Here is a 57671-nt window from a genome sequence, read left to right as displayed (position 1 = left end):
ATATATTATGCTTCCATTTATTGGCTGGTTAAAACAATATTGTCTAAAAAAAGGAAAATATAATTATTGATATATCAGTATGACTAATAAAAAACTAGCTCTTGTCACTTGCTATTTTCAACCCAATTATGGGAGTCAGTTGCAGGCATATGCTACCCAGTTACTATTTGATAAGATGAAAGTAGAAAATGTAACAATCTGCATAGATGGGTTGCAAAGTGAGATTAATAAAGCGAAATATCGTTATTTCTTGAGCAGAATATGGGATATTAATACAGTAAAAGATAAGTGGGCAACGGTGAAAAAAATGACAGCTATCTATACTAAGGGGAAGGAATATCGGGATAGCATGGCTTTACGTAAAGAAATGTTCAAGAGCTTCAGCCAAACTAAGTTCCATATTTCTGAGGTTTACAACTCGAAGCAAGAGCTTGCCAATGCTGCGCACGAATATGCGGCTTTTATAGTAGGCAGTGACCAGTTGTGGTTACCTTCAAATATTGAGGCTAATTACTATACGTTGAATTTTGTTCCTGACAATGTGCCTAAGATAGCTTTAGCTACTAGTTTTGGTATAGCAAGACTTCCTAAACGACAGGCGCAGAAAGCTGCGAAATTTCTGAAGCGGCTGGATTTTTGCTCCGTACGTGAATTAAGCGGACAGAAAATAGTGAAAGAACTTACGGGAAGAGAAATCCCTGTGGTTTGTGATCCGACTATCCTTTTCGCCGCCGAAGAATGGGATGGTATCACAAAGAAGGAACATTTTGTTAAGGAGCCCTATCTGTTTTGTTATTTTCTCGGCAACAATCCAGAGCAGCGGGATTTTGTGAAACGTTTCAAGGAGAAAACTGGTTATAAGATTGTGCAGCTACAGCATTGCGATGAGTATATAAAAAGCGATGTAGGATTTCCAGATTATACTCCCTATAATGTCGGTCCTGCAGAGTTCGTGCAGTTGATTCGGGATGCGGAGTATGTGTTTACAGATTCGTTTCATTCGTCTGTATTTTCTTTGTTGTATGGGAAACGGTTCTTTACTTTCAGGCGGTATAATAATGATGGCATTGTTTCTACAAATGGTCGTTTGTACTCATTGCTTTCGTTGGTAGGATTAGAGGAAAGACTTTTAAAAGCGGATGAAGACGTGGAGAAGTGTATGTTAATGCAGATTGATTATATAAAGATACATAGAAAATTAGAAACATTAAGAGAATTCACCAAACAATATATAAAAGAGGCTTTGTTCCAATCGGGTATAAATTATGATAACTATTAAAGATAAGTGCTCGTGTTGTGGCTGTTCAGCCTGTGCGTCTGTATGTCCGAAGCATTGCATAACCATGTGTGAAGACGATGAAGGTTTTCTTTATCCGGCTGCAGATGAGAATACATGTATAGAGTGTGGATTATGTGAGGTCGTTTGCCCTGTGATTCATGTACAACCAGATGTTGAGAAGGAACAAAGGGCATACTTGGTACAGCATAAAAATGAGCAGGTATTACGTGAAAGTACTTCTGGCGGTGCATTTACGGCTATTGCTAGATGGGTGCTTGATAGAGGAGGTGTTGTTTGTGGTGCAGGTTTCAGCACTGATTTTGAGGTGGTGCATCAGTGGGCTAATTGTTATGAAGATTTGAGAATGTTTCGTAATAGCAAATATGTACAGAGCAGAATAGGTAACACATACAAGGAAGCGAAACAGTTTCTTATGGAAGGAAAGTGTGTTTTATTCAGTGGTACTCCTTGCCAGTTGGAGGGATTGTTTTCTTTTTTGAGAAAGCCATATGAGAATTTGGTTACGGTAGACGTAGTCTGTCATGCTTGTCCATCTCCATTAGTTTATCGAAAATATTTGGAAGCACAAAAAAAGAAAATAGGATCTGAATTTACGAATATATTGTTTAGAGATAAATATTATGGATATAAATATTCAACTATGTCTATTATTGGATGTAATGATTCTATAGAGTATCATGAGGGAATTGATACAGATATTATGATGCGTGCTTTTTTTGCTAACATGAGTGTTCGTCCTAGTTGTTATCAATGTGCATTTAAAAAACGTTATCGTAATACAGATTTTACAATATGGGATTGTTTCGATGTTGACAAGTTCAGTAAGGAATTGGATAATGACAAAGGGGTAACTCGTATCTTAGCTCATTCAGATTTAGCCAATATTATATTGAAAGAATCCAGTTCTCAGTTGAAAGTACTGGAAATAAATTCAAACAAGGCTGTAGAAGGAGTGAAAGAAATGTTTCATTCCGTTAGCATGAATCCTAAACGTGAAGCCTTTTTTGTCGATTTAAATCTGCTGGATGCAGAAGTTTGTTTCCATAAATATTTTCCTGTAACCTTACGACATCGTTTGGAAAAGCAAGCTCGCCTGTGGACTGCTCGCTTGGGATTGTATAAATATATAAAAAAAATATTCAAAGCGATTAATGGGAATCGGGAAATTAAAAGATAGCTACAGCAAAGACTTGGAGAATAAAAATACAATTTTATGAATATATTATTTATCGGGGGAGCAGGTTTTATAGGATCTAGTTTGGTGAAGCGTTTTATTTCTGATGAAAAGCATTCAGTATTTATTTTGGAACCAGAGTTTGCTGATATATCAAGACTTAAAGATTATAATTTGACAGTCTTTAGAAGTTCTTTGAGCAATATAAATGAAGTGAAGAATATTCTTTTGACCAATAAGATAGAAGTGGTGGTGCATTTAGTGTCAACATTGATTCCCGGCAGTACCTATGATGACTATATCGGTGAATTTAAGAATGTTATATTTCCTTCTATTAAACTGATGGAATTCTGTGCTAATGAAGACATTAAGTTTGTCTATTTTTCCTCGGGAGGGACAATTTATGGTAACAGAACAACATTTCAACCATTTGTAGAAACAGATAGCATGGAACCAATATCCTATTATGGATGGTCAAAGCAAATGATGGAAAATAGTATTTTGTTTAAGAATAGAACTCAGAAGCTAAAATTTCTCATTGTGAGACCTTCCAATCCTTATGGTCATGGGCAAAATCTGTATGGAAAACAAGGATTAGTAGCAGTGGCTATAGGTAAAATTATAGAAAATAAACCTGTAGAAGTGTGGGGAGATGGTTCTGCCATTCGTGACTATATCTATATAGAAGATCTCGCTAATATCTTTTATCAACTGATAAATAAGGATGTTTGTAATGAAACAATCAATTTGGGAAGTGGGAGAGGGTTTTCTGTGAATGATGTACTTGCTTTTTTGAAAATCATTTCAAAGGCAGATTTTAAAATTGAGTATAAAAATGCGCGTCCTGTAGATGTTTCCAATATGGTTCTTGATATAGAAAAAATGAAACAGTTTGTAGATGTGACTTTGACGCCAATGTTGGATGGTATTTCTTCATTCTATCATGAATCAATAAAGATATAATACTATGTTAAGGATAGCTGTAATAGCCGGTGTATTGCACTCGGGCGGTAAACGTAATCTAATAATGGAATACTATCGTCATATAGATCGTACAAAAGTGCAATATGATTTTATCTGCGATTCAGATTCAAATGGTATTCCCGAAGAAGAAATCAAAGCTTTGGGTGGGAGAGTATATAAGGTGGCACCATATAAGAATCTTATTACACATTTGAAGGATACATATAAGATTCTGAAGGAGAATAAGTATGAAGTGATGCATGCTTTTGATAATACGCTCAATATATTTCCTATGTTTTTGGGTAGAATAGCCGGAGTTAAAGTGAGGATATCCGAAAGTATATCGAAAGGTGATAAAAATGAAAAGAAAACACTCATAAAGTATGCCTTACGTCCTTTTTCTCATTGGTTTGCAAATTGTTATATGGCTAATTCTATAGATTGTGGCATTTGGCAATTTGGTAAGAAGACTTATGATAAAGGAGAGGTAAGTATATTTAAGACAGTGATTAATGCAGATACTAATGCTTTTGATGACAAACTTAGAGAAAGTACCCGAAAGAAGTTTGGCTGGGAAAATAAAGTGATATATGGGTTTATTGGTAGATATGTTCCACAGAAAAATCCATTATTCCTAATAGATATTTTCAATGAAATTACAAAAAAACAGGAAAATGCAACTCTGGTAATGATCGGATTTGGAGAGTTGGAGAATGAAATGCATGATCGGATTCAGAGTTATGGGATTACTGACAGAGTTATGAATTTAGGGCGCAGGGATGATATAAACCAGTTTTATAATGCTTTTGATACTTTCTTATTGCCCAGTTTATATGAAGGAATGCCTGTTGTAGGGATAGAGGCACAATGTGCAGGACTTCCTATTTTTTTTTCTAAGAATATCACTGAGGAGACAACGGCATCCGAACTTGCACATTACATTGGATTAGAAGAATCTCCGGTTATATGGGCTGATAAAATAGTTAAAGTGGTTGAAGATTATATGCCTAAACGCAGGAGTTACGCAGCTGAAGTGAAGATAAATGGTTTTGACTCTAAGAGTGAAGCATTAAGAATGCAGAGTTTCTATTTAGCTCAAATAAATTCAGTGGATGGATATGAACGGAATTCCTAAACGTTTACTGTCTAATATGCAGGTGTAAAATCTAAAATATCATTAGTCAATATATAAATGAATAATTTATGCAGGAAGTCCAACGTTTTAATAAAGTCCTAAAATTCATTGTCCTTTTAGGAGATGTTCTTTTATTGAACTTGCTGTTGTGGGGATTTGAACTAATTTTTGGAAACCGGTTCTATTCAGGAGTTTCTTCTTCCCTTTATCAGGGAATGGTGCTGTTGAGTTTATGCTATTTGGTATGTAATATTCAGTCTGGAGTAATTTTGCATCATCCGGTAGTTCGTCCGGAGCAGATCATGATCCGTGTGCTTCGCAACATGGTTCCTTTTGTTTTGTTTTCCATTTGCTTTTTGTCACTTTTTCATTTTGAATTTTTCCGTTCACGGTTATTTGGATTGTATTATGTAGCTTTGCTGGTCATCTTAATTTGCTACCGTCTTGCCTTTCGTTATTTCTTGGAGCTTTATCGTGAAAAAGGGGGAAATGTCCGTATGGTTGTACTCGTCGGCAGTCACGAGAATATGCAGGAACTTTATCATTCAATGACGGACGATCCTACTTCCGGTTATCGTGTGATGGGATATTTTGAAGATTCTCCTTCCGGCTGCTATCCGGAAGAAGTTGCATATTTGGGGCAGCCGAAAGAAGCAGTTGAATATCTGGAACAAAATGCAGGCAAGATAGCACAACTCTATTGCAGTCTCCCTTCCGTGCGAAGTGCGGAGATTGTTCCGCTCATTAATTATTGCGAGAACCACTTGGTACGTTTTTTTAGTGTGCCCAACGTTCGTAACTATTTGAAACGGAGGATGTATTTTGAATTGCTGGGCAATGTTCCCGTGTTATCTATCCGCCGCGAACCATTGGAACTTCGTGAGAATCGTGTTTTAAAACGCATCTTTGATATCATATCCTCATCGGTATTTCTGTGTACTATTTTTCCTTTAGTTTATATAATCGTAGGGATAGCTATCAAACTTAGCTCGCCGGGCCCCATCTTCTTTAAACAAAAACGCAGCGGCGAAGACGGACGTGAGTTCTGGTGCTATAAATTCCGTTCTATGAAGGTGAATGCGCAGTGTGATATTCTTCAGGCTACAGCAAATGATCCTCGTAAAACACGTATTGGCGAGTTTATCCGTAAGACGAGCATTGATGAACTGCCTCAGTTTATCAATGTCCTGAAAGGAGATATGTCCGTTGTCGGTCCTCGTCCTCATATGCTGAAGCATACAGAAGAATACGCACAGGTGATTAATAAATTCATGGTCCGTCATTTTGTGAAACCCGGAATTACCGGTTGGGCACAAGTGACCGGATATCGCGGCGAGACAAAAGAACTTTGGCAGATGGAAGGTCGTGTGAGTCGTGACATATGGTATATTGAACATTGGACATTTATGCTTGACCTGTATATAATCTATAAAACCGTATATAATGCTGTCCACGGAGAAAAGGAAGCGTATTAAGAAATAGAGATGCATGAAAATCTGCAGACAGATGATAGTACATGAATATCTGCAGATTAATGATGCATGAAAGCTTGTTGACAAAATAATCTAAACAACAAAAAATAAAAGAATAGATATCTAATTCATCACAGTTATGAGAATATTGAGTAAATTGATTTTTGTAGTGTTACTGCCTTTTCTGTTCACGGCCTGCCAGTCCTACAAGAAAGTACCTTATTTGCAGGATACAGAAGTAATAAATCAAACAGAGCAGAAAGAAAAACTGTACGATGCAAAGATCATGCCTAAAGATCTGTTGACCATCGTAGTATCCTGTACAAGTCCGGAACTGGCAGCACCTTTTAATCTGACAGTTGCCAGTCCGACGAATTTGTCAGTAGCCAATACCTTGGCTACTACACAACCCGTGTTGCAAACCTATCTGGTAGATAATGAAGGAAAAATCTCTTTCCCTGTGCTGGGAGAACTGAAACTCGGTGGATTGACCAAGAAACAGGCAGAACAAATGATTGTAGATAAGTTAAAACCTTATATGAAAGAGGCGCCTATCGTAACGGTGCGTATGGTCAACTATAAGATTTCGGTGATAGGAGAGGTAACCCGTCCGGGTACTTTTACTATTTCTAATGAGAAAGTAAACTTGCTGGAGGCGCTTGCTATGGCAGGGGATATGACGGTATATGGCTTACGCGATAACGTGAAGCTGATTCGTGAAGATGCTACCGGTAAGCAGGAAATTATTACTCTCGACTTGAATAAGTCGGAAACCATTCTTTCTCCATATTATTGGCTGCAACAGAATGATGTCGTATATGTAACTCCCAACAAAGCAAAAGCCCGTAACTCGGATATCGGTAACAGCACAAGCCTGTGGTTCTCCGCTACCTCCATTCTGGTGTCTTTAGCCAGCTTATTATTTAACATCTTAAAATAACGTTTTGAAATAATGAAAGAAGAATTTGCAAACGAAAGACAACGTGAAGCTGATGACGAGAAGATAGATATTCAGGAAGTGCTTTTCAAATATATCATCCATTGGCCTTGGTTTGTCGGTGCAGTTTTAGTTTGCCTTATCGGTGCATGGATATACTTGCGTATGGCTACTCCTGTCTATAATATATCGGCTACGGTCCTGATCAAAGATGATAAAAAAGGAGGGAATACAGGAGGCATGGCAGGACTGGAAGAACTGGGGTTAAGCGGCTTGATCAGCTCTTCTCAAAACATAGACAATGAGTTGGAAGTCTTGCGTTCGAAGACATTGGTGAAGGAAGTTGTCAATCAGCTGAACCTGTATGTGTCATATACAGACGAAGACGAGTTCCCTTCCAAGAATATGTATAAGACTTCTCCTATTATCGTTAGCCTGACTCCACAAGAAGCAGAGAAGTTGAGCGATCCGATGATTGTTGAAATGTTATTGTATCCGCAAGGCAGTCTGGACGTAGGGGTGACGATTGGTGATAAAGAATACCAGAAACATTTTGAGAAACTTCCTGCTGTCTTTCCGATGGACGAAGGTACCCTGGCATTCTTCCAGTCACCGGACTCACTGATGGCGAATAAAGATACAACGGAAGAGTCTTCAGCTCAGAATGTCCGTCGTATCACGGCAAAAATCAATTCGCCGATGAAGGTGGCTCGGGTATATTGTGAGAATCTGACTATTGAGCCGACCTCTAAAACTACTTCAGTGGCTGTAATATCTCTGAAGAACTCCAGCCTGCAACGCGGACAGGATTTCATCAACCAACTGCTGGAAATGTACAACCGCAATACGAATAACGATAAAAACGAGATTGCCCAGAAGACAGCAGAATTCATTGACGAACGTATTGATATTATCTCGAAGGAGCTTGGAAATACGGAAGCGAATCTGGAGAACTTCAAGCGTAATGCCGGTATAACCGACCTGACCAGTGAGGCTCAAATAGCCTTGACCGGTAATGCGGAATATGAAAAGAAGAGGGTGGAAAACCGGACACAAATCAGTCTGCTGGAGGATTTGCGGAAATATATAAGAGGGAATGAATACGAAGTATTACCAAGTAACGTCGGTTTACAGGATGCTGCATTAGTAGCAACGATTGAACGATATAATGAAATGTTGGTTGAGCGGAAACGTTTATTGCGTACTTCGACAGAAAATAATCCGGCTATTGTAAATTTGGATACGAGTATCCGTGCTATGAAATCGAATGTTCAGGCTACTCTTGATGGTACATTGCAGGGGATGTTGATTACAAAAGCCGATCTTGATCGTGAAGCAAATCGTTTTTCTCGTCGTATTAGTGATGCTCCGGGACAAGAAAGGCAGTTTGTGAGTATTGCCCGTCAACAAGAAATTAAGGCCGGACTATATTTGATGCTTTTGCAGAAGCGTGAAGAAAATGCAATAGCACTGGCAGCTACCGCAAACAATGCGAAGATCATTGATGAAGCTATTGCTGACGACATCCCTGTATCTCCGAAACGGAAAATAATTTATCTGATTGCTTTAGTACTGGGCGTTGGCATCCCCGTAGGCATTATCTACCTGATTGGTCTGACCAAGTTCAAGCTCGAAGGACGGGCAGATGTTGAAAAGCTGACCACCGTTCCTATCGTCGGCGATATTCCGTTGACAGACGAAAAGAACGAGAAGGATGGTTCTATTGCCGTATTTGAGAATCAGAACAATCTGATGAGCGAGACCTTCCGAAATATCCGTACCAATCTTCAGTTTATGCTGCAGAATGACAAGAAAGTAATACTGGTTACTTCTACGGTCAGTGGAGAAGGAAAATCGTTTATTTCAGCGAATCTGGCGATCAGTCTTTCTCTCTTAGGGAAGAAAGTAGTCATTGTGGGACTTGATATTCGTAAACCGGGACTGAATAAGGTCTTCCGCCTTTCGACGAAGGAGAAAGGTATTACTTTATACCTGGCAAATCCGGATACAGACCTGATGAGTCTGGTACAGCCTTCAGATGTCAATAAGAATCTGTCCATCCTTCCGGGTGGAACGGTTCCTCCTAATCCGACGGAATTGCTGGCTCGTGACGGACTGGACAAAGCCATTGAAATACTGAAGAAGAATTTTGACTATGTGATCTTGGATACTGCACCTGTAGGTATGGTTACCGATACCTTACTGATCGGACGTGTAGCAGATTTGTCTGTCTACGTTTGCCGTGCCGACTATACTCACAAGGTAGAGTACACGCTGATCAACGAACTTGCCGAAGAAAAGAAACTGCCTAATATCTGTACCGTTATCAACGGCGTAGACTTGAAACGCAGAAAGTATGGCTATTATTATGGCTACGGTAAGTATGGCAAATACTATGGATATGGTAAACGCTATGGCTACGGTTATGGCTACGGTCAGGAAAATAATAAATCATAGAAATACTGATAAATCATAGGAACACTTGTCAATCATATCAGCATGATAAGCCGTATTTGATTGACAAGCTACAGGAGTACCATAAAATCGTACTGCCCTATACAAAGAAGAAAAGCGAGTGTCTGCACAACCAGATACTCGCTTTTTTTGTTATATTTGTATTATCCCTTAAAAAAACTGATAATTATGGAACACAGCAGACTTACTATTTGGAGCCTTTTTTTTCTGGTAGCTTCATGCGGAAGTGTATTTGCTCAGAGAAAACCAGTTCTTCCTCCTCCCGTAGACTCCCTGATAACGGTAGGCTATGCCACCGGAAGTATGAAAACGATCTCCGGATCGGTGGAGAAAATCACGGAGACACAGATGAATAAAGACCAGATCACGAACCCGCTGGAGGCTATTCGCGGACGGGTTCCGGGATTGACCATTCAGCGTGGAACCAATGGCCCTGCAGCTCTCGACGCAGTCCGCCTGCGTGGTACCACTTCATTGACCAGCGGGAACGACCCGTTAATTATCGTCGATGGAGTATTCGGAGATTTGAGCATGCTTGCCTCCATTTACCCTACGGATATCGAGAGTTTTACCATCCTCAAGGATGCTTCCGAAACATCACAGTACGGATCGCGGGGGGCCTCCGGTGTCATCGAAATCACTACGAAGAAAGGGATGAGCGGTAAGACGCAAGTGAGCTACAACGGTATCTTCGGAATATCCACCGTCTACAAGAACCTGAATATGCTGTCGGCAAATGACTTCCGGAGAGTCGCTTCCGAACGGGGCATCTCTATTCTCGACAAAGGCAACAGTACCAACTTCCAGAAAGAAATTGAGCAAACAGGATTGCAGCAGAACCATCACATCGCCTTCTATGGCGGTTCCAATGAATCCAGCTACCGTGTATCCCTCGGTTTCATGGATCGTCAGGGAGTCATTCTGAATGAAGACATGAAGAACTTCACTTCCAATATGAACATGACTCAAAAGATGTTTGACGGTTTTCTGAACTGCGAACTGGGTATGTTCGGCTCTATCCAGAAGAACCACAATCTGGTAGACCTTCAGAAAACGTTCTATTCTGCCGCTACTTTCAATCCCACCTATCCCAACCACAAAGACCCTGTGACCGGTTCGTGGGACGGAATCACCACCGCCAGCCAGATTACCAATCCGCTGGCATGGATGGAAGTGCAGGATCATGACGCCACTTCCCATATCAGCACCCATGCCCGTCTGACCTTTAACTTGATGGACGAACTCAAGTTGGTACTCTTCGGTGCCTATACCTATAATATAGTCGAAAATTCACAGTACCTGCCCACTTCCGTCTGGGCGCATGGACAAGCATATAAAGGCACAAAAAAGATGGAGTCTCTCTTGGGCAACATGATGCTGACCTACAAGAAAGGCTGGAAGAAACATTTCTTCGACGCCCTCGCACTGGCGGAACTTCAGAAGGAGACTTATACAGGATTCTATACCACAGTCACTAACTTCAACACGGATAAATTCGGCTACAACAACCTGCAAGCCGGTGCTCTCCGTCTTTGGGAAGGCACCAACTCATATTACGAACAGCCGCATCTGGCTTCCTTCATGGGACGCTTCAACTACACCTATGCCGACCGTTACAGCCTGACAGTGAACGCCCGTACCGACGCCTCCTCCAAATTCGGCGCCAACCACAAATGGGGCTTCTTTCCGTCAGTTTCCGCCGCTTGGGTGATCAGTGAAGAAAAGTTCATGAAGCGTCTTCCCATCATTGATAATCTGAAATTCCGTATAGGTTACGGTCTGGCAGGAAATCAAAGCGGAATCGACTCATACACTACGCTGAGTCTTGTTAAACCGAACGGTGTGATTCCTGTAGGAAATTCGGCAGCCGTATCCTTAGGCGACCTGCGCAACACAAACCCCGATCTGAAATGGGAAGTGAAACATACCTTCAATACAGGTATCGACCTGGCTATGTTCGGCAACCGCCTGCTGCTCTCCGCCAATTATTACAACTCCAAGACGACGGACATGCTTTACCTCTACAACGTCAGTGTCCCGCCTTTCACCTACAATACGCTGCTGGCTAATATCGGCTCCATGCGCAACAGCGGTCTGGAAATAGCCATCGGTATCACTCCGCTGAAAACGCAGGACATGGAACTGAACATTAATGCCAACATCACCTTCCAGCAAAACAAACTGCTCTCTCTGAGCGGTATGTACAACGGAGAAATGATTTCCGCTCCCCAGTATAAGAGCCTCGCCAGCCTCGACGGAGCCGGATTTCATGGCGGCTACAATCATATCGTCTACCAAGTGGTGGGACAGCCGCTAGGTGTCTTCTACCTGCCTCATTCCAATGGACTCGTTTCCGACGGAAACGGCGGCTACACCTATGATATTGCCGATCTGAATGGCGGTGGTGTCAGTCTGGAAGATGGCGAAGACCGCTATGTAGCGGGACAGGCCGTGCCCAAGACAATTCTCGGATCGAACATCAGTTTCCGTTATAAGCGCTTCGACCTTTCAGTACAGATTAATGGCGCTTTCGGACATAAAATATACAACGGAACCTCCCTGACCTATATGAACATGAATATATTCCCCGATTACAACGTGATGGAGGAGGCTCCGCAACGGAATATCAAAGACCAGACTGCTACCGACTATTGGTTGGAGAACGGGGCGTATGTAAACTTCGACTACGTGACACTCGGCTGGAACGTGCCGATAGAGAAAGTGCAGAAACTGAAGAAATACGTCCGCTCGCTGCGACTGGCGTTTACGGTCAACAACCTGGCGACGATTTCCGGCTATTCGGGTCTTTCGCCCATGATCAACAGCTCAACGGTCAATTCCACTTTGGGGCTGGATGATAAACGGGGATATCCATTGGCGAGAACCTATATGCTGGGATTGAGTATTAATTTCTAACGACGTCAGAACAACGTACAAACTTTTAACGGAGGAGTAAATCATGAAAAAATATATAAGAAATACAGCTATCGCACTGATGACGGCAACGGCTTTGTTCTCGTGCGACAAGTTTCTGGAAGAGAGTCCCAAAGACAAACTGCCGGAAGATGAAGTCTACAATAACCTCTCGGATTTATATCTGAATGCCGTGGCCTCTCTTTATACTTACATCGGTGGTTATAGCGACAGTCAGGGATTGCAGGGAACGGGTAGGGGAGTTTATGACCTGAACACCTTCACCACCGACGAAGCCATCATCCCCACCCGTGGCGGCGACTGGTACGACGGCGGATTCTGGCAAGGATTGTTCCTGCACCAATGGGGAATTGAAAACGACGCCATCCAAGCCACTTGGGAATATCTTTATAAAGTAGTCATGCTGTCCAACAAATCGCTGGAACGGATCGACCAGTTCTCCGAAACTCACACTGATGCCGAACTTCCCGCCTATCGTGCCGAAGTACGGGCGATGCGCGCGATGTATTACTATTACCTGATGGATCTGTTCGGACGTGTCCCGCTGATACTCACCTCATCTCCATCCATGAAGGACGTCGTACAGAGCGAACGGAAAACAATATTCGACTTTGTGTTCAAAGAGTTGCAGGAATCAGCCCCTTTGCTTAGTGAAGTTCATAGCAATCAGTCCGGTCCGTATTACGGACGCATCACCCGTCCCGTAGTTGTCTTCCTGCTGGCGAAACTGGCATTGAATGCTGAAGTCTACACCGACAATGACTGGACAGACGGACAACGTCCCGACGGAAAGAATCTCTTTTTCGAGGTAAACGGCAACCGTCTCAATGCCTGGCAGACGGTGATCGCATACTGTGACCAGCTGCAAGAAATGGGCTATCGTCTGGAACCGGATTACAAAACCAATTTTACCGTATTCAACGAACCCTCTGTCGAGAACATCTTCACGATTCCGATGAATAAGACCTTGTACACCAACCAGATGCAATACCTTTTCCGTTCCCGTCATTACAATCACGCCAAAGCCTATGGGCTGAGCGGCGAAAACGGGCCGAGCGCCACGATCGAAGCGTTGGAAACCTTCGGCTATGAAACAGCCGGACAGGACCCGCGTTTTGACATCTGTTATTTTGCCGGAGTCGTTTATGACCTAAAGGGGAATGTAGTCCGTCTGGATAACGGAACCATTCTTGAATATCTGCCGTGGAAAGTCGCCCTGGATATTTCGAACACCCCGTATGTACAGACAGCAGGAGCCCGTATGAAGAAATATGAGATAGACGAAACGGCCACCAAAGATGGAAAGCTGATGGAAAATGATATCGTTCTTTTCCGTTATGCAGATGCTTTGCTGATGAAAAGTGAGGCCAAAGTACGCAATGGCGAGAGCGGAGATACAGAACTGAATGAAGTACGCAGGCGTGTCAATGCCTCTTCCCGTACGGCTACACTGGAGAACATCCTTGCCGAGCGGCAACTCGAACTGGCTTGGGAGGGGTGGAGACGTCAGGACTTGATCCGCTTCGGGGAGTTCACGAGAGCATACAGCAGTCGTCCGCAACTTCCGGATGAAGAAAGTGGATATACCACCGTATTCCCGATTCCGGAGAAAATACGGGTGATGAATACAAAACTGAAGCAGAATCCGGGATATTAGCTCAATTCATAGTAAAATAATGAATAAATGTATAAACAGTATTCATATTATTACTATATTTGTGTGGTAATTAAGTCCGAAGTGTTATAAGTTACAAATCAATTAAAGACGTTGTAACTATGTTGCAAGAAAACGGTTTTGTACTAAAGAGTCAGAAAGGTAGCCATATGAAGTTTGAGAAAGACGACAAAATAGTTATTGTACCGAATCATAACAGCAAAGGCGCTGAGAAAGGCACTTATTACAGCATTTTGAGACAAGCGGGGCTGGAAAAATAGCCCCCTTGTTCTCTTGATTAAATAATAGGAGATAAAAATGAAAACAGTAGAAGTAATTGTGGAACACGCAGGGAAGAACTTGAGTGCTTATATCGAAGGTGCTCCGGTTATCACTGTTGGAAATGACATGAGAGAGATTGAGGAAAATATGAAGGAAGCGATTGAATTATATCTGGAAGATAATCCCAATCCTTGTGAACTATTGTCCGGAGAATTGGAATTGAAGTTTAAGGTTGACGCTGCTACCTTTATAAACTATTACAGTAATATCTTCACCAAAGCAGCCCTGAGCCGGATAACCGGAATTAACGAACGTCAGTTATGGCATTATGCCGCCGGTGTGCATAAACCGCGCAGACAACAACTGGAAAAGATTCAGAAGGGTATCCAAGCTCTGACGAAAGAGTTGTCATCCATTCATTTACTGTAATATCAAGTACGCACTATTGTGAAAATAATAGGCATGGAAAATTAAAAAGCTCCGGCATTCCCTACGAATGCCGGAGCTTTTATTATATCTGTGTGGCAGGCTATTATCTCTTAAAGAAGAAAGCCTAGTCAAAGAAACTCTTGAACTTTTTGAAGATCTTCTCCTTCACCGACGTGCTCGGTTTGAAGTTATCCGAAGCCTCCATTTTTTCCAGCGTATTCTTTTCCTCCTTATTCAATGTTTCCGGCACATAAATACTGATGTTCACCAGCAAATCACCTGTACCGTATCCATTGACATTCGGCAAACCTTTTCCGCGCAGGCGGAGCACTTTGCCCGGCTGTGTACCCGAGTCGATCTTCACTTTCACCTTGCCGTCGATAGTCGGAATTTCCACAGCACCACCCAGCGCAGCCGTCGGGAAACTCAGCAGCAAGTTATAGATCAGATCATTTTCGTCGCGGATTAAGTCCGGATGCGGTTCTTCCTCAACGAGAATCAGCAAGTCGCCCGGCACGCCATTATGCTTTCCGGCATTACCCTTGCCGCCCATTGAGAGCTGCATACCTTCTGCCACTCCGGCAGGAATCTTCACCGTCACTACCTCTTCGCCGTATACGATACCGTCTCCGGCACACTCCTTACACTTGTTTTTGATGATTTTGCCTTCACCATTACAGGTAGGACAGGTGGCACGGGTCTGCATTGTACCCAGTATCGTCTGCTGGTTGCGGATCACCGAGCCGCTTCCTTTACAGGTCGGACAAGTCTCCGAACCGCCGTCGCCTTCGGCACCCGTACCATGACAGTGACTACACGGCACATATTTCTTCAGTTTGAACTTCTTTTCTACTCCTGTCGAGATTTCTTTCAAAGACATCTTTACCTTGACGCGAAGATCGCTGCCACGATAACGACGCTGCTGTGAACCACCGCCACCGCCAAAACCGCTGAAACCTCCAAAGCCACCTCCGAAACCGCCGCCGCGACCTCCGAAGATGTCACCGAACATGGAGAAGATATCATCCATAGACATACCTTCGCCACCGAAACCACCGAACGGGCCTCCGTTGCCGGCTGCACCGCTCACTCCTGCGTGCCCGAACTGGTCGTAACGCGAACGCTTGTCCGGATTGCTCAGTACGTCATACGCTTCGGCAGCCTCCTTGAATTTTTCTTCCGCTTCCTTGTCACCCGGATTCTTGTCGGGGTGGTATTGGATTGCCTTTTTGCGGTAAGCCTTTTTAATCTCTTCTACTGTGGCGGTTTTTGCCACCTCCAGCACTTCATAATAGTCTCTTTTTTCTGCCATGCTTCCTAACTAACTTTTGTATTTACTCCCCAACTACCACTTTAGCGTGACGAATCACTTTGTCGTTCAGCGTATAACCCGTCTGTACGCAGTCCAGAATCTTACCTTTCTGTTCTTCCGACGGGGCAGGGATCACAGCGATGGCTTCGTGATAATCCGTATCCAGCGGCTGGTCTTTCGTTTCGATGACCTTCACGCCATTCTGTGCCAGGACAGCCATAAACTTATTATAAATCAATTCTACACCTTCCTTCACGGCGCTCACGTCTTTGGCAGTCTCCATCGTTTTGATGGCACGCTCAAAGTCGTCGATCACCGGCAGAATGCTGCTGATACTTTTTTCGCCACCATTCAGAATCAGTTCCGCCTTCTCCTTGATGGTACGTTTGCGGTAATTGTCAAACTCGGCAGACAGGCGCAGATACTTGTCCTTCTGCTCTTCGATGGCAGTCTGTGCCTCTTCCAGCTCCTTTTCCAACTGCTCCTCATGAGTCAGGGGAGCGGCCTCTTCTGCCTGATCGTTTTGCGGTTGCTCTTCCGCAGTATTCTGAGTTTCTTCCACATTCAGCTCTTCAGCCTTCATTTCTTTTTCTTTTGGATCCATCTTATTATTTATGATTTTATTATTTACGATCTATGATTTAAAATTTTCATCTGCAAAAACTTTGCCAATATGGTCATTTTGCCAAAAACGCTGCAAAGGTAATATATTTATGCCAGATTGACACATTCCGGATAGCTCATAATTCATTTTAAATGCCTACCTTTGCACACTCAAAAAAATAGTAGATAGCAAATAGTAAATAGTAAAATAGTAAATATCAAGATGATTACAGTTTCAAACGTTTCGGTGCAGTTTGGTAAAAGAGTATTGTTTAATGACGTAAACCTGAAATTTACAAGTGGTAACTGTTATGGCATTATCGGTGCGAACGGTGCGGGAAAATCTACATTCCTCCGTACGATCTACGGAGATCTCGACCCTACTACCGGTACGATTGCCCTGGGACCGGGCGAACGCCTGTCGGTATTGAGCCAGGACCACTTTAAATGGGATGCTTACACGGTAATGGATACCGTTATGATGGGACACACCGTGTTGTGGGACATCATGAAGCAACGCGAAGTATTGTATGCCAAAGAAGACTTCACGGACGAAGACGGACTGAAAGTGTCCGAACTGGAAGAGAAATTTGCCGAGCTGGACGGATGGAATGCAGAGAGTGACGCAGCCATGCTGTTGAGCGGTCTGGGCATCAAGGAAGACAAGCATTATACATTGATGGGTGAACTGAGCGGTAAGGAAAAGGTGCGCGTGATGCTTGCGCAAGCATTGTACGGCAACCCCGACAACCTTCTGCTGGACGAGCCTACCAATGACCTGGACATGGAGACAGTGACCTGGCTGGAAGAATATCTTTCCAATTTCGAGCACACCGTGCTGGTGGTAAGCCACGACCGTCACTTCCTCGACTCCGTATGTACGCACACCGTAGACATCGACTACGGAAAGATCAATATGTTTGCCGGTAACTACAGTTTCTGGTATGAATCGAGCCAGCTGGCACTCCGTCAGCAGCAGAACCAGAAGGCGAAGGCTGAGGAGAAGAAGAAAGAACTGGAGGAATTTATCCGCCGTTTCAGTGCCAATGTAGCGAAGAGCAAGCAGACTACAAGCCGCAAGAAGATGCTGGAAAAACTGAACGTAGAAGAAATCAAACCTTCTTCCCGCAAGTATCCGGGCATCATCTTCACTCCCGAACGTGAACCGGGCAACCAGATTCTCGAAGTTTCCGGACTGAGCAAGAAGACGGAAGAAGGCGTAGTGCTTTTCAACGACGTGAACTTCAACGTCGAAAAAGGCGACAAAGTGGTATTCCTTTCACGCAATCCGCGTGCGATGACTGCCTTCTTCGAAATCATCAACGGAAACATGAAGCCGGATGCCGGCCAGTTCAACTGGGGGGTGACCATCACAACGGCCTACCTGCCTCTTGACAATACGGACTTCTTCAACACAGACCTCAACCTGGTGGACTGGCTGAGTCAGTTTGGCGAAGGCAACGAAGTGTACATGAAGGGTTTCCTCGGACGTATGCTCTTCTCCGGCGAAGAAGTACTGAAGAAAGTAAGTGTACTTTCCGGAGGTGAAAAGATGCGTTGTATGATTGCCCGTATGCAGCTCCGCAATGCGAACTGCCTGATTCTGGATACTCCGACCAACCACCTCGACTTGGAATCTATCCAGGCTTTCAACAATAACCTGAAGACGTATAAAGGAAATATCCTCTTCTCGTCTCATGACCACGAGTTCATTCAGACGGTTGCCAACCGCATTATCGAGCTGACACCGAACGGTATCATCGACAAGATGATGGAATATGACGAATACATCACTTCCGACCATATCAAGGAGTTGAGAGCCAAGATGTACGGTGACAAGTAATGTGCTTCATCCGTCAGATACGCTGAATATGCATAGAAGGTAATACTGATAATTACCTTACTGTTAAATAAAGGGAAATGCTTGTTGACTGTCGTCACATTGCTTTTCCCTTTCCTTTTCATTGCTTGTCAGCTGCCGTAGTATCCTGTCCGGCATTCACGGCTGGCTCATCACTCACTGCTCAGAGGTCATGATTCGAAAAGCTCTTCATCTACAAGTCAAAATTCCCCTGTTTAGGAATCTGCGGCAACGTCGAATTGGCTTCTCGTTCTTCCGGTGTGTATTCCACCACCTTATATTCCGTTACTCCGTAATTGCCGTTCCGATTTATAAAATGGTTCTTTTCGAGCACCGTCACCAATGTTTTCTGTGTCTGGGGATTGGACTGAGTACGCCCGTTCAGACTCAGGATAGAGAGCAGATAAGAGGCAGGATACCATTTCGCTTGTATCTCTCCGCCTTTAGCCGCACGGAAATAGAAAAACAGGTTTTCTTCTACCGGGTCTTTCTGGCGAAAACTTTCGTTGCGCTTGTTCAAGAAGGTTACCTCTTCCTTTTCGTACCAGTATCGGTAGCCTTGCCGGTAGAGGGCCAGTGCCTGCGCATAGATGCCTTGGTGATTGACCGGACCGCTGTTGTCAATGCTCAAAATGGTATTGATCAGGTAACGTCTGTTTTCGAGGATATCCACCAGGAAGTGCTGGTCGTTGGTGCTGGCTATAAACGAGGCGCGGCGGATGAAGTTATTCATCTGTAGGTCGAACACTTTGCGTTCCGTCACCACGCCTTGTACGATCAGCCGCTTCAGGCTTTGCATTTGCCAGGAAGGAAGGGTGTCGAATTCGTCCAGGTCGATGATGAGACTGGAGGAGAGTTGCAGCAGATGGTCTTTGTTTTCGGGTATAATCATGCCGCAACGGTAGTAGGTGTCCAGTTCCGGTGGGAGAAGTTTCCGGATAAAGGTGCTTTTTCCGCTTCCCTGTCCGCCGTGGAGCAGCAGTAACTGCTGGTTCTGCACTTTATCGTCGATGGCGCAGGCCACCATTCCCACCAGCCAGTGGCGGAGGCTGTCTATGAAGAAATCCGGGTCGGTGGTTTTGACCCTCTGTGCCAGTTGGGCGATATAATCGGTTTTGCCGTTCCAGGTCGGGAGAGAAAAGAAATAGTGGGTGAAGGGATTGAACGGTTTGGCGTAATCAGAGTCTACCAGTGCCTTGAGGCTGTTTTGCGAGCAAGAGATTCCTTTCATTTGCGCGTTGATGTAGAACGTATTGACGTCTTTGGCACGCAGGATGGCGAAGTCGGAAGACGCCTTTTCATCGGTTGCCGTCGGTTTGCGGCGGAACTCGATCAGTTCTTTCACGATGTTTCTGCGGATTTCGTAATACTCATCCATGAATCTGATCATCTTGCAGATTTTCGGTTCATGGCTTTCCTTTTCTTCCCGGTCCGTCTTCGAAGTATATTGGTAGGCATTGCGCAGGGGCTGTTCGAGATCGAAGTCGGGGATATCGCCGAAGTTGCTGCGTGTCAGGCTGACGGCTTCTTCTTCCGTGATGTGGCGACGGTAGCACTGGTTGCCGAGGCAGTAAAAGAAATTGTCCCGGTTTCCGGTTTCAAGGCGTTCTTTCCGTCGGGTGTATTCCATGGCTTTGCGGAAGTCTAGCTGCACCTGCAGGTCGATCGGAGCCGCGTTCTCCTGTGTGGGGAGGAGCGGAGGCTGTGGGGAGGATTTCCTGCGTTTCTTGTTTTTACATTCTTCTTCGGTCGGCAACGTCACTCGTACGGTCAGCGGCTTTACATTCTCCAGTCGTTCGGGAGAAAGGAAAGCCTCCGGATCGTGTGAGGCAAAGAATCCGCGGCTAAGGTCGCTCCCGCTGGTGTCGACCTTCGTGTGGAGCAGTTCTTCGTACTTCTGGCTTGCCAGGGCGTACATGCGGTGGTGGTAACGTTCCAGTGTGGGGAGGTCGATGGTTCCGAGCGCGTTCAGTTCGGCGCGCAATGCTTCCGGTTCTTCGCCGGTGAGATAGACGAAGATTTTCAGCCCGTGCATGCGGGGGCTGATGAAATCTCCCAACGTGTCGGGGCAGTCGTTCACCAGTTGGCGGTATCCCGGAATCTTTTCTGCCGGCATGTCATCGCAGTCGAGTATGATGATATCCTGATACGTGACGAGGCTGTAAGCCAGTCTTTCCATAGCGTAGGTAGCCGTGACGGTGTAGTAGGGCAGTTGCTTCTTCATCCGGTCTGCTTTCGCCGTGTCTCCCGTTTCCATTGTCTCCCGGAGTCTCCGGATTTTGTCCCGATAAACACTTCCCCGAATAAATTCGAACAACTTCCGGATATCTATACTCCCTGACACAACTGATAACCCCCGGTAGGCGGTTATGGTAATAATTTCCATTTTGTTTGATAAGTTTTAATTGCTGTCGTTATTAACAGGCTGCAAAGGAATAGCTTTTTGTCGGATTAAAGAAACTGTTTTTAGGAAGCTAAAAACAGTTTTTTAACGTAATCTTCGAAATGTTAATCGTTAAGCAGAAGCCTTTTCAGCTTTTGTATCTCATAATCAATTTCTTCTATGCTCAGAGACTCATCCGGGTGATCGTTCTTCCGGAAATTTACTGTCAGAAACAGCAACTGTGCGAAGAATTTGGGACCTTTAATGTTAAATGGAGAGGAGGGGTCGTAGCAGAGGTGGACGATCGGTGTGAGAAATTTCTTTCTGTCAGATGGTTTTACCTCTATTCGGTTGAGGTACATGCTGTTGACATTATCCAGCAGTTGGGTGATGAACGGTGAGATAGCAGGGAATTCTCCCTTTTCGAGTGTTACAGCCTGCTTGTTTTGGTAAATGAAGCCTTCGGAGAAAATGTCTTTTTACTCATGTTTTTAATAATTAGTGCTTATTGTTAAAAGATGTTTCGTTTAAAAATGTCGCAAAGATACAACTTCTTTTTGTGTCTTCATCATCTCTGTTGTTTATTCTTTTTATATACTATTTAATACAGAAAAAAGCGTGTAACGGAGGGGTAAGTCCTACCCCTCCGTTACACGCTTTTTTTCTATAAAAATAAAATACTCTTTCGCGCCTGCGCGTATATAGTAATGTGTAAATCTCCGCATGGGGAGGAAGAGGTGCTTATGGAGTATCCAGGTACCTCACTAAAACAGCCACCTGCCTTTTGCTGTATGCCAGTTCATTCTTTCCTTCCGTGCCGGCATACAGTTCGTGGTAGAGCTCGGGGTTCCGGTGGATCCATTTTCGCATCTTCCTCAATGCGGCTTCGGGATTCAGATGGGGTGCATACAGTTGTGCCAGTTCCGTTTTCAGGTAGACCCGGACTTGAAATTCTTCTTGTGTAGTTTCCATAATCGGTGTTCTTTATATCGGCTGTTCGCCTGATTATTATACTGTAAAGGTATGTATTTATTCTGACAAAACAAAGCGGATGAGCGGAATAATCACTTTGAACGGGAAAGAAAAAGATACCGTTGTCTGTCAGTAAAGAACAGTGAGAGTCAGTGTGTCAAAGTACGTGCCGCTGCACATCGCTACGTGTCGCTACGCACTTGTATGTAACCCCGTAGAGGGGCTATTCCCTATCTTTGTCGTGTTCCTGAGAGGAGAAGCCGGAAGACGTCACCGCTACCTTCACCCGGGCAACAGAGAGAAAATAACTGGAAATTCATTCATTAAAAAAAGAAGAAGAAAATTATGTCTGTGACATTTAAAAAGATTTTACGTAAGTCTCCTTTCGACAAAGAAGGTACGGGCAAATTCTATCCGCAGCTGATCACGTGGGGAAAGCCCGCCACTCTGGATACCATTGCCAAACAGATGAAGGAGAAGAGTTCGCTCACGCTGGGCGATATCAAGAGTGTACTAACAAACTTCGTGGAGGTGATGCGCAGTGAGTTGTACAACGGCCATGCCGTGAACATTGAGAATTTTGGAGTATTCAGCCTGTCCGCCACTACGGTGGGGACTGATACCAAGAAGGCTTGTCTGCCGGAGAACATCCACTGGGTCCGTATCAATTTCCGGGCATCCGCCAGTGTACGTCCCAATCTTGCCGCTACCCGTGCGGAAGACCGTCTGGATTTTGTAGACTTGGAACAGCAACTGAAGGCGCTGAATGGTGGTGAAGGCGGAAGTGAGGTTCCCGATCCTAACCCGGGCGGTGGGAGCGGAGGCGACGGCGGTGACGAGGAAGCTCCGGACCCGACTGTCTAGAAGCAACCGATCATGAACCGTACAACAGGTATGAGAAAGATCAGTCTGATCGTGATTCACTGTTCCGCCACCCGTGAAGACAAGGAACTGACAGCTTTTGATCTGGACACGATGCACCGTCGGCGTGGATTCAACGGTACCGGTTATCACTACTATATCCGCAGGGACGGTACAACGCTTCTTACCCGTCCTGTCGAGCGGATCGGTGCGCACGCACGTGGATTTAATGCGGAGAGTATCGGAATTTGCTACGAAGGCGGTCTGGACTGTCGGGGACGCCCGGCGGACACCCGGACGCCGGAGCAACGGGCAGCACTCCGACTGCTGGTGCATCAGTTGCAAGTGAAATTCCCCGGTTGCCGGGTGTGCGGCCATCGTGACCTGTCACCGGACCGCAACGTGAATGGAGAGATTGAGCCGGAGGAGTGGATCAAGGCATGTCCGTGCTTTGAGGTAAAGGAGGAAAGTTTTCAGGAGTAATCAATCATTTAGTGATGATTGCCTAGTAATCAATCATGTAAAGAGTCGGAAAGGAGGTGTGTAAAGTTATGGCAGTCAAAAGATCCCTCTGGGATACCATTTTGAAAGTAGTCATCGCGGTGGCTTCGGCAGTGCTGGGAGCGCTGGGCGGTAATGCGATGAATCTGTAAGTTCGTAAATCACAGGTGTACAAAACAGGAGGCTAGTTTTATTCATAATAGAACGAAGCGATAGCATTTTGTATAACCTGTGATTTTTTTATAAAAATAAGCTTATTGCAATTAATATAAAAACAGCATATGAAAAATAGTTTTAAATATCATAATTTGAATCAGTATTGTACTGTGTTAACATATACATCGGGACCAACAGAACGAAAGATACGATATTTATTCATGTTTCTTTTTACTTTCCTCTTTCAGCCTATATTTTCGCAGTCAATGCTAAAATATGATACTCCGAGTCCGGGAGTTGGTTCATTGCTACGAGTACAGTCACTGCCGGTTGACTTGCATTCCGGAAGAGCAAATATTGCTATCCCTCTGTATTCCATAGCACTGAAAAATTATTCTTACGATATACAATTGCTATATAATTCGGAAGGCAACAAAGTTGATCTTCCTGTTGGTAATGTAGGCTTAGGTTGGTCCATTACCGGTGGACAAATATACAGAGTTGCTAATGGGATGATTGATGAAGTCTATACATTTAATGAGTATATGGACAGAACTGCTAATACGAACTGGGATCAGGAATCTAATTTAAATAAATATTATAATCCTTTCATTTATAATGAAGATTATCTTCATGAGCCCGACTTGGATGAATTTATAATAAATATAGGAAAAATAAATGCTTCCTTCTTTATGTATAAAGATAAGGAAGGAGAAATACAAACAAGAATCTCATCGCAAAATAATTCGTACTTTAAGGTAAAGGATGTGAAAGTTGGGAAAATACCTGATGTGTTACTTGCAGAAACGGAATGGACTAATGCTCATCTAAACAAAACATATCATCCCAAGTTGTATATCGAATCCAGACCTGTGTTGATTACAGAAATAACAATCGTTGATTCGGAAGGACTTACCTATATCTTTGGTGGAGATATTAATAGTATTGACCTGTCTTGTGCGTATTCTAAAGATCCTGATTATGATAGTCACTATAGTGTATATGGTGATCAGATAGGGAGTCATAGTATGATTTGGGATAGTTTTCACTCCAGTTTACTAGCTACAGCATCCACTTGGCATATCAAGAAAATAATATTACCCAATCAGGAAAATCTCACTTTTAATTATGATAAAGGAAATGTAAACATCGTAGAAAGATTTCTTTATACAGATCATGATTCTATACATGAGACGGAAGAATATGAGTACAATAAGTATCGTTTGCTGACATGTACGAGAAAGTATATTAATAATCCGAATGATAACAGTATGTTGGAAGCGAGAACTAAATATATTTCCGACTTGATGGAAGAATATGATAGTGTAACTTCCGGTTCCATTTCCTCCGGCTCTCCATTGAAAGTCTATGATACTATGAGAGCACAAGGATTGTTGTCTTATCCTGTAGAAACTGTTGTTAAGCGGAATGGAAAAGTTACTTCTGCCGAAGTGATGACATATAAGCTGTCTGATCAGTTTGCCGTTCAGGATAAACAGTATAAGTTGGAAAATGATGTGCCGTTAAGCGACTACTCCTCTTTCAAACTGCTGAACTCGGCTCAATATTCTATGGACAATCGATGTGCGCTCGAGATGGAATATCTTGATTATGATTCATACGGTAATCCGGCCAATATAGCAGATAAGGCTGGTGTCAAGACGGCTTATATATGGGGATATAAAGGCTTGTATCCTGTGGCTAAAGTGGTAAATGCCCGAAATACTTTCAAGTCCGTTCCTCAATATAGGGATGAGAGAACGACTAAGTACGTAAACCTGAAATACAGTTCATTGTCGGCTAATGTGAAATCGTATAACTTTTATACATCAAAAGCGGGTGATGTTGAAATAGTCCTTGCCGGAGCGTTAGGATTTAACTGGTATGTATCAGGACATCTTGACAATAAGGCTTTCAATCTGGTTCAGATGAGAAGCTCTGATAACATGGGCAAGCCTTGGACTGACTATCAAAATGCCTATACGTACAGTGCAACATTCTATGTCTCTGCCGGTTATCATACATTTAGTATTCTTAGTACTGATGCGTGTAAGGAATCGTCAGCAAATGTATATGACGGAGATATTCATTTCTCTTATTGGACAAGAAAAAGTATTGCTCCCGAGACAAGTGGTACAGATGATGTATTCTATGAGAACTTTGAAACCACTCATTTACGTCCTGCTTCTTTCGGATATCATAGTAATAATAGTTGTATCGGTCCTTATACGGTGTCTTTAGTGACGAATCCGGAAAGGAAATATGTAATAGATTATCAGGTCTTTAAGAATGGGAAGTGGGAGTATATGAAGCATGATTTTGTCAATGGTCGGGATTCAATAAATGAAGGAGTATACCCTATAGACGATGTACGTGTATATCCTAAGGATGCTTCGATAACTACATATGGCTATTATCCTCTCATAGGATTGAGGAGTGCGACTAATGAAAGGGGAGTAACGGAGTCTTATAGATATGATGACTTTAGCAGGCTGGTATCTGTGATGGATAACGATATGAATGTAGTTAAGGAATATGATTATTTTTATCAGAATCAATCCGTAGAACCTGAATTGACTTATTATAATGAGCAAATCAGAGAAACTTTTACCCGGAATACTTGTGACGCATCTTTAGGAGAAATGGGGGAATCTATCGATTATGTAGTGCCTGCAAAGAAATATAGTTCAACTTTATCACAGGAAGACGCTAATCAGAAAGCCTATATCGATTTGCGGAATAATGGTCAGCAATATGCCAATGAGCATGCAGAATGTAATTCGAATATAATCGTGTCTGTTTATAATCCCATGGAACAGGATTATTATCTGACGTTTGATTGGGGAGTTCAGGGAAGCATCGTTACCGATTATTACGAAATACCACCCAGCCGCAAAATCGCTGATACGGGAGATGTACTCAAAGACTATGAGCCTATTAAGGTTTACGTACCCAGAAGATTCTATAGAGATACTCGGGTTGCACCTCAAGATGATCATTGGGCATATGAGGAGCCTTCTATAAAATCCACTCCTTATGCTTTCGATATCAACTATAACATTGAGTATTATACCGGTCATGAAGATACATACGTTATAGGTGGTTATCCTTTTGCTTATTAATTCTCTTTATTAAAAACAATCAGATATGAAGAATTTTTTATATTGTATGTTTATAATGACATTGCTATCCATTGATAGTAACGCTCAACCGGGTAATTCTATCAGTGAATTACGTAAAAGTGATCTATGGACTGATTTGGGAGAGATTCTTGAACCAGTGATTGTTCGCGAGACTTATGATACCAGAAATGGGACAAACAATTATGGGAATGAGAATAATGATATTTATTTCTCTTTTTCTATATATCGCCCAACCCTCATTGTTTCCCATTTCAATGGATCGAGCTTAGAGGATGTTGAAGCTCATTTGCTGTATTTCCCATTAAGTGAACCTATGGATAATCTTGTTGATGTGGGAGACCCTGTTACATCGGGTAATTATGTAGAAAAGATGGAGGAGAAAATAAAATTACTACCTTACCTGAATCTTCATTTGGAAGAGAATATTGGTCATGGAGTGATTGGATCACTTTTTGTACAAATACTGCAGCCTGGTTATTATATCTTTCAGTGTGAAGGAGCATCAACATTTGGAATGATTATAATGGAGAAATTACTAGTAATATCTATATTAATCCTTTGGGAACTTCTATGGAAGCACCGATGGAAATAGGGGACTTCTCGGATGATTTTAACTATCATTTCTCTGGTTTGTTTGATTTTGACGATTCGCAGGAATTGTTCTTTTCTGTAAGGTTGAACTATCCAATGGAAATTAATCTCTCTCCGGAACAAACGGTTGAGTCTTTCCATTCAATAGAAATAATGGAAAAATCGGGTGCAATACTGGCAACAAGCGATGGGAGTCAATTGATAAAAAAAGCAATGCTTGATGCAGGAGATTATGTGATACGTTCGTTTATTAAAGCGAAAAGAAATATACAGCTAAATATATCAGGTAGTACAGACATCCTGAAAGGAGATAAAAAAGAAAAACCGATTGATATAGACTCTGTGATATTACCATTAGATTTTCAGGATACATTCAATACGGAATTTTTTACTGATTTCTATCATGGAAATACTACATCAGATGTGTATTACCGTTTGAAAATTAACTCTCCTATGGATATTCTTGTTTCAGTTCCTTCTTCTACTGTTGAAGGAGGTGTAAATGTTTATTTGCTAAATGAGGCTGATTTTCTTAAAGGGACTTTGGATACAAATAATGATAAAAATCTTTATGTTTCAAACTTATCTGCAGGTACATATTATATTGTAGCGGAAGGCAGTAAGAATAATGGTGAGATAGCTCTCCGGGTTCAGGGATATGAGCACTTTGATAATGTACGTTCCCGTGATAAGAATTATGTTGCTACACGTACCTATACGCAGGAAACAGGTATTAGATGGCAGGATAAGACAGACTATTACGATGGTTTGGGACGTTTGGAACAATCTGTCTTGAAATACTCCCAGAGCAAGAATGATATAGTAGCCTATCAGGAATATGATGCCCAGGGACGAAGTTCCAAGCAATGGTTGCCCACTGCATTTCAAGATAATGGAGGAAAGTTCATTCTTCCTGATGTGGTAAAAAGTAAAGTGATAGCTACGTATGGTGATAACGTTCCTTACTCCCGTCCGGTATATGAAGCTTCTCCGCTGAATCGTATTCTCGAACAATACGGTCCCGGACAAGGCTGGCAGGATAATCATCATAGTGTGAAAAATACCTATCTGACCAATATGACAGGTACGGATACATTGAACTGTATCCATTTCACTGCAACGAACGTAAGTGATACTGTCATGCGAATCAGTCGCATTGGTAACTATGCGACAGGGCAACTTTATGTCACCCGTGTGGAAGATGAAGATGGTAATCCGTCTTTCGAATTTAAAGACAAACTGAATCAGCTTGTCTTAACCCGTCAGATCATACAGACCGGAAGAAATAAGGAACTATATGATACCTACTATATATATGACGATTTCGGCAATCGGGTGGCTGTGCTTCCTCCGGCAGCTTCTTCCATGTTTGAAAGTGGCAGTTCCACAAGTTGGATGAGTAATACGGATGCGACGCTTCTGCAATATGCCTTTTTATACAAGTACAATAGTCGTAAACTCCAGATAGCCAAGAAACTTCCGGGTTGTAGCTGGTCTTTTTATATCTATGATAAGGGAAAGCGGTTGATTTTTTCTCAGGACGGTAATCAGCATAGTCGTGGTGAATGGTCGTTCAGCATTCCGGATATGTTCGGACGTGAATGTTTTTCGGGGATTTGCAGGAATGCGTTGAATCCTTTTGTCGATCCGTTACTTTCTTCGGTTGTCGGTGCCTCTTGGTATTCCGGTTCTTCTTCTGCCGGTGGCAGTGGATCGTATAAAGGTTATAGCTTGTCGGGCATCACTTTGACTTCTTCCAGCTTACTTTCAGTCAAGTATTATGATGATTACTCTTTCTTGGGCAGAAACGGATTTCCGGTTTCTACAGATGCCGGTGTTTGTTATGATGTCAATGCAGAGTCGGAAGGTTTTGGCAAACGTCATTCGGCAAGTTCCCGGGATATGCTTACAGGTAATCTGATAGCCTGTCTTGATGAAAAAGGGCAGTCCTATCTTTATACTGTGATGTATTATGATGATCACGACAGAGTGATACAACGTAAATCGAATAACCGTTTGAACGGCGGAGTTGAAAAAGATTATATTGCTTATAATTTTATTGGCCAGCCTACAAAGCATAAGCATATCCATTCTGCTGCAGGCAAAGCGACCCAAAGCGAAGTTTACTCATATAGCTATGATTATGCGGACCGGTTGCAAACCACCACTCACTGCTTAAATAATGGACCGGTAATGACTCTTGTCAATAATGAATACGATGAACTGGGGCGCCTGAAACATAACAGGCGGAATGGGCAGTCTAATTTGCATACGAATTATGCTTATAATCTCCGTTCGTGGACTGAATCAATCAGTAGTCCTCTGTTCTGTAAGACATTATATTATAATGACACCCGTTCCAACCCAACCAACACCCGTTATTACAACGGTAATATCTCTGGTATGGACTGGGGTGTAAATGGCGATAAAAAGCGTGGTTATGATTTTTCTTATGATAATCTTTCTCGGTTACTCTATGCGGACTATCTTGAAAATAATATTCGCAATCATAACTTTAACACTTCTTATAACTATGATAAGCAGGGGAATATAGTCTCTCTGATGCGTTCCGGAAATCAGAATACTACCTATGGAATAATTGATAATTTGGCTCTAAATTACCGTGGTAATCAGCTAATAAAGGTTGAGGATACTGCATCAGATTCAAATCTTTCGGTATCATCTATGGATTTTAGGAATGGTGCGAAGCAGGATGTGGAATACTTTTATGATGAAAATGGTAATCTGATTAAAGATTTAAATAAAGGTATAGCTGATATTCAATATAATTTATTAAATTTGCCAAGACGGATTACTTTCAATGACACAAACAAATCTACTCATGAGTATGTTTATTCTGCCGATGGAAAGAAGTTATCCGTCATTCATAAATCTTCTGCCGAGAATCGTACCGATTATATAGGTAACATGATTTACGAAAATGGTTCTTTAAAACGTATATTGGTGGATGGTGGCTACATTGAAAATGGCATTTACTATTTCTATTTGCAGGACCATTTGGGTAATAATCGTGTGGTGGCTAAATCGGACGGGACAGTAACTCAAACAAATCATTATTATCCTTTCGGCATGTCGTTTACAGAGAGTACTCACGGAGATAAACAACCTTATAAATATAATAATAAGGAGTTGGATATGAATAATGGCTTGAACAGGTATGATTATGGAGCAAGGATGTACGATCCGGCTTTGGGAAGATGGCATGTGGTTGACCCGATGGCGGAGAAGTATTATTGGGAGAGTCCATATGGATATTGTGGAAATAATTCGATTAATTGGATTGATCCGGATGGACAAATGAAAGTTATTTATAATCCAGATAGAACTTATAAAGAAACGACTCATAATAATTGGTTTCACAATACCTTTATCGGACGAAAAGAGTATATTGATTACGGAGATCAGAAAGTAAATCTCTCTGAATCGGAGTTCTGGCAATGGCAGATCACAGGAAAGTATGACAATGTAGGTTCTGTATCAAGTTTAATAAGTAACTTAGAACTTACTCTTAATGAACCTCCTACAGGATTGATTGATGGAGCTGCTAAGTATGCGGCATCGTCAGTTTATTCTTTAATGAATTCTCCGAAAGTGTGGTTGACGGGTAAGTCATGGGCGGGAACATATGCAACTCCTGATGAGAGAGCAAATGGATTTATTAATGTAGCTACTCAGAGTTTTCCTGCTTCCCGTTTATTGAAACAATTACAGCCGGTTTCATGGCTAAAATTTAAATATGCCAATCCTCACATTCCTACAAAGATTAAGCATTCTGTTTATGATATGGAGATGAGAAGGTTTGATGAAATAAATCGTAATCCCAATGCGTTTAAAAAGATGAATGATGGTATAGATGGCTTTTTGTATATTAATAAAAAGAGAAAAAACGATGAGAGGTATTGATTATCTTGGTACTCTGATTATGTGGCTGGTAGTACTAATTGGTTGGCTGATAAAAGGGGGTAAAACCAATCTTCTAAAAGAGATTGCGAAAATAGATGATTCTGCAAAAAGGAATGTGGGAATAATTTTTGTAATCTTCTTTTTGGGGCCCATATTCTTAGGTGAATGTAGGGGCAATTAGGTTCTCTTTTTCTCTAACTTCGATATGAACGGGAATCTAATTCGTGAATCATATCGGAGTTAGTATGATTTTAATAGTAATTCATTGATAATAATATATGAAAAATATAGAAACAAATAAGTACTTTGCCATAATGTCCGAGAAAGATGATGTGGAATTAATGCGAATTATAACTGTAGAACGTGCGGATTATCAAGCTGATGCTGTGATTGCCGCAGAAGAAGAATTGGAAAGACGGGAAATTTCTCCATCTATGTATCAGGACTTTACAGAAGAAGTAGAAAAACTTATTAAGGTAGAAATAGAAAAGAAAGTGGAAAAACAGCATCTTCCTTTGTCAACATGGGTGAAAGTGATGGCATTTATTTTTCCCTTTCCGTTGTTTTTCATCATAGGATTAGTGCTTATATTATTCGACTATCAAATACGTGGTAAAGAACTCTGTAAATGGATATTCTTTGGATGGGTGTTCTATTTTACTCTTTTGGTGATTATGAAAATATTTCTTTAATATATTTGGGGAGTGTTATTATTAATCAAGAGTAATATTTAGGTGTTCATGAGTACTATGAGCATAGAATAATGAACTGGAGTAAAAACAAGTACCCACTGGAAATGCTATAATGCTCAATTGAATCATCCAACCTTCAAAAAATTACCTAAAGACCAACAAGATGAAATCAGACGGAGAGAATATGAATATTACATCAATCGTAATCATTAAAAGAGTAATCGGTTTTACATGTGTTATTCTATTGTTACTAACAAATGTATATGCCCAAGAAAATGAGATATCGATTGACTTGGAGTTAGTAAGTGTATGGGAGAGTGAGTATCAACCTAGTCCTCAAGGATTGATAAAGGGAGACACTCTTCCAGAAATTATTAATTTTGAATTTATCGTGTATAATCACACCGATAAAGCTCTCATGTTCGGTTCTAATAGTCATCTCTATTATCATCCGGATTGGAATAATTCAGAGTATGGAGAAATTGGTCGTTTTTTAATGATAAATGGTGCGGATACTATTTCATTATATACGAAAATGTCAGGTTTAGGTGCCAATACATTATATGATAATGAAGTTATTTGGGGATCTATAGAGAGCTTTCATGATTTAGAAACTCATCCTGTTTTTAGACCGTTTTTTAATCGGTGGAATTATGTAGGGAAAGATCGAGGCAAAGAGCTTTATAATTACTTAAAGGATTGTCAGTTTTTATATGTTCCGATACCGGCAGATTATCAACGAAGGCTTGATAAATTTGAAGATAAATCAATGATCAATCAGATTACCTATCCTCGTGATACTATTCAGATAAAAAAGAAAGATCCTTTTGAAATTATTGTTAGTGATTCAGAAGAAGAGTATTATATTTATCCTCCGATATCAATAAAACAGGATGAATAGCTCCATCTGATGCTGAAATCTTTATTATGCCCTAAGATAATTAACCCATGATAGTTATTTTATCTTAGGGCATATTCTATTTCAATTCATTTTTATTTCTTATAAATCAACTTACTTGGCACCCCGTTTCCGAAGAGTTCATCGCCTAGCGTTGTAATCTTATCACCTGTAGCGAGCACATAGCGCAGATTATCGCATCCCATGAACGCTCCGAACTCGATAGCCGTCACACTGGCAGGTAGTTCAAGTGTTCCGGCAAGTCGTCCGCAGTTGCTGAATACCCGTTGGCCGATGGTCTTGAGGTTATGTGGCAGCTTGATCTTCAGGAGATACTTCTTCTGAGAGAAAGTAAAGTCGGGGATAGAGGTGGCATTGGTCTTTGAAATGTCGAGAGACACAAGGTTCGGCATATAGTCGCGAAGCAGTTTGAAATCGGCATTATCCAGTTTTCCTTCAATAGTCAGGAAGTTAATATCTCTGGGTTGCAGTCCGGCTTTCATAATCTCATCTTCCAGCTTGCCCATAGCACCCACTTGGATCGTGGCTTCCAGCGGTTCGCCTTCGATAAATGCAAAGTTCTCCCATCTGTTTTTAAAACGGTAGGCGTCGCTGCTGCCCAATGGAACGAAAATAGCCGTCACACTGTCGGCCAGAGCTTCCGGCAACAGGTTAGGAGCTGTCTTCTTGCGTATCTGACAGATTTTCAGGTTGTCACATCCTTTGAAGGCGGCATCTTCGATATTCTTTATCTTTTCGGAAAGAATCACTTTTTCCAGTGTCTGCTTACCTTTGGTCATTCCGTTTACCACATTCGAGAAGGCGTAGGCGGGGACAAAATTGGCCATATAGATGTAGAACTTTCCGTTAGGATACGTTCCGGCCTTGCCGCTGTACATCTTGATTTCGGCATTGGAAATATCGAGCACCTTCAGGCTGGGAAATTCATCGCGGAGATGTCTGAAGTCTTCCGCATTCAGTTTTCCTGTCAGTGTAAGGTGGGTGATGCTGTTGGCTTCCTCTTCGGTCATCATCGAGATCAATGTGCCGGGCTTGCTGACATAATACGTTTTGCTTACTTGTGCGGTTGCTCCCAAAGTACTGGCAACCAATAAAAAACTTATCAGTAGTTGTCTTATTTTCATAATTATGCAGATTTGTTCTGACAAATATAGGAAAAATAGGTAAGACACGATGTTTTTTTATGTTTTATATCTAATTTTGTAGCGTGATTAACAAAAAGTAAAAATGGAGACAGAAGAAATCAGAGAAAAGAAAGAACCGAAAAGACTTCCCGTATGGGCGTGTATCCTGTTGTTTGCACTGGGGCTTTTCGTATGTATGGGACTGTATGGTACAATAGGATTCGGATTATTGTCTCTGATTCTTGGCGATGAGGCGCGACACCCCGGATTGTTGGTGTACACTGTGACGGAAGCCAATATGCTGCTGTCTGTGTTGACTCCGGCTGTGATTCTGCTTTATTTTGAACGCCGCCCCTTTTCTGACTTGGGGCTGACACTGAAAGGGCATGTCCGGGGACTGTGGTATGGACTGCTGGTGGCGATGTTGCTCTACCTGATCGGCTTCGGGCTTTCGCTGGCTATAGGTGAAGTAGAAGTAACAGGCTTTCAGTTCGATCCTTTAAATCTGCTCGGCACTTTTGTGTTCTGCCTGCTGGTGGCCTTGACTGAAGAGATCATGATGCGCGGCTACATACTCGGGCGTCTGCTGCATACCCGGATGAATAAATTCCTGGCTCTTTTCGTTTCTGCACTGCTGTTTGCATTGCTGCATATCTTCAACCCGAATGTGGCTTTTCTGCCGATGCTGAACCTGGTGATTGCAGGTATGTTGATCGGTGCTTCCTATTTATATACACGGAATCTTTGTTTCCCCATTTCCCTCCATCTTTTTTGGAACTGGATTCAAGGCCCGATATTGGGATATCAAGTAAGTGGAAACGATCTGGGAACATCGCTGTTGACGCTGCATCTGCCCGAAGAAAACGTACTGAATGGCGGAGCCTTTGGTTTTGAAGGCTCGCTCATTTGTACAGTACTTATGATAATCTTTACGATTTTAATTGTGTGGTGGGGCGAAAAGCGGGAGGCAATCAGTCTTGCTGTACCCCGATCATGCTAAGCTGAATCCGCTTCCGGTCGGTATCTACGTTCATCACTCTGACCATGACATGCTGGTGGATGGATACGATTTCTGTAGGATCGGATATATATCGCTCGGCTAACTGGGAAAGATGTACAAGTCCGTTTTCCTTGATACCTATATCGACGAAAGCTCCGAAATTCGTAATGTTGCCTACGATACCCGGCAGGATCATGCCTTCGCGCAAGTCTGCGATGGTGCGCACGTTCTTGTCGAATTCAAATACCTTGATCGCTTTACGCGGGTCGCGTCCCGGTTTGTCGAGCTCCTGCATGATGTCCTGTAAAGTCGGCAGGCCCACAGTCGGCGTGATATAGTCCGATATCTTGATTTTCTGGCGTAGTTCCTTATTCGCAATCAGTTCGTTGACGGTACATTTCAGGTCTTTCGACATTTGCTCTACGATGTGGTAGCTTTCCGGATGCACTGCTGTGTTGTCCAGCGGATTCTTTGCTCCGGGGATACGGAGGAATCCGGCACACTGTTCGAAGGCTTTGGCACCCATGCGGGGGACTTTCATCAATTCCTTACGCGAATTGAAAGCTCCGTTCTCGGCGCGGTAGTTGACAATATTTTGCGCCAGCTGCGGACCCAGTCCGGAAATGTATGTCAGCAGATGGCTGCTTGCGGTATTCAGATTCACACCTACCAGATTCACACAGTTTTCTACAGTCTGGTCGAGGGCTTTTTTCAATTTCGTCTGGTCTACGTCATGCTGGTATTGTCCGACGCCGATGGATTTAGGGTCGATCTTTACCAGTTCTGCCAACGGGTCCATCAGCCGGCGACCGATAGAGACTGCTCCACGCACCGTTACGTCATAATCGGGAAATTCATCACGGGCGATCTTGGATGCTGAATAAATGGAAGCTCCCTGTTCGCTGACCACGAAGACCGGAATTTGCCGGTCGAAAGTCTGGTGATTGATGAAGTCTTCCGTCTCGCGGCTGGCTGTTCCGTTGCCGATAGAGATGGCTTCAATCTCATAGGCTTCTATCATTTTGCGGAGCTTGGAAGCCGCTTCGCCGGTTTTATTGACCGGAGGGTGGGGATAGATGTTTTCATTGTGCAACAAATTGCCCTGCGCATCCAGACAGACTACTTTACAGCCTGTGCGGAAGCCGGGATCGATAGCGAGTACCCGTTTCTGTCCGAGCGGAGGAGAGAGGAGCAATTGGCGGAGATTCTCCGTAAACACGCGGATAGCTTCGTCATCAGCCTTTTCTTTGGACTGTGCAGCAAACTCTGTTTCAATGGAAGGTTTGAGCAGACGCTTGTAGGCATCGGCAGTGGCTTCGCTTACCTGACGGCTGCATTCATTGTTGCCGTGTACGAACTGGCGGTCGAGGCGTTCCAGACAGGCTTCGTCATCCGGACTGATGGATACTTTCAGCAATCCTTCGGATTCTGCGCGGCGAATGGCGAGGAGACGATGGGAGGTGCAGCGTTTCAGTGATTCGGAGAAATCGAAATAATCACGGTATTTGGCAGCTTCTTCTTCCTTGCCTTTCACTACTTTGGCAGTGATCGTTGCCTGACGGGCGAATTGGTTACGTATGGCATTACGGGCGCGTTCGTCCTCATTCACTTGCTCAGCGATGATGTCACGGGCGCCTTTCAGTGCATCTTCTGTGTCCTTAACTTCACCTTTGACGAAGGCGGAGGCTTTGGCGCTGAGATTGTTCTCTCTTTGCAGCATCAGGATCATGGCAAGCGGTTCCAGCCCTTTCTGTCGGGCTGCTTCGGCACGGGTCTTCCGTTTGGGCTTGTAGGGCAGGTAGATGTCCTCCAGCTCCGTAGGATTCCAGGTGTCGTTGATACGCTTTTCGAGTTCGGGAGTGAGTTTGCCTTGTTCGTTGATGGTACTAAGAATCGTTTCCTTCCGTTTGGCTATGTCGCACAACTTGTCATGTTGCTCCTTGATGTTCTCTATCTGTACTTCGTCCAGTCCGCCTGTGGCTTCTTTACGGTAACGGCTGATGAAAGGGATGGTAGCACCTTCCCCCAATAAATGGAGAGTACTGCTGATTTGTCTTTCCGGTATTCCCAGTAATCCGGAAATCATTTGGTGAAATAGTTCCATATACAATTTTTTTGCGAATGAATGAGCGACAAAAATACACATAAATCTGTTATAGCCGACAAGTTTTAGTATATTTGCAGCCTAAAATGAGATAGTAACACTTCAAAACTTACAAGTATGATGAGATATATAGGATACCTGTTTATCTGTTTGCTATGGCTTTTTCAGGCCACAGAGTTATTTGCTGTCTCTAATGATAAAAAGCCGATCTTAATTATCTGTTCTTATAATCCCGCTGCGCATCAAACTTCAGTAACGATTTCCGACTACATGGAAGAATATAGTAAACTGGGAGGAAAACGTGATATTGTCATTGAAAACATGAACTGCAAAAGTTTCTCCGAAGCCCCGCTCTGGAGCGGCATGATGACGCAGATTCTTTCTAAATACCAGGGAGAAAAGCATCCGGCACAAATCATTCTGCTGGGACAGGAAGCCTGGGCAGCGTATCTGTCTCAACGGGATTCCATACAGGTGAAGGTACCGGTGATGTGTAGCCTTGCCAGTAGCAACATCGTCATACTGCCTAAGGATACGGTTGCCGGACTGGACACATGGATGCCGGAATCGGTCGATCTGTTTGCCGATCAAATGGATATACCGGAATTGAAGTCGGGATTTATCAACCAATATAATATAGAAGATAATGTCCGTATGATCAAGGCGTTTTATCCGAATACGGAACATATCGCCTTTATTTCGGACAATACTTACGGTGGTGTCACGATGCAGGCACTGGTGCGGAAGGAAATGAAGAAGTTTCCCGAACTTGACCTGATCTTGATGGATGGCCGTCGGCATACAATTTATACGATTGTAGAAGAGTTGCGCCATTTGCCGGAGAATACGGTGATTATGGTAGGTACTTGGCGGGTAGACATGAACGAGGGTTATTTCATGCGGAATGCGACTTATGCCATGATGGAGGCTACTCCGACCATTCCCGCTTTTACTCCGTCCTCTGTGAGTCTGGGATACTGGGCCATTGGCGGAGTGTTGCCCGACTACAGGAAACTGGGAAAAGACATGGCATTGTCGTCTCTGCAGATAGATCAATATCCGGAGGATGACCGGCAACATCTTTCCGTTATCGGCTGCAAAGCCGTACTCGACAGCCGGAAAGTGAAGGAGTGGAACTTGAATCCGCAGGTTCTTCCTTTTGATGTGCAGATTATCAATCAGTCGGTTTCATTTTATCAGCAATATACTTATCAGATTTGGTCAGCATGTGCGCTATTCGTCATTCTGGTGCTGGGCCTGTGTATCTCGCTCTTCTATTATTTCCGTACCAAGCGTCTGAGGGATGAACTGCTGAAATCCGAAAAAGACCTGCGGGTGGCAAAAGACAGGGCGGAAGAATCGAACCGTCTCAAAAGTGCTTTCCTCGCTAATATGAGTCATGAGATACGTACTCCTTTAAACTCGATTGTGGGTTTCTCGGATGTGCTCGCTGTAGGCGGCAGCACGGAGGAGGAGCAACAGACCTATTATCAGATCATCAAGACGAACTCGGATTTGTTGCTTCGCCTGATCAATGATATTCTGGACCTCTCACGTCTGGAGGCGAATAGGGTGACTTTGACTTGGGAAGAGTGTGATGTGGTGCAGGTATGCAGGCAGGTGGTAGCATCGGTCAGTGTTTCGCGGCAGTCCGGCAATCAGTTTCTGTTTGCCAGCGATTACGAGTCATTCGATATGGTGACGGATATACAGCGTATGCAGCAGGTGATTATCAACCTGATGTCTAATGCGGATAAGTTCACCAAAAAAGGAAAGATCACACTGGAATTCTCGGTGAATAAGGCGACAGGTATGGCCGTGTTTTCGGTGACGGATACGGGGTGTGGCATCCCGAAGGAGAAACAGAAACTGGTATTCGAACGTTTCGAGAAACTGAACGAATATGCCCAGGGAACAGGTCTGGGATTGTCTATCTGTAAATTGATTGTCCACAAATGGAAAGGTGATATATGGATCGACTCCGAATATACGGGAGGAGCACGGTTCATGTTCTCACATCCGCTTAAAATAGAAAAAGAATGAAACGATTTGCATGTATCTACGTATGGCTTCTTTGCCTCGTGCTCTCTGTTGCGGCACAGGAGAAAATTGTGAAGCTGAAAATTGTACAGACAAGTGATGTACATGGTAATTATTATCCTTATAATTTTATTACCCGTAAGGATTGGCAGGGCAGTCTGGCGCGAATATATGCTTTTGTGCAGAAAGAGCGCGAACAGTATAAGGAAAATCTTATCTTGCTCGACAACGGCGATATACTGCAAGGGCAACCTACCGCCTATTACTATAATTATATAGATACGGTTTCTCCTCATCTCTGCGCGGAAATGATGAACTATATGAAGTATGATGCCGGAAATATGGGAAATCATGACGTGGAAACCGGGCGTGCCGTATTCGACCGCTGGATAAATACCTGTGACTTTCCGGTGTTAGGAGCTAACATCATCGATACATCGACCGGAGAACCTCATCTCCCTCCTTATAAGGTGATGGAGCGTGACGGAGTGAAAATCGTCATTTTGGGAATGATCACTCCTGCTATCCCTGCATGGCTCTCGGAGAATCTGTGGAAGGGGCTGCGCTTTGACGATATGGAGGAGACAGCACGCAAATGGATGAAGATCATCCGTGAAAAAGAGAATCCGGACTTGATGATCGGTTTGTTTCATGCGGGGCAGGAAGCTTTCAAAATGTCCGGTAAGTACAATGAAAACGCTTCTCTGAATGTTGCAAAGAATGTTCCCGGTTTTGACATTGTACTGATGGGGCACGATCATGCACGTGAATGTAAGAAGGTAATGAATGTGGCAGGAGATTCAGTACTGGTTATCGATCCGGCAAGCAACGGAATCGTTTTGTCCAATATCGACGTAACCTTAAAGTTGAAAGACGGAAAGGTGCGCAGCAAAGATATCCGGGGAGTATTGTCCGCGACAAAAGATTACGGAACCAGTGAGGATTTTATGAAGCATTTTGCTTCCCAATACGACACTGTCCGCAACTTTGTTTCTAAAAAGATCGGTACATTCACCGAGAGCATCTCGACCCGTCCGTCTTTCTTCGGGCCGTCTGCTTTTATCGACCTGATTCATACCTTGCAGCTTGATATCACTGGTGCGGAGATTTCTTTTGCTGCACCGCTTTCATTCGATGCGAAGATTAATAAAGGGGATGTGTATGTCAGCGATATGTTCAATCTGTATAAGTATGAGAATATGCTGTATATGATGACCTTATCCGGGAAAGAAATCAAGGATTATCTGGAAATGTCTTATTTCATGTGGACCAACCGGATGAAGTCTCCGGACGATCATTTGCTTTGGTTCAAAGAGAAACGCCGCGAAGGTGCGGAAGACAGAGCTTCTTTCCAGAATTTCAGTTTCAATTTTGATTCGGCATCGGGTATTATCTATACTGTGGACGTCTCCAAGCCGCAAGGAGAGAAGATAACCATTATCAGCATGGCGGACGGCAGCCCTTTCCTTATGGATAAGATTTATAAAGTGGCTTTGAACTCTTATCGGGGCAATGGCGGCGGTGAATTACTGACTAGAGGTGCAGGTATTCCACAGGAGAAACTGAAAGAACGTATTATCTTCTCTACGGATAAGGACCTTCGTTTTTATCTGATGAATTATATAGAAAAGAAAGGTGCGATGGACCCGAAGGCGCTGAATCAGTGGAAATTCATTCCGGAGAAGTGGACTGTTCCGGCTGCCAAACGCGATTATGAGTTTTTGTTCGGAGATAGTCAATAAGTAGGGAAAAATGTTCTATTTGACTGATAATATCTGACCTTAGGTTGCATGTCTGATTATTACTGGTATCTTTGTCGCAAATAAAAAGAGAAAGTATGGATATTCAAGGTGTTCCTAAGATAGGTATTTCTTCGGTAGTTCATTCTAAGTATATAGATCCTAATAGTATTGATGTTGTCGATAATGATATAGCGCTTTTCGATACGGAAAGCGTTACTTCCCTTTATAATGGTCCCAGCAAACTGGAAGTGGTAAGCATCGGACTTTGTCTGGAAGGCTCCACCCGTTTCAATATCAGTTTGCGTGAGTTTGAGCTGATTCCGGGAAGAATGGTTATTGCGTTGCCCAACCAGATCATCGAGCATCGTCAGTTTAGTGCTAACTTTAGGGGGATTTTCTTTGCTGTATCAAAGAATCTGCTGGAATCATTGCCCAAAGTCGGAAATGTGCTCTCATTCTTTTTCTTTCTGAAAGATTATCCTTGCTTTGATCTCAACCTGCACGAACAGGAAATGATTAAAGAGTATCATGCTTTCATCAGGAAGAGATTGAGGAATAAGGAAGATATGTATCGCAGGGAGGTAGTAATGGGATTGATGCAGGGGTTCTTCTTTGAACTTTGCAACATATTCAACAGTTATGCACCGGATTCTTCTGCTGTTGTCAAAAGTAAAAGCCGTAAGGAATACATATTTGAACGCTTCTATGAATCTTTGATTCAGTCTTATCAGTCGGAGCGTAGCGTGAAGTTTTATGCCGATCAATTATGCCTGACACCGAAACATCTGTCCGGTGTTGTGAAGGAAATCAGCGGAAAGACAGTAGGGGAGTGGATTGATGAATTAGTGATTCTGGAAGCAAAGGCACTCCTGAATTCTTCGAGCATGAACATACAAGAGATAGCTGACCGGCTAAACTTTGCCAACCAGTCATTCTTCGGTAAGTACTTCAAGCATTACACCGGCATGTCTCCCAAAGAATACCGGAAAAGCAGATAGCTGAGAAATGGTGAATGACTACGGCAGCGATAACGGGAGATTTTCATCGCTGGGACCGGCATTCTACAGGACACCTGAGCGTACGCGGCTCAATGTTTCCGGTGTCATCAGCAAGTAGGAAGCGATATCTGCCAGGGGAGCCCGCTTGATGATTTCCGGATGGGTCTCGAGCAACAGGTTATAACGTTCGCGGGCGGATTCGAAACGCCAGGAGTCAGCCTTGGTTTGCGATACAATCAGGGAATATTCCAGTATTTTCCGGTAGAACATGTTGATTTCCCAGTTTTGTTTTGCCAACTGCAGCATCTTGTCATAAGGACACAGGTAAATGATAGCAGGTTCCAGCGTCTCTATAATCAACCGTGTAGGAACCTGTTTTAGTAAGCTTTCGATACACATCACGATACATCCCTCGTATGAAAAGTGTTCGGTGACATCTTTCCCGTTTTTATAGTAATATTGCCGGAGCATCCCTTTCCCGACAAAAACTAATTCATGGGCTACTTCTCCTTCATTGAGTGCAATCACTCCTTTGGGAAATTCTTCACGTATCAGGATGCTTTCTATCTGCCGGCGTCCCTCTATACTCATCTCAGGGAAGCGGGAATTTACGACGGCATTTACTGTTTCTCTTAGTAGTGTATCCATGTCATTAATAGTCTTGTTATGTGCAAAAGTACTAAAAACGGTTGATATAAATCGGGTTGATTCAAAAAAGATGTATCTTTGTCTCCAAAATAAGGATGTGTATGATGATGAATAAGATAATAGGATTGGCAGTTCTACTGCTTTGTATGTCAGGTTGTGTCAGAGATAATGATGCTATATATTACCCCGTAGGCGATGTGGATATTGAAAGAGGAGGTCCGGCACTGGAAGTCGGAGAGGGGGATGTCTTGGTGGTGCGAAGCTATAATGAAGAAGATTATGTATTGGATACGATAGCTCAATACCCGAATGACCCGACTTTGGGTAAACTGACGTTTATGATTGATCTGAAAAACCAACAGAAGGATCAGAATGTTGCCAGTTTTAACGGAGCTGGTAAATCAAAACTGACCATGAGCCTTGGATATAAGGATGGCAATTACCCTGCGGAAAGCCAGGTTCCTATATACACTTCGCAGGATATTACCGCTAAATATGCAATCAAACTTCGTCTGAAAGGAGAACTGACTGTATCCGGTGATGAATGGATGATAGATTATGTATATGCCCAACTGGCTAGCCTGTTCCAGCCTTATCCTCCGACAAGCTTTCCTGAAGTCTTTATGTGCAAGGGAGGGATGAAACTGGGAACTTTCGACTCCTTCCGCAGAACCTGTACTTTTGATATCGTTTATGATCGTTCCGACCTCTCTTTTAGTCAGTTATACTTCAATTTATTTATCAATTTAGCCGGTCAGAAGCGGGAAAACAGGGTCAAACTGCGGATTGATAAGGAATCTTACTTCGAACTGTATGAGCAGAGTGAAGAACTGTAACTAGATAGGCGTTTCTTCAATTATAGACAGGTTTCTACGTGAAAGATGGCAGTTTTGACTGGATATAACATTCTTTTACAGAAAAAACTTTGAATGTTCAAATAATTATTAAATTTTATAATGTCCTAATACTACACTAATAAGCATCACTTTCTTTTTTAAATTACGCTTATTTTACCTCTTCTACTTCATATCCATCCTCTGCTTTCTTGCATTTGAAAACGCAGTAATCCGGATTACTTAAAGCATTATCAAGGCTTTGGGGCAGAACGATCTCTTTCGTCTGTTTGTCGATTGCTATCAATGCGTAATATATACCTTCTTCTTTACATTGCTCAATCAATACCTTTTTCAATTCTTCTACGTTATATTCCATTTTTTGAGATATGAACACAATAAAAAAGCCTCTTACTTCGATGTAAGAGGCTAACTAAAATTGAGTAGTGGGTACGAGAATCGAACTCGTATTACATGCGTGAGAGGCATGTGTCCTAACCGTTAGACGAACCCACCGTTTGTTGATGAATTTAAAAAGAGCCAAGTCTATAAAACTTAGCTCTTTTTATTTAGAGAATTTTGCGGAAGCTGGGGGATTCGAACCCCCGGTACGGTTACCCGTACGTCAGTTTAGCAAACTGGTGGTTTCAGCCACTCACCCAAACTTCCTTGAACCCGCATTCTCTCTCAAATGCGGTGCAAATATAGGGGGAACTTTTGGACTACGCAAATCTTTTAGCAAGATTTTTTTTACCTGTTTTATGATTAAAGAGATAACTTGCTATGTTTCAAATGTTAAACGGATTATTTTTTTTGAAAATATTTTTTCTCGCTATTTATAGGGGAGAGTGGTTACCTTTTTAATTATTAGATAGGGGGCGTTGTACCATCAGAACATTTACATTAACATTCGTTATTTTGGGGAATGAAGTATGATTTATGGGGGATGATAACAGGAAATAAGTGAATGACAAAAGGCATTGGCCAATCAGATATTTTGTGGATGATTTCGTATCTTGGAGGATTTATAAAAAAAAGAGCATAAAAAAAGGCTATCTATCCCAGACAGCCAATCTTTTTGTTAACCTTAAATCTAATACTATGAAAAACACATTGCAAATATACGGAGTTTTACGATATCTGCAAATAAATCAGGTAAAACGGGGCGATTTATAACATTGATTAAATAATTAAATCTTTGATTCAATCTTTATTAAGGTTTCAGAGGGCGGTAGAGTGTCTTTTTAATCTGTATTTTGATAAATCAGGTTATTTATTTCAATTGTTTTTTGGGGGGGCACGGTGGTTGCTTTGGAGGGCTATGGAATTCATAGATATCCTGTGTGTTGGGGGATTTACCTCTTCCATTAGGTGAATTCCCCTAAATAAGTAGGAATTTTCAATTTCATAAGGAAAATTCATTCTATACTTTTGTGATATCGAAAGATAAATGATAGGATTAATAAAGGAACCATTAAAAATAAAGGAATATGAAAACGAACGCATTTAGATACTTAGGACTGGCTTTAATGGCTGTATTAACGTTGAGTCTGACTTCTTGTGAAGTAGAAATCGATAGTTTTTATGATGATGATAATATCGGTGGTGGTTACTACAATCGTTCTGCTGATTTATGTAGCCGTACATGGGTAAGCTTTTATCGGGATATGGACGGTAACCGTTGCCGTCAGGAACTCGACTTTTATTTGGACCGGACAGGTGTTGATTTTATACGGGTTGAATATCCTAATGGACGTGTGGAAACCTTTGAATATAATTTCCGCTGGAACTGGGAGAATTATGCACAGACTTCCATTCGTATGGATTACGGTCGCAATGATGTATCCTATCTGGATGATGTATATATCGGCGGAAATAGGTTGAGCGGTTATCTGGACGGTCGGAATAACTTCGTGGAATATACAGGTCGGTGAGAGATGCAGCCGGTAGGTGGAAAGGCCGGCAGATGGAAAGAAAATGATTACACAAAAGATAGCAGGTAGAAAGATCCCGGATAACAACAGGTAGAAAGATTACTCAAGGAATAGGTTGAAAAGGTAAAAGGCGATAGGTAGAGGTGACAGGTAAGAAGATTATGGATAACAGATAAATAATTTAAGGGATAACATATAAGATTTCAGGATATTAATAATTTAGAGAAGGGATAGGGCGCGAAATGAAAGCTTAAAAGTTTTGAATGGGACTAAATAGTTTTTATCTTTGCGCCCTATTAGTATGCTTAATTCATGGAGTGGTTATATAATCTGTTTCTCGAACATTCTGCCTTACAGGCTGTTGTGGTACTTTCGCTGATTTCTGCGATTGGACTGGGGCTGGGAAGAGTGCATTTCTGGGGAGTATCCCTGGGGGTCACTTTTGTTTTTTTTGCAGGTATCCTTGCCGGACACTTCGGGCTTTCGGTTGATCCACAGATGCTGAATTATGCGGAAAGTTTCGGTCTGGTTATTTTTGTGTATTCTCTCGGACTACAGGTAGGGCCCGGTTTCTTCAGTTCTTTCCGAAAGGGAGGAGTGACGCTGAATATGTTGGCGTTGGCAGTAGTCTTGCTGGGTACTTTGCTGACTGTTGTTGCCAGTTATGCGACAGGCGTGTCGCTTCCTGATATGGTGGGTATCCTTTGCGGAGCCACGACCAATACTCCTGCGCTGGGAGCTGCACAGCAGACATTGAAGCAAATGGGCATAGAAAGCAGTACTCCGGCTTTAGGATGTGCGGTTGCTTATCCGATGGGAGTTGTCGGTGTGATTCTTGCTGTATTGCTGATCCGTAAATTCCTGGTTCATAAGGAAGACTTGGAAATCAAAGAAAAGGACGATGCCAATAAAACTTTTATCGCAGCCTTTCAGGTACATAACCCTGCCATTTTTGATAAAAGCATCAAGGATATAGCCCACATGAGCTATCCGAAGTTTGTCATTTCCCGTTTGTGGCGTGACGGTCATGTCAGTATTCCTACTTCCGATAAGGTGTTGAAGGAAGGCGACCGTCTGCTGGTGATTACAGCAGAGAAGAACGTGATGGCTCTGACGGTACTTTTCGGCGAACAGGAAAACACGGACTGGAATAAGGAAGATATAGACTGGAACGCGATCGACAGCGAATTGATCTCCCAGCGTATTGTCGTAACCCGCCCCGAACTGAATGGAAAGAAGCTTGGCTCATTGAGGCTGAGAAACCATTATGGAATCAATATCAGCCGTGTTTACCGTTCGGGAGTACAACTGCTTGCTACTCCGGAACTGGTTCTCCAGCTGGGTGACCGCCTGACAGTAGTAGGTGAGGCGGCAGCTATTCAGAATGTAGAAAAAGTATTGGGAAATGCGGTGAAAAGTCTGAAAGAACCTAATCTCGTTGTCATATTCATAGGTATCGTACTGGGATTGGCGTTGGGAGCGATTCCGTTCTCTATTCCGGGAATCAGTACCCCTGTGAAGCTAGGCCTGGCAGGTGGACCGATCATCGTAGGTATTCTTTTGGGAACTTTCGGCCCACGAATACACATGATTACTTATACTACCCGCAGCGCGAATCTGATGTTGCGTGCCTTGGGGCTTTCCATGTATCTGGCCTGCCTGGGGTTGGATGCCGGTGCCCATTTCTTCGATACTGTCTTCCGTCCGGAAGGACTGCTCTGGATTGCTCTGGGAGCTGGCCTGACAATTATTCCGACAGTTCTGGTCGGCTTCATCGCCTTTAAGATAATGAAGATAGATTTTGGAAGTGTATCCGGAATGTTGTGTGGCAGTATGGCAAATCCGATGGCCCTGAATTATGCGAACGATACGATACCGGGTGATAATCCCTCCGTCGCTTATGCTACGGTGTATCCGTTGTGTATGTTTCTGCGGGTGATCATAGCGCAGGTGCTGCTGATGTTTTTATTAGGTTGACGGTGAACATTAAGGGCTGGAAATTGTAATAAGTAGATGATAAATCGTTATATTTATAGCGAAAAACGATAAGTCGATAAAAGCATATTGTAAATAGTTAAATTGTACATATAATGACTGCTCAAAGTAATATAACTCCCGAAAGCATAGTTGGCGATCTCCGCTACTTGCAGTTGCTTTCCCGGAGTTTTCCTACTATTGCCGATGCAAGTACGGAAATTATTAATCTGGAGGCTATCCTGAATCTGCCTAAAGGAACGGAGCATTTCTTGACAGACATACACGGTGAATACGAAGCCTTTCAGCATGTGTTGAAGAATGCTTCGGGTGCGGTAAAACGCAAAGTGAACGAGATTTTCGGCAATACCCTGCGTGAGGCGGAGAAGAAAGAACTCTGTACGCTGATCTATTATCCGGAAGAGAAAATTCAGTTGGTAAAGGCCCGTGAGAAGGACTTGGATGACTGGTATCTGATTACTCTGAATCAGTTGGTAAAGGTTTGTCAGAACGTATCTTCCAAATATACCCGCTCCAAAGTCCGCAAATCCCTGCCCTCAGAGTTTTCCTATATCATTCAGGAGTTGCTGCATGAGTCGACTGTCGAGCCCAACAAGCATGCTTATATCAATGTCATTATCAGCACCATTATCTCTACCAGGCGGGCGGATGACTTTATCATAGCCATGTGTAATCTGATTCAGCGGCTGACGATTGATTCTCTTCATATCGTAGGCGATATATACGACCGTGGTCCCGGAGCACACATCATCATGGATACTTTGTGCAATTATCATAACTTCGACATTCAATGGGGCAACCATGATATTCTGTGGATGGGAGCCGCTTCCGGCAATGATAGTTGCATAGCCAATGTGATACGTATGTCCATGCGTTATGGCAATCTGGGTACTCTTGAAGACGGTTATGGAATCAATCTGCTGCCTTTGGCAACTTTCGCCATGGATACTTATGCAGATGATCCGTGTACTATTTTTATGCCGAAGATGAATTTCGCCGACGGCAATTACAATGAGAAGACTTTGCGCCTGATAACACAGATGCATAAGGCGATCACTATCATCCAGTTCAAGCTGGAAGCCGAAATTATAGACCGCCGTCCGGAGTTTGGAATGAGCAACCGGAAGTTGTTGGAAAAGATAGACTTTGAACGCGGAGTTTTTGTGTACGAAGGCAAAGAATATGCGTTGCGTGACACAAATTTCCCGACTGTAGATCCTGCCGATCCTTATCGTCTGACTGAAGAAGAACGGGAACTTGTGGACAAGATTCACTATTCGTTTATGAATAGTGAGAAGCTGAAGAAGCACATGCGCTGTCTGTTTACGTATGGTGGAATGTATCTGGTTTCCAATTCCAATCTTCTCTATCACGCTTCCGTGCCTTTGAATGAAGATGGCAGTTTCAAGCATGTCAAGATACGGGGCAAGGAATATTGGGGACGTAAGTTGCTCGATAAAGCCGATCAACTGATTCGTACCGCATACTTTGATGAAGAAGGAGAGGATGATAAAGAATTTGCTATGGACTACATCTGGTATATGTGGTGCGGTCCGGAAGCTCCGTTGTTTGATAAGGACAAGATGGCGACTTTTGAACGCTATTTTCTGGAAGACAAAGAGATGCAGAAGGAGAAAAAAGGATATTATTACTCTCTTCGCAATCGTGAAGATATCTGTGATAAGATATTGGATGAATTTGGAGCATTGGGACCTCATTCGCATATCATCAACGGTCATGTGCCTGTAAAGACTATTCAGGGGGAACAGCCGATGAAAGCAAATGGCAAACTGTTCGTTATTGACGGAGGTTTCTCTAAAGCCTATCAGCCCGAAACAGGGATTGCGGGATATACTCTTGTTTATCATTCCCACGGTATGCAGTTGGTGCAGCACGAGCCGTTCCAGTCAAGGCAGAAAGCTATTGAGGAAGGATTGGATATCAAATCTACTAACTTTGTGCTGGAATTCAATTCGCAACGGATGATGGTGAAGGATACGGACAAGGGAAAGGAACTTGTGACGCAGATTCAGGATTTGAAGAAGTTGCTTGTTGCCTATCGCATCGGCTTGATTAAAGAGAAAGTGTAAATAAGTATTAAGTAATAAGTATTAGGTATTAACCGTAGCTGCCATTTAGAGACGTATCTGTCTGTCATTCAGAATCCTCATCACTTTAGCAAAGTGAAACAATTCGATAATGACGAGCATAAGTATCTGTCGTTTTGAACTTGTCGAAGGATTTCCTCTTCTGTAGTCATAAAGAAGAGACTCTTCCTCCTTACAGTCGTCTGAATGACAGATAAATATGTCTCTAAATAACAGCTACGGTTAATACTTATTACTTATTAATCAGCCTTAGAAGAGGACAATACCTGCTTCTATGATTGCTCCTTTATCAAAATTACCGGATTTATTGTAATACCGTGTCAGTCCATAACCGCCAGTCGCAAAGATACTGAACTTCTTGCTGAACTGATATTCCAGATTAGCTCGTGCCTGTAATGCATAAAGCCGTCTGGGAATCACTTCATCTTTATTGGAACACGTCTCTATATGCTGATATCCGAGGTCACCACTGATAGACAACCCTTTGTAAACGGGTACCGCCAGTCCGGCACGATAAGACGTACTGATGGAAAACTTATCATTCAGATTCTGATCAAACGATCCTACTCCCAGAATCGTATAAAACAGTTGGTTCTTGAACTGTACTCCTATATTGGCAGCTGTATTATTTCCGCCATATACCATCATCTGTACCCTTGTATCAGGGTTTGCATTCACAAGACCGAGCTGGAATCCCTTCATGTCTTCCCTGTAATAATTGACCAGACCGATCTGAAGGCCATGAGCCTTCGTTGCATAATTGCATAAACCGACCTGCACACCATTCAGACTTTTAGCGGTGATATTGGCGATGCCGGCAATCTGCAAGCCGTTCATGTTTTCGCCTACCACATTCAGGAGCCCGGAAGTCATCATACCGTTGAAGCTCTGCCCTGTGATATTCGACACTCCGGAGAACTGGAATCCCGAAGCCATATTTCCCGTTACATTCATCAGACCGCTTATCATTACTCCCGAATTATTGTCGCCACCGATGCCGGTAAGTCCCGAAATAATGACCCCCTTTGAACCGTCCCCCGTGATATTCACCAGTCCGGCGGCAGAGAGTCCGACCGCATTATCTCCGCTGATATTGCTGACACCCGCTATCTGAACACCGCGCATCGTACCACCGGCAAGATTGGCCAATCCCGTGATCTGCACTCCATTCATATCTCCATGAATGACACTTCCCAAAGCATTGATGCCGACACCGTTGAGACGGTTCAGTGTAGATAGCAGACCGATGTTTACATAAGTCGTCTGAGTGCTGTCATACGGCTGTGTACAGATATCTTTCCAGAAAGAGAGGTTGATGCCCGCACTCTTGTTCTGTGCCGGCAAACAAACGGCAGCCATCAGAACAGCTGCCGTGAATATTGTCTTTATTATCTTCATCTTTATTATAACTCTTTTTTTCAGTTTAGGTTCACAGAGTACATTCCCTTATTCCTGCACTTTTCTTATCCTTTCGCTTCTTGATACAGATAGCGTTTGATACTCTTCTTCGGAGTCTTTTCAAACTCTTCGGGATAAATCTTCATTTTGAGGATCTGGCTGTATGCCGGTAACATGGCATTCAGTGCCACACGGTTTTCTTCCATTACCCGTTCGATATCCTCATTCTTCAGGCCGTGTGCAAACGCTTCGTCAAAGTCCGGATAAACCAGTCCGACGAGTTTCTCGTTCTGCTGTACGATGATGCTTTCCGATACATAAGGCAAGTTGTTCAGCTTGTCTTCGATTTCTTCCGGATAGATATTCTGTCCGCTGGCACTCAGCAGCAGGTTTTTGCTGCGTCCCTTGATGGTGATATTGCCTTCGGCGTCCATCAAAGCAAGGTCGCCTGTGTGCAGCCAGCCGTCTTTGTCGATCACGGCTTCTGTCGCTTCTTTGTTCTTGTAGTATCCGAGCATTACGTTAGGGCCTTTGCAGACGATTTCGCCGACGATATTCTCGGGATCGGAAGACAGTACCCGTACATCCATGCGTGGCGCAGCCTTTCCGCACGAACCCGGTTTGAATCTTTTCCAGTCTTCGTAGCAGATGATCGGCCCACATTCTGTCATACCGTAGCCCACGGTGTAGGGGAAGTCTATCATTTTCAGGATTTGCTCTACCTCTTGGTTGAAAGCTGCTCCACCAACGATAATCTCCGCAAAGTTTCCGCCAAACGCTTTGATCATTTCTTCGCGTATGGTTGCCTTTATCTTGTCGTTGATGATGGGTACTTTCAGTAAGATTTTCATGGTCGGTGTCTCCAGTTTCGGGAGTACACTCTTCTTGATGATTTTTTCAATGATGAGCGGAACGGCCACGATGAGATTCGGCTTCACTTCTTCGAATGCCTGGAAGATAATCTTCGGACTCGGCATGCGGGTAAGGAAATAAATGTGGCCACCGACGGAGAATTCGTAGAGGAATTCGAAAGCCAGTCCGTACATGTGTGCCATAGGCAGCATAGAGACGATCTTGTCTCCGGCTTTCAGTTCGAGTACTTCGTAAGCGAACTTGGTGTTCGACCAGAGGCTGCGGTAGGGGAGCATGACTCCTTTCGAGTAGCTCGTTGTGCCGGAGGTGTAGTTGATAACTGCCAGCTCTTCGGGCTCGTCTTTATGGTATTCGATGTGTTCCTTGCGGAAGTTCTTCGGATATTTCTTGCCGAACATTTCGTTCAGATGTTCGCGGGCATGTGTCAGCCGTTCGCTGCGTGATACCAATAAGGTGAAGTCGTTCATCATCAGGATACCTTCCAGCAGAGGCATTGCCGATTCGTTCAGGTTTTCCCAGACCATGTCTCCGACAAATAGTAATTTGGCTTCGGAATGGTTGACGATGTTGTGCACATTGTCCGCTTTGAACTCGTGAAGGATGGGGACGATGACTGCTCCATACGTTAGTGTGGCGAGGAAGGTGACTCCCCAATGGGAACTGTTTCGTCCGCACACGGCGATTTTGTCTCCCTTGCGGATTCCGCTTTCTTCGAAGATGATATGGAGTTTTTCGATTTTTCGAGCAACGTCTTTATACTGAAGGGTGGCCCCCTTGTAATCTGTCAGGGCGTCCAGGTCCCAATTGTTCTTGATACTATTCTCAATGTAAGCTATAAAACTCTGTTCCATTGTTTTTTGCACATTTGGTATTAAATTGTGCAAATATAGTAATTAAATTAAGAATGAAGAATTAAGAATGAAGAATTTTTGGAAATGGGGAGTCTTGGAGTAATAAGGAACAAAGATGAGGAAGTTAAGGAGAAGAGGAACGGGGATAAGCGCAAAAGGGGTGTGCCACGCCTTTGGCACAAGTGTGCCGCACCGGTGGCACAAGCGTGCCAAGCCGGTGGCACAAGCGTTTCCGGCGTGTGGCACGATTGTTTCCGGCGTATGGCACAGTTGTACTCAGTGGAAGGCAGGGGAGTTATCAATGCTTGTTAGTGTCGCTCACAATGCATGATATGATGATTCACAATGCATGTTACGGACATTACCAATGCATGATGTGAGTCTGATAGTAGATCTATTTCAAGTACCATTCGTACATTTTCCGTACCCCTTCCTCAATTTCAATTTGGTGGTGCCATCCCAGGGAGTGGAGTTTGGAAGGATCGGTCAGTTTGCGCAGGGTACCGTCCGGTTTGCTGCTGTCGAAGGTTAGCTTGCCTTGATAACCTACCGTTTCTACGATTCGTTCGGCAAGTTGGCGGATGGTGATTTCCTTTCCGGTTCCGATGTTGATATGGCAGTTGCGGATATCCTTGTCACCTTCCTTATAGGTATCCTTGAAGTCCACATGTTCCATTACGAATACACTAGCGTCGGCCATTTCTTCGCTCCACATAAATTCGCGCAGGGGAGTGCCGGTGCCCCACAATGTCACTTCCGTGTCACTGATGCCGTACTTGCGAAGGATATTCAGTATGTCCTCTTTCGGGCTGTCGCCGTTGATGCCTTCTACGGGACGTCGGTTCATATCCTTGCGGACAGCTTCCCAATCTCCTTCCTTCAGACAATGCGCAAGGTGAATCTTGCGGATCATGGCAGGCAGAACATGGCTGCGTTCCAAGTCGAAGTTATCATTCGGACCGTACAGATTGGTCGGCATGACAGCGATATAATTCGTGCCGTATTGCAGGTTGAAACTTTCGCACATTTTCAGACCGGCAATTTTGGCGATGGCGTATGGCTCATTCGTATATTCCAGTGGTGAAGTCAGCAGGACTTCCTCTTTCATCGGTTGTCCGGCATCGCGCGGATAGATGCAGGTGCTGCCGAGAAACAGTAATTTCTTGACGTTATGGCGGAAACTTTCACCGATAACGTTCTGCTGTATTTGCAGGTTCTTATAAATAAAGTCGGCACGGTAAATGCTGTTGGCCATGATACCGCCCACAAAAGCAGCGGCCAGAAATACATACTCCGGTTGTTCTTCGTCGAAAAAACGGCGGACAGCCACACCATCCAGCAAATCCAGCTCTTTATGCGTGCGTCCGATCAGGTTGGTATATCCTTTGTCCTGCAGATTCTTCCAGATAGCAGACCCCACCAGTCCGTGATGTCCTGCTACATATATTTTAGTATTCTTTTCCATGATTGAGTAATGATATATATGAACACGGATTACGCTGATTAAAACGATCTTCATTTTAGATGTAAGATGCGCATAATCGGAGTAATCCGTGTCTGATTCGGGTTGTATTAGTGCTTGGTAGCAATCATTCTTCTTACTTTTTCCATGTCATGGCGAACCATGATGCTTACCAGTTCTTCGAACGAGGTTTTGCACGGATTCCATCCCAGCAATGTTCTGGCTTTGGTCGGGTCTCCTAACAGTTGTTCCACTTCTGCCGGACGGAAATACTTGGGATCAACCTCTACCAATACTTTCCCGGTAGCCACGTCGATACCCTTTTCATCCACACCTTCGCCTTCCCAGCGCAGTTCGATGCCCGCTTCCTTGAATGCCAGTGTGGCAAATTCGCGTACGGTGTGCATTTCTCCGGTGGCTATTACGAAATCTTCCGGCACGTCGTGCTGGAGAATCAGCCACATACATTCCACATAATCTTTCGCATACCCCCAGTCGCGACGGGCATCCAGATTACCCAGATATAACTTGTCCTGCTCTCCTTGCGCGATGCGTGCGGCAGCGAGGGAAATCTTGCGGGTAACGAACGTTTCGCCACGGCGTTCACTTTCGTGATTGAACAAGATACCGTTAACGGCAAACATACCGTAGCTTTCGCGATAGTTTTTGGTGATCCAGAAACCATATTGCTTGGCTACTCCGTAAGGAGAACGGGGATAGAACGGGGTGGTTTCCTTCTGCGGAACTTCCTGCACCTTGCCGAAAAGTTCGGAGGTGGAAGCCTGATAGATGCGCGTTTTCTTTTCCAGTCCCAAGATGCGTACGGCTTCGAGCATACGCAGCGTACCGATGGCATCCGCTTCAGCTGTATATTCGGGCACGTCGAACGAAACCTTTACGTGACTCTGTGCGGCCAGATTGTAGATCTCATCCGGTTGTACCTGCTGTATGATGCGGATCAGTGAACTGGAGTCCGTCATGTCGCCATAGTGAAGGTTGATGGTACGTTTTTGTTTCATGTCGCGCACCCATTCGTCAAAGTACAAATGTTCGATACGTCCCGTATTGAATGAAGAAGAACGACGGAGAATACCGTGTACTTCGTAACCTTTTTGCAAGAGAAATTCGGCAAGATAAGAACCATCCTGCCCGGTGATGCCTGATATAAGGGCTGTTTTCATATGCTATTAATTCTTTTATTTGAAAATATGGGGACAAATTTCGTTATTTTATGCTGTATATGCAAACCAAGTCCGTTTTATTTTCCCGCTCCTTTTCCCATCACTTTGTCTATGATGAGCGCGATGGCTCCGTCGCCCGTCACGTTGCAGGCGGTTCCGAAGCTGTCCATTGCGATGTATAGCGCAATCATCAGTGCCTGTGCCGATTCGTCGAAGCCCAGCATCGATTGCAGGATACCGAGTGCTGCCATGATGGCTCCTCCCGGAACGCCCGGTGCGGCTACCATCGTGATGCCCAGCATAAAGATGAATCCGGCAAACAGCGGGAAGTCGAACGGCATTCCCTGCATCATCATCAGTGCCAGTGCGCAGGCTACGATTTTCAGTGTGCTGCCCGACAGATGGATAGTGGCGCAGAGCGGAATCACGAACCCCGCAATATCGGCGGATACTCCATTCTTCTTCGTCTGTTCCAGCGTCACCGGAATGGTGGCGGCAGATGATTGTGTGCCTAATGCGGTGAAGTATGCCGGCATCATCTTACCCAATAGCCGGAACGGATTTTTATGGACAAAGATCGCTGCAATGGAATACTGAAAGACGAGCAGGAAAATATGTAACAGAAAGATGACTCCGATAATCTTGATGAATACCATCAGGATGGCATATACTTGTCCGGAATGAGTCATGTTCAGAAAAATGCCGAAGATGTAAAGCGGCAGCAAGGGCAGGATGACGGCGCTGATCATACGCACGATGATTTCCTGAAAATCCCGCGCTACATTTTTCAGCGAATCGCTGTTCAGTGCAGCCAGTCCCAATCCCAGTGTGAAAGCCAGAATCAATGCGGTCATGACATTCATCAGCGGAGGGATGGATACGGAGAAGTAGGGAAGGATACCATGCGCTTCGCTGACCTCTTCGAGCGGTGCACCCACTTCGATGAGCGAGGGGAAGACGGCCATGCCTGTGAAGTAGGACAGGAAGCCCGAGAAGAGCGTTGCGCCGTAGGCGATAAGGGCGGTGACTAGCAACATCTTTCCCGCGCCTTTCCCGATGTCGGCAATGGCTATGGTGACCAGCCCGAGGATGATAAGCGGGATGGAGAAGTTAAGAAATTCACTGAAAATTCCGTTGAACGTAACGAATATTCGTACCAATGGGGCCGGAAAAACAGTACCGATGGCAATACCCAAGATGATAGCAATAATGATGCGTGGCAGCAGGCCGATCTTAATCTTCTTCATTCTGATATTTATTTGTTTGACTACAAAAATAGTATTTTAATCTAAAACTAGCGAACAAATGTGCTTTTCAAGTGTTTCTTACATAAACAATATTTTAAAATATATAAGATATGGCAAATCAGAATAAAACAGATATCGGGTTGATCGGTCTGGCAGTGATGGGCGAGAACCTTGCCTTGAATATGGAAAGCAAGGGGTGGCACGTCTCTGTTTACAATCGTACCGTCCCCGGAGTGGAAGAAGGAGTAGTAGACCGCTTTATGAATGGTCGGGCTAAAGGTAAAAACATTGAAGGTTTTACAGATATAAAGGCTTTTGTGGAATCAATAGCCACCCCTCGCAAAATTATGATGATGGTACGTGCCGGCAGTCCGGTAGACGAACTGATGGATCAGCTTTTCCCTTTGCTTTCTCCCGGAGATATTTTGATCGACGGTGGTAATTCAAATTACGAAGATACCAATCGCCGTGTAAAATTAGCAGAATCGAAAGGCTTCCTGTTTGTAGGAAGCGGGGTGTCGGGCGGAGAGGAAGGTGCTCTGAACGGTGCTTCCATCATGCCCGGAGGATCGGAGAAAGCATGGCCGGAAGTGAAGCCTGTTTTGCAGAGCATCGCAGCGAAAGCGCCGGACGGAACTCCTTGTTGCCAATGGGTAGGACCAGCCGGATCGGGACATTTTGTGAAGATGATTCACAACGGTATCGAATACGGTGATATGCAGCTGATCGCTGAGGCTTACTGGGTGATGAAGAATCTGATCGATTTGACGAATGAGGAGATGGCGGACGTGTTTGCCCGCTGGAATGAAGGAAAGCTCCGCAGTTATCTGATTGAGATTACTTCTAATATTTTGCGTCATAAGGATAAATCCGGCGGATATCTTATCGATAAGATTCTCGATGCTGCCGGACAGAAAGGGACAGGCAAGTGGTCTGTTATCAACGCGATGGAACTGGGTATGCCGCTGGGGCTGATTGCTACGGCGGTGTTCGAACGCAGTCTCTCGGCACAGAAGGATTTGCGTCATCTTGCTTCCAAGCAGTTCATGTGTAAACATACATTGCCTATATATAATAAGGCGGATTTGGTGAAGGAGATCTTTTCTGCACTTTATGCTTCCAAACTTGTTTCATACGCGCAGGGCTTTGCTGTGTTGCAGCGTGCTTCTGATGCTTTCGGGTGGAATCTGGATTTAGCTTCCATTGCCCGTATGTGGCGTGGAGGATGTATCATCCGCAGTATTTTCCTGAACGATATCGCTGCTGCTTTTGAAGCGGCGGATAAGCCGAAGCATTTGTTGCTGGCTCCATACTTCCGTGAGGAGATCAAGACTCTGCTTCCCGGATGGAAGAATCTGGTAGCGGAGGCTATGAAGGAGGAATTGCCTGTTCCGGCATTCTCTTCTGCTCTGAATTATTTCTATTCGCTGACTTCTGAAGATCTTCCTGCCAATCTGGTG

45 protein-coding genes and 2 tRNA genes (2 of these 47 only partly in view) are annotated in these 57671 nt (G+C 43.6%); 32 read left to right on the top strand and 15 right to left on the bottom strand.

Translation table 11 applies throughout. The features are described 5' to 3' along the window. The 12 genes from K6V30_RS18330 to K6V30_RS18275 form a co-directional block, all read left to right on the top strand. Positions 1–63, top strand: partial view of a glycosyltransferase family 2 protein gene (locus K6V30_RS18330; RefSeq protein WP_224207180.1) — the 3' portion only. It extends 987 nt beyond the left edge of the window; the window shows 63 of its 1050 coding nt (coding positions 988–1050); its start codon lies beyond the left edge, outside the window; the stop codon is at positions 61–63. Between the two features lie 16 nt (positions 64–79). Further along, entirely contained in the window at positions 80–1279 is a 1200-nt protein-coding gene (locus tag K6V30_RS18325) for a polysaccharide pyruvyl transferase family protein (RefSeq protein WP_010537731.1), read from the top strand. 64 nt (positions 1280–1343) lie between these two features. Beyond that, positions 1344–2477, top strand: a complete 1134-nt coding sequence (locus K6V30_RS18320) for a Coenzyme F420 hydrogenase/dehydrogenase, beta subunit C-terminal domain (protein ID WP_010537732.1) — start codon at positions 1344–1346, stop codon at positions 2475–2477. 36 nt (positions 2478–2513) lie between these two features. Continuing rightward, positions 2514–3437 (top strand): NAD-dependent epimerase/dehydratase family protein, encoded by a 924-nt coding sequence (locus tag K6V30_RS18315; protein WP_055271552.1) that lies wholly within the window; start codon positions 2514–2516, stop codon positions 3435–3437. A gap of 64 nt (positions 3438–3501) precedes the next feature. Then, positions 3502–4572, top strand: coding sequence for a glycosyltransferase (locus K6V30_RS18310; protein ID WP_224207179.1), 1071 nt, complete (start codon positions 3502–3504; stop codon positions 4570–4572). 68 nt (positions 4573–4640) lie between these two features. Continuing rightward, entirely contained in the window at positions 4641–6047 is a 1407-nt protein-coding gene (locus K6V30_RS18305; protein WP_022301100.1) for an undecaprenyl-phosphate glucose phosphotransferase, read from the top strand. A 136-nt stretch (positions 6048–6183) separates the two neighbouring features. After that, positions 6184–6984, top strand: a complete 801-nt coding sequence (locus tag K6V30_RS18300) for a polysaccharide biosynthesis/export family protein (protein ID WP_055271551.1) — start codon at positions 6184–6186, stop codon at positions 6982–6984. Positions 6985–6996: 12 nt separating this feature from the next. Next, a complete protein-coding gene (locus K6V30_RS18295; RefSeq protein WP_055271549.1) occupies positions 6997–9438 on the top strand; it encodes a GumC family protein in 2442 nt (813 codons plus the stop codon). Positions 9439–9621: 183 nt separating this feature from the next. Beyond that, the gene (locus K6V30_RS18290) at positions 9622–12372 is read left to right on the top strand and encodes a SusC/RagA family TonB-linked outer membrane protein (RefSeq protein ID WP_074759478.1); all 2751 of its coding nucleotides are present in this window, start codon (positions 9622–9624) and stop codon (positions 12370–12372) included. Positions 12373–12415: 43 nt separating this feature from the next. After that, positions 12416–14047, top strand: a complete 1632-nt coding sequence (locus K6V30_RS18285) for a RagB/SusD family nutrient uptake outer membrane protein (protein ID WP_010537739.1) — start codon at positions 12416–12418, stop codon at positions 14045–14047. Positions 14048–14133: 86 nt separating this feature from the next. Then, positions 14134–14325, top strand: a complete 192-nt coding sequence (locus tag K6V30_RS18280; protein ID WP_055271547.1) for a type II toxin-antitoxin system HicA family toxin — start codon at positions 14134–14136, stop codon at positions 14323–14325. A 37-nt stretch (positions 14326–14362) separates the two neighbouring features. Then, positions 14363–14755, top strand: coding sequence for a hypothetical protein (locus K6V30_RS18275; RefSeq protein ID WP_055271545.1), 393 nt, complete (start codon positions 14363–14365; stop codon positions 14753–14755). A 124-nt stretch (positions 14756–14879) separates the two neighbouring features. Here the strand turns inward: K6V30_RS18275 and dnaJ are convergent, their stop codons facing one another. After that, the gene (gene dnaJ / locus K6V30_RS18270) at positions 14880–16067 is read right to left on the bottom strand and encodes a molecular chaperone DnaJ (protein ID WP_010537741.1); all 1188 of its coding nucleotides are present in this window, start codon (positions 16065–16067) and stop codon (positions 14880–14882) included. 22 nt (positions 16068–16089) lie between these two features. Further along, complete coding sequence (locus K6V30_RS18265; RefSeq protein ID WP_010537742.1) at positions 16090–16671, bottom strand: nucleotide exchange factor GrpE; 582 nt, start codon at positions 16669–16671, stop codon at positions 16090–16092. 222 nt (positions 16672–16893) lie between these two features. On the opposite strand from K6V30_RS18265, the gene K6V30_RS18260 reads away from it, so the two are divergent. Further along, positions 16894–18513 carry an ABC-F family ATP-binding cassette domain-containing protein gene (locus K6V30_RS18260; RefSeq protein ID WP_010537743.1) on the top strand — a complete coding sequence of 540 codons (1620 nt, stop codon included), beginning with the start codon at positions 16894–16896 and terminating at the stop codon, positions 18511–18513. 211 nt (positions 18514–18724) lie between these two features. Here the strand turns inward: K6V30_RS18260 and K6V30_RS18255 are convergent, their stop codons facing one another. Then, positions 18725–20917 carry a VapE domain-containing protein gene (locus K6V30_RS18255; RefSeq protein ID WP_055271544.1) on the bottom strand — a complete coding sequence of 731 codons (2193 nt, stop codon included), beginning with the start codon at positions 20915–20917 and terminating at the stop codon, positions 18725–18727. Positions 20918–21036: 119 nt separating this feature from the next. On the opposite strand from K6V30_RS18255, the gene K6V30_RS18250 reads away from it, so the two are divergent. Next, positions 21037–21315, top strand: a complete 279-nt coding sequence (locus tag K6V30_RS18250; protein ID WP_010537745.1) for a hypothetical protein — start codon at positions 21037–21039, stop codon at positions 21313–21315. Positions 21316–21655: 340 nt separating this feature from the next. Here the strand turns inward: K6V30_RS18250 and K6V30_RS18245 are convergent, their stop codons facing one another. Continuing rightward, positions 21656–21886, bottom strand: a complete 231-nt coding sequence (locus K6V30_RS18245) for a DUF4248 domain-containing protein (protein ID WP_010537746.1) — start codon at positions 21884–21886, stop codon at positions 21656–21658. A gap of 345 nt (positions 21887–22231) precedes the next feature. Between K6V30_RS18245 and K6V30_RS18240 the strand changes: the two genes are divergently transcribed. The 8 genes from K6V30_RS18240 (at position 22232) to K6V30_RS18205 (ending at position 32655) form a co-directional block, all read left to right on the top strand. Beyond that, a complete protein-coding gene (locus tag K6V30_RS18240; protein ID WP_010537747.1) occupies positions 22232–22750 on the top strand; it encodes an HU family DNA-binding protein in 519 nt (172 codons plus the stop codon). A 30-nt stretch (positions 22751–22780) separates the two neighbouring features. Then, on the top strand, positions 22781–23230 hold the full coding sequence (locus tag K6V30_RS18235; RefSeq protein WP_055270084.1) for an N-acetylmuramoyl-L-alanine amidase: 450 nt from the start codon (positions 22781–22783) through the stop codon (positions 23228–23230). A gap of 68 nt (positions 23231–23298) precedes the next feature. Further along, entirely contained in the window at positions 23299–23400 is a 102-nt protein-coding gene (locus tag K6V30_RS18230; protein WP_010537749.1) for a smalltalk protein, read from the top strand. Positions 23401–23670: 270 nt separating this feature from the next. Continuing rightward, positions 23671–26526 carry a DUF5977 domain-containing protein gene (locus K6V30_RS18225; protein ID WP_141758187.1) on the top strand — a complete coding sequence of 952 codons (2856 nt, stop codon included), beginning with the start codon at positions 23671–23673 and terminating at the stop codon, positions 26524–26526. A 25-nt stretch (positions 26527–26551) separates the two neighbouring features. Then, complete coding sequence (locus tag K6V30_RS18220; RefSeq protein ID WP_055270070.1) at positions 26552–27139, top strand: hypothetical protein; 588 nt, start codon at positions 26552–26554, stop codon at positions 27137–27139. Then, entirely contained in the window at positions 27106–31062 is a 3957-nt protein-coding gene (locus tag K6V30_RS18215; RefSeq protein WP_220388368.1) for a DUF6443 domain-containing protein, read from the top strand. Before K6V30_RS18220 ends, K6V30_RS18215 begins: the two co-directional genes overlap by 34 nt. A gap of 278 nt (positions 31063–31340) precedes the next feature. Then, complete coding sequence (locus tag K6V30_RS18210; protein ID WP_010537753.1) at positions 31341–31754, top strand: hypothetical protein; 414 nt, start codon at positions 31341–31343, stop codon at positions 31752–31754. A 163-nt stretch (positions 31755–31917) separates the two neighbouring features. Beyond that, the gene (locus K6V30_RS18205) at positions 31918–32655 is read left to right on the top strand and encodes a hypothetical protein (RefSeq protein WP_010537754.1); all 738 of its coding nucleotides are present in this window, start codon (positions 31918–31920) and stop codon (positions 32653–32655) included. 92 nt (positions 32656–32747) lie between these two features. Here the strand turns inward: K6V30_RS18205 and K6V30_RS18200 are convergent, their stop codons facing one another. Then, positions 32748–33797, bottom strand: a complete 1050-nt coding sequence (locus K6V30_RS18200) for a leucine-rich repeat domain-containing protein (RefSeq protein WP_010537755.1) — start codon at positions 33795–33797, stop codon at positions 32748–32750. Positions 33798–33900: 103 nt separating this feature from the next. On the opposite strand from K6V30_RS18200, the gene K6V30_RS18195 reads away from it, so the two are divergent. Further along, positions 33901–34797: a CPBP family intramembrane glutamic endopeptidase gene (locus K6V30_RS18195; protein ID WP_010537756.1), complete on the top strand. Its 897-nt coding sequence runs from the start codon at positions 33901–33903 to the stop codon at positions 34795–34797. Here K6V30_RS18195 and K6V30_RS18190 read toward each other — a convergent pair. After that, positions 34769–36901, bottom strand: coding sequence for a Tex family protein (locus K6V30_RS18190; RefSeq protein ID WP_022302248.1), 2133 nt, complete (start codon positions 36899–36901; stop codon positions 34769–34771). The genes K6V30_RS18195 and K6V30_RS18190 overlap by 29 nt on opposite strands. Before the next feature lie 117 nt (positions 36902–37018). On the opposite strand from K6V30_RS18190, the gene K6V30_RS18185 reads away from it, so the two are divergent. From K6V30_RS18185 to K6V30_RS18175, 3 genes are all read left to right on the top strand, one after another. After that, the gene (locus K6V30_RS18185; RefSeq protein WP_055270066.1) at positions 37019–38944 is read left to right on the top strand and encodes a sensor histidine kinase; all 1926 of its coding nucleotides are present in this window, start codon (positions 37019–37021) and stop codon (positions 38942–38944) included. Next, positions 38941–40683: a bifunctional metallophosphatase/5'-nucleotidase gene (locus tag K6V30_RS18180; protein ID WP_055270064.1), complete on the top strand. Its 1743-nt coding sequence runs from the start codon at positions 38941–38943 to the stop codon at positions 40681–40683. The genes K6V30_RS18185 and K6V30_RS18180 overlap by 4 nt, the downstream gene beginning before the upstream one ends. Before the next feature lie 95 nt (positions 40684–40778). Then, on the top strand, positions 40779–41681 hold the full coding sequence (locus K6V30_RS18175) for a helix-turn-helix domain-containing protein (RefSeq protein WP_149935931.1): 903 nt from the start codon (positions 40779–40781) through the stop codon (positions 41679–41681). Positions 41682–41744: 63 nt separating this feature from the next. On the opposite strand, the gene K6V30_RS18170 is transcribed toward K6V30_RS18175, so the two are convergent. Then, complete coding sequence (locus K6V30_RS18170; protein WP_010537761.1) at positions 41745–42329, bottom strand: Crp/Fnr family transcriptional regulator; 585 nt, start codon at positions 42327–42329, stop codon at positions 41745–41747. A 101-nt stretch (positions 42330–42430) separates the two neighbouring features. On the opposite strand from K6V30_RS18170, the gene K6V30_RS18165 reads away from it, so the two are divergent. Beyond that, positions 42431–43165, top strand: a complete 735-nt coding sequence (locus K6V30_RS18165) for a DUF3845 domain-containing protein (RefSeq protein WP_010537762.1) — start codon at positions 42431–42433, stop codon at positions 43163–43165. A 169-nt stretch (positions 43166–43334) separates the two neighbouring features. On the opposite strand, the gene K6V30_RS18160 is transcribed toward K6V30_RS18165, so the two are convergent. The 3 genes from K6V30_RS18160 to K6V30_RS18150 all read right to left on the bottom strand — a co-directional run bounded on the left by K6V30_RS18160 (position 43335) and on the right by K6V30_RS18150 (position 43831). Continuing rightward, positions 43335–43541: a hypothetical protein gene (locus K6V30_RS18160; RefSeq protein WP_010537763.1), complete on the bottom strand. Its 207-nt coding sequence runs from the start codon at positions 43539–43541 to the stop codon at positions 43335–43337. Between the two features lie 65 nt (positions 43542–43606). Further along, positions 43607–43678: transfer RNA gene (locus K6V30_RS18155), tRNA-Glu, on the bottom strand. A 66-nt stretch (positions 43679–43744) separates the two neighbouring features. Next, a tRNA-Ser gene (locus K6V30_RS18150) sits at positions 43745–43831 on the bottom strand. 821 nt (positions 43832–44652) lie between these two features. On the opposite strand from K6V30_RS18150, the gene K6V30_RS18145 reads away from it, so the two are divergent. From K6V30_RS18145 to K6V30_RS18135, 3 genes are all read left to right on the top strand, one after another. Continuing rightward, positions 44653–45096, top strand: coding sequence for a hypothetical protein (locus tag K6V30_RS18145; protein ID WP_010537764.1), 444 nt, complete (start codon positions 44653–44655; stop codon positions 45094–45096). Between the two features lie 312 nt (positions 45097–45408). Further along, the gene (locus K6V30_RS18140; protein ID WP_010537765.1) at positions 45409–47073 is read left to right on the top strand and encodes a putative transporter; all 1665 of its coding nucleotides are present in this window, start codon (positions 45409–45411) and stop codon (positions 47071–47073) included. A 113-nt stretch (positions 47074–47186) separates the two neighbouring features. Beyond that, a complete protein-coding gene (locus K6V30_RS18135) occupies positions 47187–49181 on the top strand; it encodes a fructose-bisphosphatase class III (protein WP_010537766.1) in 1995 nt (664 codons plus the stop codon). A gap of 267 nt (positions 49182–49448) precedes the next feature. Here K6V30_RS18135 and K6V30_RS18130 read toward each other — a convergent pair whose 3' ends face one another. Together K6V30_RS18130 and K6V30_RS18125 are read right to left on the bottom strand one after the other, a co-directional pair. Continuing rightward, positions 49449–50597 carry an LA_2272 family surface repeat-containing protein gene (locus K6V30_RS18130; protein ID WP_055270062.1) on the bottom strand — a complete coding sequence of 383 codons (1149 nt, stop codon included), beginning with the start codon at positions 50595–50597 and terminating at the stop codon, positions 49449–49451. 65 nt (positions 50598–50662) lie between these two features. Beyond that, positions 50663–52321, bottom strand: coding sequence for an AMP-binding protein (locus tag K6V30_RS18125; protein ID WP_224207177.1), 1659 nt, complete (start codon positions 52319–52321; stop codon positions 50663–50665). 84 nt (positions 52322–52405) lie between these two features. On the opposite strand from K6V30_RS18125, the gene K6V30_RS18120 reads away from it, so the two are divergent. After that, complete coding sequence (locus tag K6V30_RS18120; RefSeq protein WP_055270058.1) at positions 52406–52633, top strand: hypothetical protein; 228 nt, start codon at positions 52406–52408, stop codon at positions 52631–52633. Positions 52634–52715: 82 nt separating this feature from the next. Here the strand turns inward: K6V30_RS18120 and K6V30_RS18115 are convergent, their stop codons facing one another. From K6V30_RS18115 to K6V30_RS18105, 3 genes are all read right to left on the bottom strand, one after another. Beyond that, positions 52716–53786, bottom strand: coding sequence for a GDP-L-fucose synthase family protein (locus K6V30_RS18115; RefSeq protein ID WP_055270057.1), 1071 nt, complete (start codon positions 53784–53786; stop codon positions 52716–52718). A gap of 107 nt (positions 53787–53893) precedes the next feature. Next, complete coding sequence (gene gmd, locus K6V30_RS18110; protein ID WP_010537770.1) at positions 53894–54964, bottom strand: GDP-mannose 4,6-dehydratase; 1071 nt, start codon at positions 54962–54964, stop codon at positions 53894–53896. Between the two features lie 77 nt (positions 54965–55041). Further along, positions 55042–56211, bottom strand: a complete 1170-nt coding sequence (locus tag K6V30_RS18105) for a dicarboxylate/amino acid:cation symporter (protein ID WP_055270055.1) — start codon at positions 56209–56211, stop codon at positions 55042–55044. 110 nt (positions 56212–56321) lie between these two features. On the opposite strand from K6V30_RS18105, the gene gnd reads away from it, so the two are divergent. Further along, positions 56322–57671 carry the 5' portion of a decarboxylating NADP(+)-dependent phosphogluconate dehydrogenase gene (gene gnd / locus K6V30_RS18100; RefSeq protein ID WP_055270053.1) on the top strand. Its footprint extends 126 nt past the window's final position, so 1350 of the gene's 1476 nt are visible here — the first part of the coding sequence; the start codon lies at positions 56322–56324; its stop codon lies beyond the right edge, outside the window.

It is taken from the genome of Bacteroides faecis (genome assembly GCF_020091505.1).
In the GTDB taxonomy this organism is placed as follows: Bacteria; Bacteroidota; Bacteroidia; order Bacteroidales; family Bacteroidaceae; genus Bacteroides; species Bacteroides faecis.
Note: the sequence above shows the minus strand (reverse complement) of the source record. Positions and strands in the feature narration are given on the sequence as shown.

What these genes read in the sequence shown, in the direction of transcription:
- K6V30_RS18325 (WP_010537731.1), top strand. Translation starts at nt 80, where the DNA reads ATGACTAATAAAAAACTAGCTCTTGTCACTTGCTATTTTCAACCCAAT.
- K6V30_RS18320 (WP_010537732.1), top strand. Translation starts at nt 1,344, where the DNA reads ATGTGTGAAGACGATGAAGGTTTTCTTTATCCGGCTGCAGATGAGAAT.
- K6V30_RS18315 (WP_055271552.1), top strand. Translation starts at nt 2,514, where the DNA reads ATGAATATATTATTTATCGGGGGAGCAGGTTTTATAGGATCTAGTTTG.
- K6V30_RS18310 (WP_224207179.1), top strand. Translation starts at nt 3,502, where the DNA reads ATGGAATACTATCGTCATATAGATCGTACAAAAGTGCAATATGATTTT.
- K6V30_RS18305 (WP_022301100.1), top strand. Translation starts at nt 4,641, where the DNA reads ATGCAGGAAGTCCAACGTTTTAATAAAGTCCTAAAATTCATTGTCCTT.
- K6V30_RS18300 (WP_055271551.1), top strand. Translation starts at nt 6,184, where the DNA reads ATGAGAATATTGAGTAAATTGATTTTTGTAGTGTTACTGCCTTTTCTG.
- K6V30_RS18295 (WP_055271549.1), top strand. Translation starts at nt 6,997, where the DNA reads ATGAAAGAAGAATTTGCAAACGAAAGACAACGTGAAGCTGATGACGAG.
- K6V30_RS18285 (WP_010537739.1), top strand. Translation starts at nt 12,416, where the DNA reads ATGAAAAAATATATAAGAAATACAGCTATCGCACTGATGACGGCAACG.
- K6V30_RS18275 (WP_055271545.1), top strand. Translation starts at nt 14,363, where the DNA reads ATGAAAACAGTAGAAGTAATTGTGGAACACGCAGGGAAGAACTTGAGT.
- dnaJ (WP_010537741.1), bottom strand. Translation starts at nt 16,067, where the DNA reads ATGGCAGAAAAAAGAGACTATTATGAAGTGCTGGAGGTGGCAAAAACC.
- K6V30_RS18265 (WP_010537742.1), bottom strand. Translation starts at nt 16,671, where the DNA reads ATGGATCCAAAAGAAAAAGAAATGAAGGCTGAAGAGCTGAATGTGGAA.
- K6V30_RS18260 (WP_010537743.1), top strand. Translation starts at nt 16,894, where the DNA reads ATGATTACAGTTTCAAACGTTTCGGTGCAGTTTGGTAAAAGAGTATTG.
- K6V30_RS18255 (WP_055271544.1), bottom strand. Translation starts at nt 20,917, where the DNA reads ATGGAAATTATTACCATAACCGCCTACCGGGGGTTATCAGTTGTGTCA.
- K6V30_RS18250 (WP_010537745.1), top strand. Translation starts at nt 21,037, where the DNA reads ATGTTAATCGTTAAGCAGAAGCCTTTTCAGCTTTTGTATCTCATAATC.
- K6V30_RS18245 (WP_010537746.1), bottom strand. Translation starts at nt 21,886, where the DNA reads ATGGAAACTACACAAGAAGAATTTCAAGTCCGGGTCTACCTGAAAACG.
- K6V30_RS18240 (WP_010537747.1), top strand. Translation starts at nt 22,232, where the DNA reads ATGTCTGTGACATTTAAAAAGATTTTACGTAAGTCTCCTTTCGACAAA.
- K6V30_RS18235 (WP_055270084.1), top strand. Translation starts at nt 22,781, where the DNA reads ATGAGAAAGATCAGTCTGATCGTGATTCACTGTTCCGCCACCCGTGAA.
- K6V30_RS18230 (WP_010537749.1), top strand. Translation starts at nt 23,299, where the DNA reads ATGGCAGTCAAAAGATCCCTCTGGGATACCATTTTGAAAGTAGTCATC.
- K6V30_RS18225 (WP_141758187.1), top strand. Translation starts at nt 23,671, where the DNA reads ATGCTAAAATATGATACTCCGAGTCCGGGAGTTGGTTCATTGCTACGA.
- K6V30_RS18220 (WP_055270070.1), top strand. Translation starts at nt 26,552, where the DNA reads ATGAAGAATTTTTTATATTGTATGTTTATAATGACATTGCTATCCATT.
- K6V30_RS18210 (WP_010537753.1), top strand. Translation starts at nt 31,341, where the DNA reads ATGAAAAATATAGAAACAAATAAGTACTTTGCCATAATGTCCGAGAAA.
- K6V30_RS18205 (WP_010537754.1), top strand. Translation starts at nt 31,918, where the DNA reads ATGAAATCAGACGGAGAGAATATGAATATTACATCAATCGTAATCATT.
- K6V30_RS18200 (WP_010537755.1), bottom strand. Translation starts at nt 33,797, where the DNA reads ATGAAAATAAGACAACTACTGATAAGTTTTTTATTGGTTGCCAGTACT.
- K6V30_RS18195 (WP_010537756.1), top strand. Translation starts at nt 33,901, where the DNA reads ATGGAGACAGAAGAAATCAGAGAAAAGAAAGAACCGAAAAGACTTCCC.
- K6V30_RS18190 (WP_022302248.1), bottom strand. Translation starts at nt 36,901, where the DNA reads ATGGAACTATTTCACCAAATGATTTCCGGATTACTGGGAATACCGGAA.
- K6V30_RS18185 (WP_055270066.1), top strand. Translation starts at nt 37,019, where the DNA reads ATGATGAGATATATAGGATACCTGTTTATCTGTTTGCTATGGCTTTTT.
- K6V30_RS18180 (WP_055270064.1), top strand. Translation starts at nt 38,941, where the DNA reads ATGAAACGATTTGCATGTATCTACGTATGGCTTCTTTGCCTCGTGCTC.
- K6V30_RS18175 (WP_149935931.1), top strand. Translation starts at nt 40,779, where the DNA reads ATGGATATTCAAGGTGTTCCTAAGATAGGTATTTCTTCGGTAGTTCAT.
- K6V30_RS18170 (WP_010537761.1), bottom strand. Translation starts at nt 42,329, where the DNA reads ATGGATACACTACTAAGAGAAACAGTAAATGCCGTCGTAAATTCCCGC.
- K6V30_RS18165 (WP_010537762.1), top strand. Translation starts at nt 42,431, where the DNA reads ATGATGATGAATAAGATAATAGGATTGGCAGTTCTACTGCTTTGTATG.
- K6V30_RS18160 (WP_010537763.1), bottom strand. Translation starts at nt 43,541, where the DNA reads ATGGAATATAACGTAGAAGAATTGAAAAAGGTATTGATTGAGCAATGT.
- K6V30_RS18145 (WP_010537764.1), top strand. Translation starts at nt 44,653, where the DNA reads ATGAAAACGAACGCATTTAGATACTTAGGACTGGCTTTAATGGCTGTA.
- K6V30_RS18140 (WP_010537765.1), top strand. Translation starts at nt 45,409, where the DNA reads ATGGAGTGGTTATATAATCTGTTTCTCGAACATTCTGCCTTACAGGCT.
- K6V30_RS18135 (WP_010537766.1), top strand. Translation starts at nt 47,187, where the DNA reads ATGACTGCTCAAAGTAATATAACTCCCGAAAGCATAGTTGGCGATCTC.
- K6V30_RS18130 (WP_055270062.1), bottom strand. Translation starts at nt 50,597, where the DNA reads ATGAAGATAATAAAGACAATATTCACGGCAGCTGTTCTGATGGCTGCC.
- K6V30_RS18125 (WP_224207177.1), bottom strand. Translation starts at nt 52,321, where the DNA reads ATGGAACAGAGTTTTATAGCTTACATTGAGAATAGTATCAAGAACAAT.
- K6V30_RS18120 (WP_055270058.1), top strand. Translation starts at nt 52,406, where the DNA reads ATGGGGAGTCTTGGAGTAATAAGGAACAAAGATGAGGAAGTTAAGGAG.
- K6V30_RS18115 (WP_055270057.1), bottom strand. Translation starts at nt 53,786, where the DNA reads ATGGAAAAGAATACTAAAATATATGTAGCAGGACATCACGGACTGGTG.
- gmd (WP_010537770.1), bottom strand. Translation starts at nt 54,964, where the DNA reads ATGAAAACAGCCCTTATATCAGGCATCACCGGGCAGGATGGTTCTTAT.
- K6V30_RS18105 (WP_055270055.1), bottom strand. Translation starts at nt 56,211, where the DNA reads ATGAAGAAGATTAAGATCGGCCTGCTGCCACGCATCATTATTGCTATC.